Source organism: Deinococcus sp. QL22 (genome assembly GCF_023370075.1).
Taxonomy (GTDB): Bacteria; Deinococcota; Deinococci; order Deinococcales; family Deinococcaceae; genus Deinococcus.
Genome location: NZ_CP097149.1, coordinates 171,820 through 229,490, shown reverse-complemented (window position 1 = coordinate 229,490; position 57,671 = coordinate 171,820). Strand labels below are relative to the sequence as shown.

Below are 57,671 nucleotides of genomic sequence, written 5' to 3'. Positions count from 1 at the left end.
AGCTGCCCGTTCAGCGTGCCCGTCTGCACCGCCCGCCCGAGGGCCGCTTGCTGAATCAGGCTGGGCCGGGTGTAATACCGCGTGCCGAATCCGGTCAGCAGATGATGCAGCGTGTCGTCCAGCTCCTCTGACAGAGCTGATCTGGTCTCGGCACGCCAGGTGAGCAGCACCGCGGCCGCGTCGAAGCGGGGCAGGCCCGCGGCCAGTCGAAGGAGACGGCGGCGCTGCCGGTCTGTCGTCGTCCGGTGCCACAGTGCCTCCAGGCGCTCCTGGGTCAGCAGGTGTGCGGCGCGCAGGGTCAATTCTCCCACCCGTGCCTGGGCCGCCGATCCCAGCAGGGCGTCCTCCAGCCGGTCGACGTGGTGGGTCGGGGCCAGTGTGCCCAGCGCCAGCAGCGCCTCCAGCCGCACCCGGGCGTTGGCATGGCCCAGCAGCGCTTCCAGGTGCGAACTGGTCTCTATCAGGCGCTGCTCCCGTACGCCGGCGGCCCAGCCCCGCAGCGCCGCGGCAGAGAGGAAGGGCACTTCCACCTTCAGGTACGCAGCCCTTAGGTGCACACCTCGGCGGCGGGCCTCAAATTGTGCGAGGGCCCGCACGCTGCTGCGCGGATCGAGCAAGGCGGTCAGCAGGAACGCGGGCACCTCGTGCAGTGGGGTGAGCCCCAGGAGCCGGGACAGCACCCGTTCGCGGACGCCCGCGTTGGGATCCGCCAGCCGGGCGTGCAGCCCCTCCGCGGGCAGCAGTTCAACCACCCGCCGGCGCACCTGCACGTGGGGGTCCTCCGTCAGGGTGCCGAGCCACAGGAGTCGCGGCGGGCCGGACAGCTGCTCCAGTACCCGCAGCAGGGTCAAGCGGGTGTCCCGGTCGGCGCCGGGCCAATTCCTCCGGATCGCCTGAAGTCCTGCTGGCGTGCGCAGCAGGGCCCACGCCAACTCTGCCAGCACCGCGTCACCGCGCTCCAACCGTTCCAGCCGGTCGACCAGCGCGGCGTAGCGGGCCCAGTGGTCGGCGTAGGCGTCACTCAGCCGGGCGTGCAGGGCCTCCAGTGCCGCGGCGCGCACCGGCGGCGCCCAGTCGCCCGCGCGAACCAGCAGAATGCCGGTGGTCAGCGGAGCGTCCAGGCGCGCCAGGAGACGCACCGCGGATTCACGGGCATACCCGTCAGGACTGCCGGCCAGGGCAGCCACCACGCCGGGCGCCGTGAGCAGCTCGTCGGGGTGATGTGTCAACCAGCTGGGGAAGGTGGAGTGCCAGCGCCAGTCCTGGACGGCCCGGAACCAGCCGGCCGGGCCCGGGGTGTTCCCCCGGAAGGGCACGCGCCACTGCTCGTCGATGCGTGGCAGCAGCAGAGGAGGCAGGGCGTCCAGAAAGGCCAGCAGCCGCGTGGCCCCCGCTGGATTCAGCTGACCCTCAGGCAGCGCATCGTCCAGCAGTGCCTGCAGCTGCTCCGCGGAGGGCGCCTGCGTCATCGCCTTCCCCCACGGGTCCACTGTCCGGAGCAAATGTCATGACACACGAGCGAACTGTACAGGGTTCGGCGGGCCTGGTCCCCGTCCATCGGGCAGCCGTCCGATGCCAGGCTCGGGACTTCGATCAGGTTCAGTGAGGCGGCAGCAGATCTTCTGGGAATGAGTTCTATCGAACAGGCCCAATCCCAGCTGGACGCGTTGATTCTCGCCGGTGCCGGTGCCTGCCTCACCGGGGAGGTGCTGCACCTGTGGAATCAGGTTCGCGAGCAGCAGCCTGAAGCGTGGCGCGAGATGTGCCAGTGGGTGCTGGAGGATCGTGCCCACGACTTCCTGAGTGCCCTGTGCCGGCAGTGTGACCCGGACTGGGGCTGCGCTGTGCCGCTGCACCCGGAATTGAAGGCGCAGGTCCAGCAACTCGTGGACGCGCTGATGGAACGTTGGCGCTAGGCGGCGTGGGGATGTCCGTCTGGGCAGCAGCGCCAGATGGGCGCGCAGGCCGGGATTCACCAGACCAGTGCGTTCGCCGCCCTCCGGCGTTCTCAGCGAGGGGTCAAGTTCGCCTGAAGGGTGAAGTGAGAACGAACGCAGGTTCCAGGGGAGCTGGGGTTGCAGAGCATGGAGAGCAAACTCAGGTTTTCACGCTTTGGCGGGGGATAGACGCTCAACCCCGTGCCCAACTACAGTGCAGGGTCGATGAAAAAGATTCCCCTCTTGCTCGTGCTCAGCCTTGCTCTGGCGGCCTGTGGCCAGGACCCCGTCACGCCTCCGCAGCCGCCCCTCCCGCCCCTTCCGCCGATTTCGACCGTTCCTGGCAACACGGTTCAGGGAAGCCTGGCAGGCTGGCCCTATGCGGCGGCTCAGCTGCGCGTTGACCTGCTGGCCGGTGAGCGCGAGGCGCCCACCATTCCCGCCGCCATTGCCGCGAGTGGTGCCGTGAATGCCGTTCTCCCGAACCCCACGCTGCAGAACAGTCTTTTTGACGGCTGCACCTTTGGGGGCGGGCTCAATCCAGACGGCGTACGGGTGGATATCGGCGCCCTGAAGGTCTTCTCAGCTCAGAATGACCTGCTGGGCGCGGTCTTTGAGCGCACGCCGGAAGACCAGCTGCTGATGCGGCTGTACGCCTCGTCGGCGGTCACGCTGAAAGGCTCGGCCCTGTGTGACGGTGACCGCCTGAACTTCGACCTGGTCGCCGCCGCCGGCTGGAACCTGATTCGGGTCGACCTGACTGCGGACGGCGCTCTGTCGTTCAGCACGGCCCCTGCGGGCGTGCAGTCCAGGCTCTTTTTTGGACGTGCCGATGAGGCTGTGGTGGTCGTGCCGGACAGCAGGGTGCCCCTGACCATCCGCCGTGGACAGAGCGTGGACGTGCCTGTGAAGCTGTACCAGGTGGGCGGCGCCAGTGGCACCGTCGACCTGGTCTCGGGTCGCCCCGGCCTCGAGATCACGCCTGCCCAGGTCACGCTGCCTGCTGGTGCCGGCATGCAGGCCCAGGCGCTCAGCCGTCCGGCCCGCTACACCCTGCGCAGCGCCCTGCCGGCCAGCTGGTGGGTGGGCATGCCCCAGCGCGGTCCTCTGGCCCAGAATCTGCGCGCTCAGGCGCTGTCCACCACCCTGAAGGTGGCGGCGCAGCCCTGGGGGCCCACCGATACCGGCCCGCTGCCGATCCTGGTGCGCCGCGGCGGGCAGCCCTTGGGCGGCGGCAGTCTGCCCAGCGTCAGCGTCGTGGCGCCCACAGTGATTGCCTACGGGCGCTTCAGTGAGGTGACGCAGGGCGAGGGCGGCACACTCGAACTGAACATCTACCCGCAGGGCTACCGCGGCGCCGTGACCGTGACGGCCCAGGGCCTGCCGGCAGGCGTGACCGCTGCGGCCCAGACGGTGACCATTACGGGCAGTGAGCCGGTGACGGTCCTGCTGGCGGTGACGGTTCCCGCCGGTCAGGCCGTGGGGCACTTTCCGGTCACCCTGGTGACCACCGAGCAGCCCAGTGGCCTCGACGTCTCCAGCCGGACGTTGCTGACTGTAGCGTCACCTCGTGTCCGGCTGGCCCAGGGCGGCTCCAACAGAGCACTGGACGGGGCCGGCAACCTGTGGACCTCCGGCATGCTGGGTCTGGTCCGCCACCGCGCTGACGGCACCCACACCGCGTTTGCCCCCACAGGGTACAACTGCGGGGCCATGACGCTCGGCGACGACGGCGGCATCTGGCAGATGAGCGCGCCGCAGGTCCGCTATGACGCGGTCACCGGTGAGGGCCGGGTCATGAACGACCCGCGCGGCTTTTCTGGATGCGCCGGTTGGGGCATGCGCTTTGACGCCCAGGGCCGGGGCTGGGACACCTACGACGGCATCCAGCGGCTGGACTATGCCCAGAACCGGGCCGAGAAGGTGCCCGGCAGTTCCTATGACCATCATCTGTTGGATGTCGAAGGCAGCAGCGTCTGGGCCTCGAGCTTTATGGATGGGGGCGCGCAGCTGGTCCACATCGACAGCAACACCCTGGCCCGGCAGACCTTTGCGTTGCCCGGTGCGACGATCGTGAACAAGGGCTACGCGGCGGGCGGGAAGGTCTGGCTCCCCAACAACCTCCCGGGCCGCCTGGTGTCCTTTGATCCGGCCACCGGCAGCGTGGCTTCCACTGAGGTCCGGGTGAATGGCCAGTTGGAGACCGAATTCAACGTGCTGGGCGTGGACGCGCAGGGCCGCCACTGGCTGGAGTTCGTGCGGGTCTCGGGAGAAATCAATTACCGTGACTGGGTGCTTTACGACCCGGCCACCGCCTCGGTGGTCCGGCAGGTGCCGGGGTTCTACCCTGTCGGGAGCGGAGAGCCGGCGCTGGTCGCGCCGGACGGTACCCTCTGGGCACTGAACAGCAGCCAGGGCGCGCAATCGTACGATTACGCCCATATCTATCGGCCTTAAGAACACATAAGCCTGCCCCAGGAGAACACGGAGCAGCACCAGGACAGCGCCTCTCTTCGGGGCGCTGTTCTCTATTGACCTGCAGGTGAGTGGAGAGGCTATTGTTCAGCTGAATTTCGCGCGCTCTACTCGGCAGCTCTGACCAGTGCGCACATAAGCCCCGCGGCTTCACGGGGTCCGGCAGGCCGGCGGCCAGGTGTCCGGTTCCTCGGCTGTCCAGGTGGCTGAGTGTCTGGAGACTGCGGCCTCCCAGTAAGCTCGCCCACAGGACCTACAAACACGATTCCTTGCAGCTTCGGGTCTTCCGGAAGAGCCAGCGGTGTGATCTGTTCTCTCCGCTCGCTCAGGGCCAGGATGAATGGAGAGTTGAGCGCTTCTTGGGCGCCGCCTTCAGGCAGCTGGCCGGCACGGATCAGGGCAAGCGCCTGGTTATAGGCACGCGCTTGCTGGGTGAGGGGCGGTCATCGTGCTCCTGTGTGTGCGGGCGGCCTCATCAAAAAAGTGGGTGCGCAGTTCTTCTGCGGCCCAGTCTCCGTCCTCGAGGGCCAGCCAAGTGCTGCTGTCGCTGCCCGGACCTCTTTCTGGATGGTCACGAGCAGTTCGTCCAGTCCAGGGTGCATCACGCTGCTGGTCTTGCGAATCAGAGTGGTGCTTTCCCAATGGATTGATTCAGGGGTCGTGATTGACACTGTCTCGCTGGTTGTGGTGATTGCTAACATGGTATTGCTCCTTCAGCCCTCTTGAGACACCTGTTGTCTGGGGGGCCGGCGCCGCTGGGACACATGGGCTTGTGCTCGCCCGCTACCATGCACGGTATGCCTGAGTCTGCCCTGCCTGTACCGACGGGCACGGGCTCTGCGCGGCCAGGGGTGCCGGTCCCCCGCTTCTGGCCTGCCGTGATGGCAGGCGCTCTGATGGGCGCCGCCATCGGCTGGGCGGTATGTCAGGGAGAGAGCCCGCTGTTCAAGACGGAGTTCGAGCTGGAGCAGGGATACCCGGTCGGCTTTTTTGAGCTGGAGCTGATCGTCTCGCTGTCCCTGGGAAGTGCGGTCTGTTCAGCCCGTTACTTGAAGTTCATTCACCCGCCAGGGCCTCTGATGGTCTGGTTGATTGGTCCGCTCGTATGGGGCCTGCTGTGCGCGCTGGTCAGCGCGGTGATTGCTGCGGTTCCAACCTTGCTGGTCGGAACCGTGATTGCTGTTCCATTTTCGCTGTACGTGTTGACGTGGCCAGTGTCGCCCTGGTTGCCCTTTCCGCCGCTCTTGCTTGCACCCTTGTGCGCAGCGGTGGTGCGGGCTGCTGCAGGTCTGCCCAGCTCCCTTGGCCGTTAGGATGCAGGAGTGAAAGCCCCCATGGAGTTCAGTCACCCGTGGAAGCCCCCGCGGGCCCCTGCCGCCAGGCCACTCCGGATCTGGAACGGCATGGCCGCAGGCTGCGTTATGGGAGCCATCATCGGGGCCACGGTCTTGGGAGAAGGAGAGGGTCCTGTGGCGCACTGGGGGACGATTTCTTCGTCTATCGGCTGCGCGCTGGGAGCTGGCCTGTATCTCAAACTCGAGCAGGGGCTGCGACTGCCCTGGGCCCGTGAGCTCTCCAGGTTGGGCTGGTGCCCTTGATCTTCGGGTTGGTCTGTGCCCTGGTGGCCGCTTTGCCGCTGGCGTTTGCCATCGTGGAGACGACGGTGCCGCTGGCCCTGAACGCGCTGATCCAGGGATGGAGTGCCGATGTGCCCGTGCCGCGCCTGGTGTTCGCGCCGCTGTGCGCGGCTGTGGTGCGGACGGTCGCCGGATCACCCAGCCCAAGCTTGTTCGGGCCAGGGTCCACTGCTGTGGTGTGCGAGGGGGCTGAGGGTTGGGGCTGCCCGGATCAGCATGCGCTGATCACGCCTCTGCAGTTCCGGTTGCTCTGAGCGGCTCATCATCCAGGCCAGCAGGGTGAAGCCTGCCTGGGGGCTTTTAGGATCAATGGATGTTGTCCTTGGATGCCGTCCTCTTTGAAGCCTGTGAAGGGCAGCATACGGTGCTGCTGAATCTGGGCGCGCCGTTGCCAGAGGACTTTCCGTATGAGCTGGAGACCTCCAGCACGCCAGGCGAAGTGCTGTTGCGCGCGCTGCTGAGTTCGGATGACACCCTGAACGAGCTGATCATTCTGCGCGCGCGTGCGTATGGGGCGCGTTCGGTGACGGTCGTCTACGACGCCCGCTGCACCCTGCCGACTGGGCCGCTGGATGAGGGGGGACTACACCTGGGGACCGCCGCGCAGGACTGGCTCGACGGACCGGATGGCTTTGCCTTTGACGCGCAGATCTACGAGCAGCCGGGGGTGGTGTCCGTGTGGGTGGACACGCAGTTCTGGGAGCAGGGTGCGTACAACCATGATGACGCCCGGCTGGAGGAGTTCGGACAACTGACCCCGCTGGAGGAGGCCTTCGCGGCGTTGGACGTCCCAGAGTGGGATGAGGCGCTCCAGGAGGCACTGCAGGCCGCGCGTGAGCTGGGGGTGACCGAGGTGGAGTGCCTGTTCGTTCTGGGAGACCACGGCTTTCAGGGCGCGCCAGGCGAGGTCGAGGGCCGTCCCAGCGCGCTGTTCCTGGGAACTTTTCCAGTGGGTCAGGTCTAGGATTCCAGGAGGGCTTGGGGCATCCGGCCCCTCGGGGATGCGGTATTCCGCGGAGCAGGTTCAGGCGCACGCGTGCTTCCCTCCTGGGCCCCTTCTAGGACACCGGCGTCAGCTCCACGCGGGGCTGTGCTGTCCAGGGTGCAGCGGCCCGAGCAGGTCTGGGAGCATCGGCGTGGTGGCAAATCAGGGCGGCATGCACAGGCAGCAGCCCTGCGTCAGGAGCGAACACCTCCCTTCTGAACTGAGCCCTGCTCTGGGGGAGAGCGCCTGCAGCCCGCTAGACTCCTGGGGACATGCTCTTACGCTTTTCCTCCGTGCTCTGGTCTGCGCTGCTGCTGGGCAGCGCTGCCGCCGCTCCTCTCCAGGGCCTGCCGTCTGGCACGATCTTGCAGAGCTCACATGCTGATCTGGGCATGAGCTGGTGGCTCTGGGCCGTGACGGCTCCCGAAGGCGCTAGCCCAGTGGAGGACCTGACGGGTGAGCACTGCGCCGTGAATCAGGAACCGGGTGTCTGGTTCCTGGCCGGCAGTTATCAAAACGGCACCCTGGTTGAGCGGCGCTGCTCGCTGCCGGCCCAGACCCCGGTCTTTTTTCCGGTCATGAACATCTATGCTGCCGGTGAGACCCAGCGGGGGTGCAACGCCGTGCTCAGGCAGGGCAAGGCCGGACTGGACCGGCTCAAGAATCTGCGCGTGACGCTGGACGGTCAGGCAGTTGAGGGCGCAGCGCGCGGGAGGATGGAGGCCTGCACCTACCTGGAAGAGGCAGAGCTGTGGTTCGGCTCAGATGGCTGGTGGATGGCGCTTAATCTGCCCACAGGGGCTCACACGCTGGCGTTCTCTGCCGAGCAGCCCGGCTTCAAGCAGAACCTGAGATACGAACTCAGCGTCCGCTAGAGCGGCTGACAGTGACGGGCGGCCACGACTTCTGGATCGTGGCCGCTTGGTCTGGCCTGTCATCATCTGGGCTCTCAGGGATGAGATATTCCGCGAGTCCCTGCAGGTCAAGCGCAAGATCTGCGACATGGACCCAACGTGTGCAGTCTGATGTGTCATTGATCCACCGCCGACGGACTGGAACAGCTGCCCTCTCCTGGTCAGTCCGTGCGAAGTCCGGTCGTGAGCGCCTGCGTCGCCATCCACGATATAGGACTGCATCCCGTACATCAGTGGGGTCGAGGACAGGAGTCTGACCCACGGCGCCTACCGCCGGGCAGGGTCGGCGGCTGGAATTCATCACGGGTCTCCCCAGGTCAGTCACGACCCACCGTGTGCATCACCACAGGGAGACCAGGCCTGATTGGAGCCACTATGAGCGGGGTTAGGGCAGACGCGAACGGTCTTGCAGATGTGCCTGTGCAGGAAGGGACTCCGCGCCCAGACGCCCTGTCCCCAACTGGCGCGGCCGTGAACGTGGACATGAAAGGGTTTTGCAACTCCTGGCTCAGAGCGCCAGCAACACGGGGTCACGACCAGTTACACGGGGGGCCAACACTTTGATTGACCTAAGAGTTCCCCCGGGCCTTCGCCCCAACGCCCTGACCCTGCAGGTCGTCCGTTCCAACTCAGTCACAGGCCTGTCCGGCGCTGGATCACACTCTGATCGCCCATGCTCTCTGACCAAAGCGCAATCGTTCCCTGCGGACCCACGGTTCAGCCCACCGTGGGTTATCCCACCTCGTGAACCCACCAGGCGTCCCGTCGTGAGCCGCTCGCCATCGTGGACGGAACAGGACAGAGGCCAGCCCACCAGGGGCCAAAGACTCGTGGTGGGCACCGTGGGTCAACCTCTGTGATGACGGTGCCCACTAGGGGCACTCCTCGTCCGCCGTCCGCCCACCGGGGACGTGGTTGTGCCACCCGATCCACCGTGTGTTGCATCTCCACCTTCTCCCGCTGGAACCCACTGGCCGCCAGGGCCCAAAAGGGGGCCAGACCCAGCGTGTGGGAAAGCGCTTTCCCGATCACTGGAAAAAAGAACAAGGTCCACATGGGCAATGGAGAAATGACCTGTGCTGAACGGGGAGAGCAGAAATTCCAGCCCCACCAGCCAGGAGCAAGATGAACAGACGGCACGCCACGCACCACGTTATCCGCATCAACAGAACCGCTTATCCCCAGCTGCGCGCTGCGGTCGCCCAGGGTCACCTGAAGGCCACCTCGGAGCATCTCGACGTGATGGAGAAGGGCCAGGTCTACTGCCCTGCACCCTCCCTGCTCCATAGCCAGATGCTCGTGCATGACCGCCTGTTGCACCTCGGAACTCTGACGATCACGGGCGAGTTTTACCGCATGCCGGAATGGGAATACACCTCGATTATCACGTCGTCGCAGGGCTCTTACCACCAGTACCCGGACCTGTTCACGCTGATGACCGCACTGCTGGCGCCCATGACGTCGGCTGCCGAGGCCATCTGGTGGCAGAAAGTGCGTGCGGCGGTCGCGCAGGGCCGCTGGCTAACCTGCACGGTGGACCTGGTCGATGACGTGTGGACGCCGACGGCGTGGCAGCGGGACCGCACCCGGCTGATTGAGCGTGGTGGGGAGTGGTTCATGGTGCTCTACTTCGCTCAGCCCCCGCGCCTGCCCATGCCAAGGGGACGGGACGTGGTGGGTGTGGACGTTGGGCTGCACCCGCTCGTCACTCTGGCCTCTGGCCGGCAGCACACGGTGACCTGGCCGGTCCATGGGCTGACGGTGCCCGGTGGTGAGTCCGCCGAGGTGCGGATTCTCGCGCAGATCCTGACCTACGCATCGGCGCGCGCCGCGCTGGAGGGCATCACAGTGCCGCTGCTGGCCCAGGCGGGCACGCTGGTGCTGGAGAAGCTCGATTACGTGCGGTTCAAGAGTAATTTCCCCGATGCGGCCCGTCGACATGCCGTGTCGGACTGGCATCAATCCTGGGCGCCCCAGCGGGCGTACAGCCGCGGGATTGAGGTGGTCCGGGTGTCGCCGGCATTTACCAGCCTGACGTGCAGCCAGTGCCGGGCGTATACCCTGGGCAGCCGCCAGGGGCAGACGTTCACGTGCCCCCACGGTCACGCCATGGACGTGCATCTCAATGCAGCGCGCAATCTCGTGCGCCGCTTTTGGGGCCAGCGCCGCCGCGCGCCGCACAGGCGGGCCGAGTAACGCGGCGCCTGAGTTCCGCGGCCACCCTTCCCCTGGCGGTCTTTCCAGCGCCCCAAACGTCTGCTCCTCGGGTCATCGCTGAGGTGCGGGAGCAGTGGCACTGGGTGCGCCGCGCCAGGTTAGCGCCGTGCCCTCGTGGTCCAACCACGCGTCCACACCGCCGCAGGCCAGTACACCGTTTACCAGTCGGTGCAGGGCGGTGAGGGCCTGCGCGGCTTCCTGAGGGCTGAGCAGGCCCTTCTGCACGGCGGCAAGGTATTCGTCGGTGTCCAGCACGGCACCTGTACCGCCGGTGTCCACCGACAGGTCGAGATACAGGTCGCGGGTCACCCACTGGGTCTCGCCCGGCAGGATAGCCGCCACGTCTACGTAGTACGACATGTGGGCGATCCAGTCGGTGCCCGTGAAACGGTTCACCAGCAGGCCCAATTCCGGGAGAATGTGCCGCTCCATGAACTGAATGCGCTGGTGGTTTACAAAGGCGCGGCCCAGATGCAGGCCAGACGCCGTGCGCTCTGCCCACAGGAGGGGATACGTGACTGGAGCCGAGCCCTGCCCATGCTCCAGGGTATGTGTCAGGGCCAGCAGGTCGACGGTCTCCACGCGAACGGGGTGCATGCGCCAGTCTGTCATGCAGGAACGGTGGTTCGGCGCAGATGTGGACGTCCGCTGGAGCCTGGGCAGAAGGCGGCTTCACTGGGCCTAACCGCTGTGAGGAAGCATGGGCCAGCGTACCTGGGGCCGGCCCATGGTCAGCATGTTCTCAGCTCATCGCCGCAGCGGGTTCTCTCTGGCCCACCCTCGGCCATGAATTCCCGACAGACCCACCGTGGGCCGTCTCCGGCACACCTGATCCAACAGGTGCAACTGGTCGGCCACCAGCGTTCGTTGCCTGCCCCTTGTTCACGCATCAGCGGAAGTTAGCCTCGCCTCTGCACCACCAGGTGGGTGGTCCACAGCCCTCACCCATGACCCGCCACTAGCGTCACTCTCTAACCCACCGTGCGCTGCTTATGGAGTGAGAACAGTCGTGGAGGTTCTCTTGTGGCGCCAGCAGCACCCTCCGCCGTGCGCCGCATCTGGCAGTGCTGGTCCACGGAGCGGAGAGAACAGGGTCACGTCGGTGGGGAAGAACGGCAGACCAGGAGGTATGGATGTACGATAAATTCAAGCGCAGGAGCCTGGAAATGCAGGCGGATGAACACTGCAGACGACCCAACGAGAGACAATTCCGGGGTGCGACAGCTCCCATTCAGACCGCAGGGATGGGGCTGCCGCGGCCTCATCAGCTGGAGGGCACGCTGCCACTGGAAGTCCTGGCACTGCCGAACTGGCTGCCTTGGATCGCACTGCCGCGCGCCGGAGGGGGCATCGGGAAAGTCCCGTCCCTGCCCCGCCGCGGGCAGCTGAGTCCGGTGGACTGCCGCCAGGTTGGGCTGTCCTGGCCGGAGGCACTGGACCTGGCGGGGCAGCACCGGGCAGGCGGCATCGGCGTGGTGCTGCGGGCGGGCGACGGTCTGAGCGTGCTGGATCTGGACGGTCCGCTGGATCAGAAGCGGCAGGCGCTGCTGGATGGGCTGCCAGGCTACGCGGAGGTCTCGCCCTCTGGTTCCGGCATCCACTTGTGGCTGTCCGGTTCGCTGCCGGCCTCGCGCCGTCGGCCCGGCCTGGAGCTGCTGACCCTGGGATTCGTGACGGCGACGGCCCGGCCGCTGCGGGGCCGAAGTCGGGCGTTGGGAACGCTGTCCCAGGTGCAGGACCTGTGCGGCTTTGGCGCAGGGAGTGGTCCGCCCGCGCTGCTGGATAAGGTTCCCCGGGAAGGTCCACTTGCGGACCGTGAGGTTCTGTCGGCGCTCTACTCCGCGCGCAATGGCACCCGGGCCAGGCAGCTGCTGGCAGGGGAGGAGGGACGCTATTCATCACCCAGTGAGGCCGATTTCGCAGCGGTGCGGTTGCTGCGTTTTTACACGGAGGATCCCGACCAGATTGAGCGCCTGTTGCGGGCGAGCGCCCTGAACCGACCGAAATTCAATGCTGAGGGCTATCTACAGAGGACCATTCACCGCGCTCTGGCGCTGGGAGGACCCACCATGGAAAGACGACCGTGATGCACCATTACGAACTGGGGCTGTGGCCGACAGCGGCGCAGGAGATCAAATTGGAACGTCTCGCCCAGGCCTATCAGCAGTTGCGGTGGGTGGCAGAACAGGAGTGCGCGCTGTCTGAGCTGACTGGAACGGTGATTGCTGACTTTCAGTTCAGCTGTGCAGGGGAGCTGGGCCTGCCGCAGGCGCTAATCAAGGCGGTATCGGTGCAAACGCGTGTAGCGGAAGCTTTCTTTGCGGCTGGCGCGCTCACCAATCTACCGTCGCGTAGATGATCAGCCTCCCGGTGAGGTTGGCGGCGTACCTTAGCAGCCGCCTTCACTTCGGGAGAATCCTCTTCATAGTTGAAGCGCTGGCACGTAAGGTCCCCGATCAACACGAGTTCGTCGGGCACGGCTTGAACGGTACCTTTGGGCTGGTCGGGCTCAGGAGTAGAAATAGAGGGCGTAGCGCGCTTCGGCCTCGTTCTGGAGGGAAGCGATCACTACCCGCACGCCCCGGTATTTGAGGGCAGTATCCACGGAGGTCTTATGCAGCGCGCTAGGAGAGTGTGCGGCAATGCTCATCAGGTTGGCCCAGAGCGTGTGTGGCGTAGGGTTGTCGTCGATCAGGCGCGCCAAGTAAGCGGCGTCGGCGGCCCGCTGGGCGCGCACCCAATCGGGCGGGTGCGCGCCAGGCACCTCTGTGTACACCACACTGTGGGCGCACCAGGCGGGCGCGGCGGCGGGGCGGGCTAGCAGCAGGAACTCTTTGCCGCGGCTTTTGATCACGATGCGCACGGCGGCTCCCACCAGCTCAGCGTTCAGCTTTGCAGGCACAAGGGCCAGCAGCTCCCCGGCCAACTTCATGGCCCCGGCGTACTGCGCCAACATCTGCTCACGCCCGGCGACCTCAGCCGCGTGGCGGGCTGCCTGCTCCGCCTTTTCGCAGTCAAGGCGCTCCCAGTGGACCTGCAGCTCGCGCAATTCCTCGGTCCGCCGCGCTTCCTCCTGGGCACGGCGGCGGCGAGCGAGTCCGGGTTCGGCCAGCATAAGCAGGCGGCGGCGCTCGTCGGGGTCATTGCTGATCTGCGCGCCAACCAGAGCCCAGCCGAAAACCGTGTACTCGATCTGGGCACCCGCTTCGTATGGTTTTTGGGTCACGGGACAGACCCCAGGGCGGCGGGCGGGGATAATTGGGTTGCGTTGGGTCATGTCGTACTCCTGAGGGGATTCGCTGTTGCCGTGGGCTAGGAGCGGCGGGCGCTCTTACAGTCAAGACAAGCGTACAGTAGTTACTGCTGTACAGATGAGAGCTGTTCTCATAGAAAGCTCCTGGAGATTCCGGGGGTCAGGTCTTCTTTTTGCGCGTCCCTACTTTCGTGGGAATTACCGGGAGCTCTTCGAGACCGAACGCCCGCCGGATTAGGGCGCCACGTTCACGCGCGTTCATCGCCTGAAACAGCTCCCGCTCTTGGCGGTGCATGCGGATTCGGTAAAGCTCGTTGGTCTCGCCTGGCTCCAGGGGGTAGGGGGTACGGCCCATTAGGCGGCTTGCCCAGCCGTCAGGCACTCTTGGGCGACCAGGGCCAGATGGAGGCCCAGGGCGTGTTGCACTTGACCGTCGATCAGGCCGGTCAGCGCGAGACTGGCACCATCAGCTGCGTAGCCCAGCGACTCGTCGCGGATCAGGTAGTACGCTGCGCGCGTTTCGGCATAGGTGACCGCGTCAGGCTCAATCTCGCGCAGTTCAACGAGGGCTTCAGCGCGGAGGGTACGCAGCATCGTGACGCTTTGCAGCTCGGCAGCGACGGTACTCGGCGCGACGCGGGTAGTCATGTGGCTCAGCATTTGGGTGAGGACGTTGAGACTCGGCGTATTAGGGTTGGTCATGATTGTGCTCCTAGTGGTGGGGTCGCCCTCAGGGATGGGCTCAGCGTACAGCAGTTACTGGTGTGAAGATGAGAGTGGCCCTCATGGAAAGGCCCCCAGGAGTCCGGGGGCAGTGCACATGCTGATACCACTGGGCCCAGTTGTCGTGAGGGTAAGTGCAGATCGTGTTGAAGACGGCGCCAACGAGCCAGACCTCGTTCTCAGTCATCTCCGACCAATGGGTGGTTCCCCAGGCTTCAGCCAAGGTCTGGAATTCTTGTACGCCACAGCCAAAGAGTGTGGTCATAAGGTCAGCAGGCACGAAGTCAACGGCGGCAAACGCACGAAGCACTTCGCCAATGATCTGCTTCTCAGGACCTGTTAAATCCACTCTTGCCATTCACTTTACATGTCGCCAACTCATTCAGTCGGGCGCGACCCATGCTGTAAGGCATCAGCAATATCGCTGCTCAGGCTCCCGTCAGTCGTGCTTTGCCGGACGTCATCCAACATTCGTTGCACTTCAGGTGACAAGTGCTGCTGTTCGCGTATGGCGTCCATCACCTTCCACCGCAAGTCTTCCGAGGTCAGCAACAGCGCTTGCACAACCTCATGCAATTCCCTGTCGTTCATGTACGGCCCAACGCACAATGCAGCATATTGCTGCACAGTGATGTTCTCTTCGGATTCCAGAACAGAGCGAAGCACCGCAGTCATTCGAGCCCGGGCAGTGGCTTAATCTAGGTCGACATCTCGCAGAAAGCGGAAGGCCTCTGCCCGAATGATCCAAGGTTCTACCCCATCTGCGGCAACAACGATCAAGAACAGAAGGTCGTCGGGGAGGCCACGGTCTGCAATCCGACGCAAAGCAGAAAGCTTGCCGTCTTCTGTGCTCAAATCTTCTAGCATGGTGGTGAGTGGGAACTGCTTCCAGATCATCCCGCCCAGCGTAAGGGAAGATTGACGCTATTGGTTGCCACGTTGCCAACCCTCTAGGACTTGCCACTCTTGATGAACCCTTACCGTGTGGCAGGCGCGGGTTGCCGACGATGAGTCTGTTCTGAAGTTCAGGCTCGGACTCGGCAGCGCACTGGCCCAGCTTACGCCAGAGGTTCGTTGTGTTGACGCTGATGTTCGCGCTAGTTACGTTGCTGGTGCATCTGAGAGAGCGCCTTCAGCACATGGTCAGCAGCAGGCACGAACAGGCGTGCCCGCATGGGTGTCATCCTGAAAAATGAAGTGGGTCTGGTTACCGCGGGCCAGGGCCGATCCCTGATCCTGGTAAACCTTGAGCAGCAAGGAAGTCAACTCAGAGGGCGCCAGTTGCTCTGCTAAGAGTCCCACCAGGTCAGGTATGCCTGTCCTCTGTGCTAGGCGTTGCAGTGCGGAGTGGGACACGTCAGGAGCTTCCGTAGGGCGGAGTCTAAGTGAGATTGCGGCCAGCCGGAGCCCGGGGCAGGGCCTCAGCTGAGTCATGCAACGGAGAGTCGGCAGTCGGCCAACAATGCCTTTTCAGGCTGGGAGTGATGTCTCCGGTTTCATCCGATCACGCTCAGGACGTGGGCGGCGAACAGCACTTCCCATGAAACTTTTTTCGCTTCGGCAGAGGACTGCGAAGTCAACAGCATTGGCAGCCCGAGTGGGCACCTGTCACACTTCCTAAAAACTTCGGTCTGCTGGCTTCAAGAGCGGCACAGTGCCTTAGTCTGGGGCATGCAGACTTTCTGGTGGCAAACCTTGTGCGTGTTGTCGCTGCTGTCGTCTAGTGCGAGCGCTGCTGGCATTCTGGGGACAGCCCAACGCTTGGAGACCACCAACTTTTGTAAGACTTACCGCTGCCGTGTGGAGGGCCGCGTGGAGGCCGGGAATGGGTATATCCGCACGCACCTGTCCCTGCTGCCGTCCGGTGCCAGTGAGAGCGACTACCGATGGAACGTCTACGAGCTGACCCGCCAGGGCCGCGTGGTGGGTGCCCGCTGGGAGGCCCGTTACCAGGACGACTTTTTCTTCGCGCCTGAGGCCAGCATGGTGACTGCGCTCAGCCGGAGCGTGCTGGGCATGGCGCTTCCGGGAAGTGCGACCCAGACACTGGTCAACAATGCCATGGGTGGGACAGCTGATCCAACCAAGTCCAGCTACCGAGCTGGCGAGCTGGTGGTGGAGGCGTTTTCGCGTGGCGTAGGCAACTCAGGAGAATTTCAGCTGATATTAACCAGTCAGGCGGAGCGCGGTCGTCTGAGGGCCATTGATCCCCCACGGGTGGCGCTCAGTCCTCAGGAGAAGCAAACGGTCATGAATCAACTGATCGCAGCGTTGGGCACTTTTTACCGGGTGGCCCCCGACTGCCCAGCAGATCTGTTCCGGAGCGCGGTGGCGGTTCCCCTGGGAGACGGGATGACGGAGGCCAGGGTTCGCGGCGTGGTCGAGGGGTTGGGCTTCGAATACATGCTAGGAACTTACTGGCGGGAGGGCTTTCCCGCCACGCCTTTGCACGTAGCGCTCCATCCGAACGGGCGTGAAGTCTGCGTGGGGTTCTGATCTTTTGGAACCAGCGCACAGGAGCCGCGGCGCTGCAGAAAGTAGGGCAGCTCTGAACGTCACAGGCTGGCATTCGCTTGGCTGGAAGTGGTTCATAGATGATCAGAGGTGCAGGCGACCAGTGGAACTTGGGAAGGGTAAAAGATGAAGCACTCGCCATTCCATCCAGTAGCCAGCCCGGTTCCGCACCACGCGCCTCAGGCTCATCCTGAACGTCTGCACGGGCGCTTCTGGGCCATGGCGACGAGGATCAAGACGGGTTTTTCTTGACAGACCTCCCATCAACAGTCCACTTATAAGAATGCCCCGTGCTGGAAGCAATTCTTCACTGCTATTCTGGCCGAAAGCAACCCGAATCTTTACTGGTATCAATAGTGACTGGTCTTCTTAAAGGCATGAAGTGGTGAACAAGCGTGATCGTCTATTCCCCTGAAGTCTAGTACCCAACGATCAAAATGCCCTGTAACGGAAGACTAAGACGCCCACTTGCGTATAAAGTGTCAAAAAAAGTCCTTATCTTCTCGAAATCTTTAGTATCTCTGTACTCATTTCGTACAGCGACACAAAAATAGTCCACGTTATGCATCATGCAGGCCTGGAATAAATCTTTCAGGAACTGATAATTGGTATAGGCACGCCCTGCCTCTACTTCAAGTACAAATCTTTCTATCTCATGGAATGCATCGGCATCAAAACTCTTATCTATAGCTCCATTCATGCCATAAAGTACAGGCACGCGGATCTTCTGATCATGCTTCTTTCCTAACTCCACCTTAAATCCAATCTCCTCAAGTTTTGGAGCAACAACAGCTAGAACGGCATCACTGCCCTTTTTATGGAGTCTCGACCCAACCTCTGCCTCACTTTCTTGGAATACAGCAACTATTTGGCGCATCAGGATGGTTGGCGCCGACGAACGTGGGTAGCTTATCCATTGGATCATGTCTACCTGACTTTATTGGCTCGGGCATATCAACTTTCTGAACATCGTATTCCTCTCACTTACATGTAGTAAACCTTTTGCGAAAGTCGTGAGCGGCAGGGCACTGGCCCAGCGTGCTCCAGAGGTTTTTTATGTTGACGCTCGGCGCGCAGCATTCCTGATTGGGAGATGCGAGTGTGCTGAGGCTCCCAGCAGCACGGATTCCTATGATTCACGCGGCAACGGTTCTAGCAGCAGAGGCGTGCGGCTTTGAAGAGGCGAAATGAGCCTGCTTCAATCCGGATAACTGACCAGAATGCCACTGAACCTCTTACGAACACCCTTCCCAGGCCAGGCGGCCCCCCGGCTGCGCCCGGAAGAATTCGTCCACCGGTGCGCCAGACTCATACGCCAGCACGATGTTCTCGGTCGCCCCACCCATGCTCATTCCGCCGTGGCGGTCTACATAGAACGTCCCGGTCTTGCCCCGCACCACTGCCAGGCAGTTCGCCACCCGAGAGGCGTCTTGCTTCGACAAGTCCACTCCCATGACGAAACTCAGGAACGCGCGGACGAACGCGCCGTCCTCAGTGTAGTCCTGGGCAGCCTGGTACCTCAGGCCCGCGCGGCGCACCACGCCGTTCTTGTGGGTAAAGAAGACCGTGTAGGTGGGCTGACCGAACTGCTTAAAGCGGGGCTTGACGATGAATTACTCTTCTGTCCCTTCACTCACTGCCAGCGTCACCTTGCCAGCAGCCGTGCAGGTGGCAGCCGTCCGGCAGAACGTGCTGCTCAAGAATGGAGCCTTGCTACCGATGTAAGAGGCCGTCACGGTCTGGGCAGTGGAGAACGAGGCGCTGGCGAAGACCGCAACAGCGAGAGTGTGCGTCCATGTCATGGATGAGCACGCTGTCATGCTTCTCATCCAGATGACGCCGCTCCCGCGCTCCCAACCTTTCGGAGAAGCCCGCACCCGCCGGGCCGTCCTCCCCACCATTCTGGCCAGTCTGTTGCTGGGGTCGGCTGGGCACGCTCAGGATCTTCTTAACCTGCTTGGGGCACCTTCATGCCGAACGCTCCAGTGATCGCCGCCATCGAGAAGCAGTACGGCGTAACCCTGGAGTGCGAGCAGCATGTGCTGCAGGGTCGGAACGACCAACAGGCGCGGTCTCTGCTGATGTCCTACGCGCAGCGCAACGGCTGGAAGAAGGAATCCGAAACTGGCTCGCTGGGCGGCACCGTGCTCCTCTTCCTCAAAGGCTTGGGCGCCACCCAGCGAATGCTGTTGGGGGGCCTGGGGGCCCAGGGGATGGTCGGTATCGACGATTGCGCCGTCCCCCGCGGCAGGGCTTCGACCGCAGCTCCAGTGCCCAAACTGTCCCCACCGGCGCCCGCGCCAACCACCGTGGAGAACATGACGCCCACGCAAGGCGCAGCGCTGGTTCGGCGGCTGCCCAGCGCGTCGGCCATCCAGCGTTCTGCCGCCGCCAGGTTGCGCAGCGGCACCTATGTGCTCGTCTACACGCCACTGCGTTCCCGACCACAGGATCCGAACATCCCCCAACTCCACCTGTACAAGGGCCTGCCGGGTGGTCAGGGCTTTAAGCAGCTGTGGGTGCAGCTGCCCGTGACCCCCAACTTCGACACGCCGGTGGTGGCCGTACGCCTGAGCGACGTGGATCACGACGGCTGGCCAGAAGTGCAGTACGTCACCCGGATCGAACGGTCAACGACCGTGTCCTACGTGCTGCAGCTGGCGCTTGTAACTGGCCTGAACACCGTCCGGCCTTTTGAAGCGACCTGGGCTGTGTGTCGGGGCCAACCCCTCACCGCCGGTCAGTTCGAGCTGTCCCGGTCGAACACGAGTTCGCTGGCTAAAGGTTATGAGAACATCCTCCGGTCGATCCTGACCCAGTTTGCGGCCCGCGGTGGCTGTCTCTGACTGGTCGAGCCCGTACCAACCAGTGCGGGTGACGGTTGCGCTGAGCAGTTATACATAGAAAAAAATTGCCCCCGGTGTTCCGGGGGCTTTTGGGGCATCAAGCCCAGCGTATGGATGATGCTGATGTATCCACGCAGGTCGCTGCCGTTGTCATTGTCCTCGGCCTAGGCGACGTGAACGAAATCCGAAGTGGGACTGGAATATGACCATCACGCCAGGGCAAGCAAGGGGTGCCTGGTTGGGTCTGCTGCTCGCGGGGCAGCAGGTGCATCCAGACGCTGTCCGCATGGCTCAATTGCTCACAGATGAACAGCTTTCCAGTGCGCTGACGACCGCTGCCGACATCGCAGCGCGCCACCCTGAAGAGCTTTTCTATCTCAAGGGCCGGGGCAGCGGCACCCAGATCTATGTCACTCCCGATGAAACACAGCTCGATGATTATGCGGGCGAGCGATATTGGGATTTAGATGCTCTCTCGGCCGTGATTATTGCGACTGCACTTACGGCTGAATTGCAGTAGAAAGCGTTCTGTTGCGGGATATGACCGAGTGGACTGATTCCAAAGACGGGGACAATTCAGATGCTTAAAATGTGTGTGACACGATATCGCCCCCGAATGCGGCCACCAACCTCCTGCGGCGTTCAGATAATACAGATGAGAACCCCGCGTGAAATGGGGCTTAGTTGCTGCAGGCCAGGGATCTGCCAGCACCGTCTCTATCAGGTTGTGTTCTGGGTCGAGCGGACCCGGGGCAGCGTAAAATTGAAGGCCGCGCCCTGATCCACCTGCCCTTCGACGAACAGTTGACCACCGTGTTCAGCTATCAGGCGGTGAACACTGGCTAGCTCCTTTTTGCGAGAGCAAGCAGGCAGGTGGCGGCTCTTGATGATGAGCGCACGGGGCGTTCTCCCGGGGGGTCAAGACCTACCCAAGAGCTGTACCGTCTGTCCGTGAACTCCTCCCCTGAGATCCTGCGACTGATGGAGAAGATGCCTTCTGAGATTCTGGCCCTGGTGATGGGTGGGCGTGCCCCCCAGCCTTTCACCGTGCACCTGACGGTCCGGACCCTTCAGGCTGTCCCCGGGGTGTGGCCCCGACTGCTGGGCCACATGAAGTCTGGCCCCTCCAAAATGGCCCAGCATCTCGGACTTGATGATCCACTGTCCTGGGCCCTGTGGCAGTTGTGGTACGAGCTTCAACACGAGCCGGTATCCGACTGGGTCACCCAGGTGGATGATCAACTGCATCTGGATGTGACTCTGACAGCCTGTTATCCACATCTGCGGGAGGTTTACGCGCGCGAACACGGTCTGACCTGTCCCAGTGGCGCGTCCGTGTGAATGGATTGCCATCTCTGAACCTGCCAGATGGAGGGCCTCTGCACGTGATTCCGTGCAGCTCCCAGTAACGCTGAGCGCGGGCGGCAAAGCATGACTTGGTTCGCCTCCATCATTCCAGGCCCTGCCCTGGAGATCCTCTTGCCATCCGGGGCAGGACAGCCGTACAGGAGCGAGTCGTGAGCTCGCTCGGCTACCGAATTAAAGCCTTTGGTGGGGCTGTTGGTCTGACCACCACACCCTTAAGTCGGTGAAAGGCCGTAACCCTCAAGACTGAGTGCCCGGGCCAGGGGGCAGCCGTCTGTACGGTAGGGGCAGTAAGGCCAATGTACAAATGCGGAATGTGCTGCCAGCGCTCGTCCCCAGCAGCCGAGTCTCCGAGCCGGGAGGCCAGCCGGTGTCTCAGCTCTGTCAGGGGTGGATCCACCGGCTGGCCCTAAAAGTCTGGCCTCCGTTTCAGGGGGTGTTCCTCGACTTCGGAACTAGGCAGTAAGCCAAGCTATTCATGCCTCACGAACCTTTCTATCAGAGGCGTGCCAACACGCCCTACTCTGGTCTCGGCGCTGCTCCCTTGATCAGCAAGATGGCGTTATGAACCCACTTTCAGTTGCGACCAACCAGGTTGAACCCACCGCGTGCCTCTGAACCCATCACGGGTGAACGGAACCAGGGATCTCGCTATCAGGGGCTGCGGAGGCAGTCCACACCATCACGCGTGATGGTGCTCATCTGGGTATCAAGCGCGGCCTGCCGTAGTCAGGTTCACCGGGCCCGATCTGGCTGCACATTGATGGGATGCCGTTCCAGCCTGCTGGGAGGTTCGGCGCTCTTGGTCAGTGCTCAGCTTCCCTCTACTCCTGCTTCTTCTCATCTTTTCAGACGAGCGCGCCTCTTCTTGCCGTCCTGCCAGGGCAGAGGGGGTCACCATGTGACGACTCGCCTCTTCAATTGACCTAGAACTCCGGCGTCTCGGCTTAACGGCGCCGACTCCGCTTGAGAGGTTCCACGCAATCTTGAACAGCCGCTGAATCTCTGCTCCAGGCACATGCTGGCTGTTGGCGGGCATCGGTGCGACACCCATGCTCGTCGATCCATGGTGAGCACCTGGCATCGGCCTGAACACACCGTGGGTCAGACCACCAGCTTGAACCCACCATGGGTGGCTGATGCGCCCTCAACCATCAAAGGCGGTGCTGGCGTCCTGCAGGCATCAGGCGCGAGTGCTGGCCGACTTCTCCCCACAGCCGGAGGGTGCAGCATGGCTGACCCAACAGGCGGCGCAATTCGTCTGTGAAGCAAAGAAGAGGCTCACCTGGGCAGAGCAAACCCATCCTGTGCTGAAAGGGAAAAGAGAAGGTCAATGCCCGCAGCCAGGAGACCGCATGCATACACCACCCACCCACCACGTTATTCGCATCAACCGACAGGCCTACCCGCAGGTCCTCAATGCAGTCAAGCAGGGTGACCTGCAACCCACCGACGAGGACCTGCAGGTCATGGATCAGGGCCAGGTCTACCGGCCCACTGCCCTTCTGCTGACGGATCAGATCCTCGTGCACGATCGCCTGCTGCAACTGGGCACCCTGCTGATTCACAGCGAGTGCCACCGCCTCCCCGAACAGGAGTACACGACGCTGCTCACAGCGTCTCACGGGGTCTACCGGCAGTACCCAGCTGCCCATGGGTTGCTGACGGCCCTGCTGGCGCCTATGACGCCTGAGCGCGAAGCCATCTGGTGGGAACGGGTGCGCACCGCGGTGGAGCAGGGCCGTGCGCTGGTTCACCGTGTGGATCTGGTGGATGACATCTGGACGCCGACGACCTGGCTGCGTGACCGCACCCGGTTGATCCAGCAGGGTGCGGAGTGGTTCCTCGTGCTCTATTTTTCTCAGCCCCAGCGCCGGGTGCAGCCGATTGGTCGCGCCGTGGCGGGCGTGGACATCGGCCTGCATCCGCTGGCGACCGCTGTGGTGGGGAAACGCCCGGGCGTCACGTACGACGTGCACTGGCCCACCGAATGCCCAGGGGATTCGCCCGAGGTGCGGGCTTTTGCCCAGATTCTGGAATACGCGGCCGCGCGCGCCGCGCTTGAGGCGTTCACGCTGCCCCTGTTGACGTTGACGGGCACCCTGGTGCTGGAGCGCCTCGACTATGCCCAGTTCCAGGGAGATTTCCCGGACGCCGCCCGGCGGCATGCGGTCGCAGACTGGCATATGTCGTGGGCACCGCAGCGCGCTTTCAACCGCGGGATAAAGGTCGTGCGCGTGTCGCCGGCACATACCAGCACCGGCTGCAGCCAGTGCCGCACTTACGTTGAGGGCACCCGTCAAGGGCGGACTTTTCACTGCCCCTATGGCCACCGTCTGGACGCCCATGCGAACGCCGCGCGCAATCTGGTGCGCCGCTATTGGGGCCAGCGCCGCCGCGCCCAAAGCAGGCGGACCGTGTGAGGGGGCGTCTGCCTTCAGCCCACCGCGCGAAGACCGCTTTCCCCCTTCACCGGCTGGATCACCTGCAGGCCACCCTCCCCACCGAGCTGTTGGAATTGCAAACCTGGCTCCCCTGGCTGGCCTTGCCCCGGGGCAACGGCAAGATTAGTAAGGTCCCCAGTCTGCCGCGCCACGGAGTGCTGAGGCCCGTCGACTGCCGGGGCGCGGGTCTGCCACTGGCTGAGGCGCATGCCCTGGCCTGCGGGCATGCCGCCGGCGGCGTGGGGGTGGTGCTGTCTGGAGAAGTTGGCCTGGCCGCCTTGGACCTGGACACGCCACTGAGCAGCGCGGCCCAGGCCGTGCTGGCCGGTGTCCCTGGGTATGCCGAACGCTCTCCAGGAGGCGGCGTGCACCTCTGGCTCAGGGGGAATGTGCCCAGCAACTCCCGGCGGGCCGGAATCGAGGTGCTGGGCCAGGGCTTCATAACGGCGACGGGCGATGGCATGCCGGCGCGGGGCCGTGACCTCGGTGACTTGGCAGACGTGTTGGTCAGGCTGTCCACACCGGCAATGTCGGCTCGTTCTCAGGCGGTGGCCACCACCCTTAAGGACGCCGAGGTGCTCCGGCGGCTCTACGCCGCCGCCAATGGTGACCGGGCGCGCCGGCTGTTGGAAGCCGGCGACTGGCCCGGGTTGGGGTATCCGTCGCCCAGTGAGGGAGACATGGCGGGGGTGAGGCTGCTGCGCTTCTATACCTCGGATGCCGGACAAATCCGGCGCTTGATGCAGGGGACGGCGCTGCGCCGGGAAAAATGGAGTCAGGGAGCGTACCTCGAACGCACCATCGCGCGTGCCCTGGAGCTGGGCGGTCCCACCTGGGTCAGGGGAGCTGGCCCAGGAACCCAGTTGCTGACGGGATGACGTCTGGGGCGCGCCGCGTGGGTGTTGGACACGGAGGGGGGAGTGAAGAGTCGTCAGCTGGAAGGGAGGCGAGAAGAGATAAATTTCAGCGCTACATCGAACCCCTGAACCAGCTCACCTCTGGTAAGGGGCTACCATGCCGCTGAGACCGTACACCCTTTCATCACGCTTGCCACTGGACAAGGGCAGCCTGCAGATATTGCTCGTTCAGGCTAGCAGTGTGAACTCAGCGGTGCAGGCTATTGAAACCCTCTTTTATGGGTGTGACCTCTAGCCTAGGCCCGGCGGTTCTCAGGCCAGGAGTCCATGAGGCGTCAGCCGCGCGTTGCCAAAGGCACGCTTCACGCGCGAGACGATCAACGGATTTGGAGCGCGGGTGCGGGTGGCGTTGAACGGTGGCTCTTATTCGGGTGCCGCCCACCAAACCCAGCAATTAGCCAGGCGGCCCAGCCGCCTTGATCTCTGGCCACAGCCGCCGGTCGCCGGGCAGGATCAGCGGCTGTCCATGAACCAGTTCCAGCCGGCCGCCAGCGCCTTCCAGCCGCAGATCATCCAGGGATCGGTGGCGCTGCAGGCGCCACGACCCGTCCTGAAAAGTGAAATTCACCAGGCCCGCGTCGAACAGCCGGTGAACCGTGGGTGTCAAAGCTAAGCCATTCCGCACGCCGTCGCTGCCCCCCCGCGCCACCGACACCAGGTGCGCCGCGTCCAGCAGGGCGTGCGACAGATCAGGCGGCGCAGACCAGCCGGTGACCGCGCAGCGCCACCCGTAAGCGGAGAGCACCCGCAGCCGGAAGCCACGCTCGCGCACCAGACGCTCGACGGCCACCCGTTGGCGCATCAGGCGGTCTTCAGGAGCCTCCCGCTCGGTCAGGACTGGCACCAGCCCGGAAGCGGCCAACACCGCACAGAAGTCATCCCAGGCCAGCGCACGGACGGACATCCCACGCTGCGCTGGCCCCCGCAGTTCTCGCGGCACGCCGCGCAGCAACGTCTCGAAGACGTGCCCGCTGACTTCCTGCGATACCGGGCGCGGGAGCGGGATGAGCCCGCCGTCGTAGCGCACCCGCCACTCCTGCTGCCCGCCCCGGCCCTTTCCTATGGACTCGGGGGGCGTGGTGAGCAGCGCCCAGGCCACGTAGGCCATCCGCCCGCCACCATGGCGTGGCTCGTAGATCAGGGCGAGCATGGGCTGCCCGGCTTCGAGGGGAGCCAGCGCCGCCCGGTAGCGTGCCGGGTAGACGTAGGCGTCGTCGCTATCCGCATAGGCGTTGTCCGTGACCCGGATGGTCAGCAGCACACAGGGAAAGTCTCCCGGGGGAAAGGGCAGCACGCTCATGGGGCCAGATTAATCGTGAGAGTACCTCCCTACTTGATGTCGTGGCTGGAATCCCGAGATCCCCCTGACCGCCAGCGCTCACGGAGGGAATGATGGGGGCATGAATACGAAGTCACGTGCTGACGAGGTCGTCCCGCCTGTCACTGGGCGTGGTCGCCTGCACCAAGGAGGAAAATCACGATGACTGCCCGGCAAATCAACAACATAGATCGCGGCGTTGATAGAGTGCAGGCGATGTCAGCTGTTCCATCTATTGCTCACCGAAGCCCCATGCGGCAGGGTGCCAAGGCCCGGAGTCTCCCGGGTGGCCCCCCGGCTTTCACCTCTTTGGAAATGTTCGCTGGGGCAGGTGGCCTCGCTGTTGGCGTGCATCTGGCGGGCTTCAAGCACCTGGGATTGATCGAGTGGGACGGCTATGCCGCGTCCACCCTGAGACGCAACAGCGAATCGGTATTGGGCATCGACCCCGCGCGCGTGATCCACGACGATGCGCGGTCGGTCGATTACACCGCTTATGCCGGGAAGATCGATCTGCTCAGTGGGGGCCCCCCTTGTCAGCCGTTCTCCACCGGTGGGGCGAATGCGGGGGATCTCGACCCCCGCAATATGTTCCCGGTGTTTCTGGACGCCGTCAAGACGGTTCGCCCGCGCGCGATCCTGATGGAAAATGTCAAGGGACTGATGCGTGTGAAGTTCAAGGACTATTTCGAGTACATCCAGCTGCGTCTCCAGTTCCCCTTCGCGCGCATTGACGCGGCGGCCCCGTGGGAGCAACAACTCGTGGCTTTGCGTGAAGTCAAGCCATCGGATTTTGCGGATGATGAACGTTACGTCTTAGACGTGCGCCTCCTCGATACGGCCGACTTCGGGGTTCCCCAACGACGTGAGCGCGTTATCTTCATGGCGCTCCGCGCGGATCTCGGGCTCACACCCACGCCCCCGGCACAGACGCACAGCAAGCTGGCCCTCTTTCACGACCAGTGGGTCACCGGTGAGTACTGGAAGCGGCACGGCGTGCGAGCGCATGATCAGCTCACCGCCCGGGATCAGACCATCCGGGACGCCTTGGTCGGGTCTTTGTTGCCACTCGATGGGTTGAAACCGTGGCGAACGGTGCGAGACGCGATCAGCGACCTCCCACCCGCAGTCGACCGCGGCGAGGAGCCCCACATCGTCAACCACGTCCAGCACCCCGGCGCACGGATCTATCCCCCGTGCCACCTCGGTAGTCCCCCCGATCTCCCCGCCAAGGCCTTGAAAGCTGGCACTCACGGCACGCCCGGCGGCGAGAATCTACTGCATTCGGCCCACGACGGTGTGATTCGCTACTTCACCACTCGCGAGGCTGGGCGGCTCCAGACCTTCCCGGACGAATGGGAATTCCTGGGCACCTGGGGCGCGTGCATCAAGCAGCTCGGGAACGCCGTGCCTGTGCAGCTGGGTCAGGTCTACGCCACCGCCATCCGCCAGCAGTTGCTCACGCTCGCGCCCGAGACGGCGCTCGCCGTACCGAGGTAGGCCATGACCACCACCAGCGTTGACATCACCCCGCATCCCCGCATCCTGTCAGTTCTCAAGGACATCGAGTTCACGATGCTCCAGTGCTTTTGCGAACTGATCGACAACTCCATCGACGGCTTCTTGGATTCTCTACGAGCTGGCCAGCCGATCCCTGGTCCCGCCGTCAATTTGGGCATCGGGCGTGACACCATCACCATCCATGACAACGGCCCTGGCATGAGTCTCGAGCGCCTAGAGCATGCCATCAGCGCGGGGTGGACCTCGAAAGACGGCACCTCCTCGCTGGGGCTCTACGGCATGGGTTTTAACATCGCCACCGCCAAGCTGGGGGCCGTGACCACGATCTGGACCACCCGTGTCGGTGACCCGGTATGGCACGGGGTGGTCATCGACTTGGCGGCCCTGGCGCGCGGCTCGAGCTTCAAGCTCCCAGTTCGCACTCGCCGCAAGGATGACCCCGCTTACTCGGGCACCGAGGTGGAGATCAGCAGCATCAAGCCCGAGTGGGCGAGCAAGCTCACCCCGGGGGCCATCAGGAACAACATCACCAACCCGCTGGGCCGGATCTACAAGAGCATGCTGCGGGAGCATCATCCACACCCCATCCGCTTCACCCTGCGCGTGAACAACATCAACGTCCCAGCCTGGGAACACTGCGTGTGGCCCGAGACCAAGACCGTGACGATGAAGCAGTCCGGGGAGGTGATCCGCGCGGTCGAATCGTTCGACCGTACCTTCGAGACCAAGTATCGTTCGCGCACCACGGGCGAGGTATACGACTCCACCGACGGCCATGACCCGGCTGACCTCATCCCTTTCGAGGAGCGCGTCCACGGTTGGGTCGGCATCCAGCGCTGCCTGGATCCCAATGATTACGGCATTGATATCATTCGCAACGGCCGAGTCATCGAGCTGGCGAGTAAAGACCTCTTCTACTGGACCCAGGAAGACGACATCAAGCGCAAGGAATATCCCATCGACGATCACCGGGAACGCGGGCGGATCGTCGGTGAAATTCATCTCGACCACGGATATGTCTTCTACACCAAGAAGAATTTCGAGCACGACCACTACAGCTGGCACCAACTGATGCACACGGTGTTGCACAACGAGCCCCTCACCAAGCGTGACGACAAGTCGCCCAACCTGTCGCCGATCGGAAAAATATTTCGCGCTTTCCGCCGGAACAGTCCCCAACGCCCGCAGACCTACAGCGACATCTTGGTGATCAGAGACAACGAGAAGGCTAAGCTCGGGGTGGAGGGGTACCGCAAGAGCGAACCCAAGTACCAGGACATCGCGTGGTGGGAAAGCCAACTGGCCGAGTCTGACCGCGCGGATGCTCCGCTCACACCCACGAAGCCTTCCGTTGATCTCTTCGGCCAGGGCGCCGGCATCACCCCGCATAGTCCCACCCCGGGTGCCGTGGGGCCGGCGCCAGCCTCCACAGGCGAGGGGGGTGTCACCTCCAGTGTCTTGAGCCCCGTGCCCGGGCCACGCGCCGGCGATCCTACCACCGCGGTGCCGCCGGCGCCCCTCGTGATTCCAGGCATCAAGCGCACCCACCTGCCCGAGTTGGATCTGCGTGTAAACGGCCCGACCTCTGACCGTATCTATAAGGCGACGGTCTACCAGGTGAGCAGCGCGCCGCTAGCACTGAGCCTGCGAAGCAAGCCCAGTGGCAACAGCGTCTTCGAGATCGAGGTCAACCCCGACCACCCCGTGTTCCAATCATCCTCCTTCCAGCTCCTGGACGCCGTTCTCGCCGAGTTCGCTTACCACGTGACTGAGGAAGAGAATTCGCGTGGGTCGAGTACCCAGATCGGGTTCAGCGAGATGCTCGCTGCCCTGCGTGAGCAGTACCGGGCCGACAACTCGCTCAATCCCAACCGCCTCTCCCTGGACCTCGGCGCGCTGGTCAGCCGCGTGCAAAGCGCCTTGACCAAGACCTTGACACCTGAACAACAAAGCGAATTACTGACTCTGCTACCCCAGGAAAGCGTGAACCGCGTCCAACTCGCCCAGGCACGCGGCGCGGCGCGCAAAGAGACGTCATCTCTGATCGACATCCATGACTTGGCGCGCATCTTCCGACAACGCCCTGAACTGGTCATGCAGTCGGGTTGCTTGCGCACGCCATGGGAGCCCAGCGGGATTGCCCTGACCCCGGCACTCTTGGCCGAGTACCAAGACGAAGTACGCCGCCGAGTGGGGGGCGTTCTGGACAGTCTCTCGGGGTTCGCACCGCGCCTCGAGGAACCCAGCACGCCGGGGGCGCTGTTTTACATGCGCGCCGGTCTCGACATGTTCAAAGAACTGCTCGCGTGAACGAGGGAGACTGACATGCCCGCAATTCATGACACCCTGACCTTCCGGCGTTGGACTTGGCAGGATTTCGAACGTAACCTCGCCCGGTTGCTGATGTTCGCCGGTTGGAAAGGTGTCCGCTTGGTGGGCGGGTCAGGGGATCACGGCGCGGACGTGCTGGCCGTCGACGGTCATGACCACCGCTGGATTTTTCAGTGCAAGCACACCCAGGCCGGCGTGGGCCGGGAAGCCATCGACGAGGTTCGGGAAGCGGGCCGCATCTATGGTGCGCATACCCTCTGCGTCGTGACTTCCCAGATGCCGACCCGGGGATTCATCGAGGAACTCGAGCGCCTGCAGCGCGGCGGCTTGGCGATCCATCACATCGGCCCAGGGGATCTCGTGGCCCTGTACCAACAGGCCCCGGAATATATGCCCAGCCGCCCCCAGATGCGGCCATATCAGCAGCAAGCGGTGGAGAATGGGCGCAACGCCCTCCTAGAACGGGGGCGCGCTCAGATCGTGCTGGCCACGGGCCTGGGCAAGACCGTGGTCATGTCCGAGATCGTGGCCGATCTGCTGCGCGATGGCCTGCTCGAAGAAGGACGGGTGCTGGTTCTCGCCCACACGATCCCCCTGGTCATGCAGTTGCTCACGAGCTTCTGGCGCGTCTTACCCAAGGACGTCGCCACCCACCGTCTGAGTGAAGGCGAAGTGCCACTGGACTTCACCGGCATCACTTTCGCAACTGTCCAGACGCTCCAGACCATGACCCCCCGGGCCCTAGAGGCTTTACCCTCGTTCGATTTGGTTATCGTCGACGAGGCCCACCGGGTGGGGGCAGCGGGCTTCTCCCGGATCATCGAGGATCTCTCTGCGACGCGGTTAATGGGCGTGACAGCGACGCCCTGGCGGCCTGATGGGGGCAGCATCGACCGGTGGTTCGGTGAGCCTGTATTCCAGATGGGAATCAAGGAAGGGCTCGCGCAGGGCTATCTCTCGGACGTGGACTACCGCATCATGCTGGACGGCATCGATTGGGATCTAGTGCGGGAGGCCTCGGTCTTGGGGTACTCGGTTCAACAACTGAACAAACGCTTGTTGATCCCCACGCGCGATCAGCGCGCGATCGAGATCATCCGGGGCACCTGGGAACGTGAAAATCGGCGCCGGGGGATCGTGTTCAGTCCCTCGCAGACCCACGCGCGCCACTTTGCGGCTGATCTGCGCGCCAATGAGTTCAGGGCGGAGGCCCTGGTGAGCGAGGACAGCACAGTCCAGCGCTTCGTGACCCTCAGCCGCTTCGCGGCGGGCGAACTCGACTTCGTGTGCGTCGTGGACATTTTCAACGAGGGCCTCGATGTGCCCGACGTGGATCTCCTGGTGTTCTTGCGCGTGACGCACAGCCGCCGCATCTTTGTGCAGCAACTGGGCCGTGGCCTGCGCATTGGCGACGGGAAGGACAAAGTGGTCGTGCTCGACTTCGCGGCCGACGTTCGCCGGATTCATGCCGCCATGGAACTCGATGACAGCGCGGGGCGCGGGGAAGTGGAGAGCCTGGCGATTTCCCGCGCGGCGGTGAACTTTTCTGACCGCTCGCTCGATAGTTTTTTCTATGAATGGATTGCGGATCTCGGGAGTATCAAGAATCACGATGCCGACGACGTGGTGAAGCTGCCGATTTTCGACCCCACACAATTCAATTTCCCGGAGGAATAACCCCTGCCATGAATTTGCTCGACTTCCCCGCAGATCTCTTGGCCTCTGAACAGAGCATCAAAATCGAGGTGACTTGCAAGATCCACGCCCTGGCTGATCAAGCCGATTGGTGTCACCTGAACATCACGCAGAAGACCAGGCTCTATGAGAGCTGGATCCTCGACCCAACTCTCGGGGGGCAACTCGCGGCGCTGATGGGGACGGAGAAAGTGCACCGCTACATCAAGGACACGGTGATGCGCGCCTATATGCGCACCAAGCGCCCTGACCTGCCCACGATGCTCAAGCGCATGAGCTTCCGGCACACGCACCTGGTGCAGTCCTACGAGAAGCCGCACGCCCTCCTTTACGATCACACCCACCTGTACACCCTGACGGTGGCCAAGGAGTGGCGCATGGCGCTCCTCAGTGCTTACGAGCGCGCCACATTCATGGGCGGCCACCTCGACAGGAACCTGGTGCTGATCACCGACCACGGGTTCGACCGCTTCCTGGATCAGGGCTATCGGGGGATGGTCGAGTCCGCCGGGAAGAGGCTGGACGTCGACGTGCACTGGGTGCGCTGATCTGGCTGGGGGGGGCGAGCGTCCCTTACAGTGGGGGGGTGTCGAGCCGCCGCTATGTCAAGTCAAAGCCCGCACGTCAGTTGCCAGCGGACGCCGAGAGAACGCGCCGCGCTGAGGAAATCGGGGCTCTATTCAAGCAACTGGGCCAAACACGGGGGAACCAGTTTCCCTGGCACAAGAGCCCGGATCCCTTCAAAGTACTCGTGGCCGAGTACCTGCTTGCGCGCACAGCGCGCCTGGTGATCGAGCGCGTCTATCAACGGGTTATCGAGCACTTCCCGAACGCGGTTGCGCTGGCGGCGGCTGACCCCACGGTGCTGTCGGAACTCACCCGGGAAGCCGGCCTGCCCCGCAAGACCCTGGGGCTGATCGAGGTGGCGCGGCGGGTTGCGGAGATCGGCGAAGTTCCACCAGATCGAGAGTGGTTATTGTCGCTACCTTTCGTGGGGGACTATATCGCCGACGCCGTATTGTTATACGCTTTCGGCTTGCCAGTTATCCCCTTGGATCGCAATTTTCAACGAGTGGTGCACCGGGTCTTTTTTGGTCAGGAGCCTCCGAAGCGCTCCATCGAACCCTACCGGGATCCTGAAACGGTTCATGTGGTCGACGAGATGACCCTCGGGTATGACGCCCGCGCACTGCGTGACTTTCATCAGGGTGTGCTGATCGTGGCGTGGGATTTTTGCAGGCATCGGCCGAGAATCACGGCATGCCCGTTGAGTCCACACTGCGCTCTCGCTTGGAATCTGTCTCCAGAAGTTCAGACACCTCGATAGGGCAGCGCTGATCATGCCATCTTCAGAACTGCTGTTCTACGCTGAGAGGTTGGGTGTGCTCAGTCAAGCCCTGCTCGAAGAGCAGTCCCGAATGATCCACTTGCTGATCATGGCAGGGCAAAGAGCTGACTCGCTGGCAAGTAAGCTGGAACCTTTGCTAGAAATTGCGTGGGATCCGCCATATGTTTACGCAGACAACTCTTTATAGCTATTCGCAGTCACAACTGGGGCGGATGAAAGCAAGCGCAGCATTCGTCCTGAAGGCCTAGCCTGCTCCATTCAGAGGCAGTCCTACTGACAAGGTAACCAACGAGCAGGCAGGGTTCATGTGCACCCTGCCTGCTTACCTTGGATAGAGGCTGTATGCCTCCTGACAATGTCTCATACGAAATTAAAATGAGTCGAAGACGAATTCGAGCGGAGTGAGTATAAGAAAATACGGGCTGGCGGCGATGGACGGACATTTGGTGGTTTCCCGGATGAACGGCAATCAAAGCCAGCCCGTATCAACCCTTTAGGAGAAAGGGATGAAGCGTGGAGGGTGATGCTTCTCGTTCCCTGGAGGCTGGAACAGGTCGATCAGTTGGCCTTCAATAGCCCGGACAATCCACTTTGGAGTGGTGTCCTTCAGAGGCAGTACCCATAACCACGGCCAGAGCTTGCCTTTCTGACTTTTATGCTCGCGCATTCGCGACCAGCATGCTTTTGGGTCTTCCGGGCGTGCTACCGAGCCCACATAATCGAGTCGTCCATCGATGCTACACCCGAAGTAAATACCCACGGACATTCGCATGCGCGAGACTTCATCCATCAGCACAGGTTTAGGATGACGTAGCCGCAGGTGCCCGCCTGCAAGGCTTACCGCCGTATTGTAACGTTCGGCGTTCAAGCCTCGACCCCGTCCAGTTCATAGGGGTTCTCGTCCTCGTCATCAAAGAGCTTCACGCCATCCTCAGTCACTTCAGCGGAAGCAGCGTCCGCTTGTCGCTTGTTGATGCGTCCCCAGGTGAGCAACTGCAAACGCAGCTCATCGAGAACCCGGCCGGCCTCTTCAGCAGCCCCATACGGGATGCCCTCAGCATCTACGAGCTTCTTACCGTCCTGATTGACTTTCTCGATTTCCGCCACGCGAACCTTCAGGTCATACAATTTCCTGTTCAGATCACTCAACTGATTCTGGAGGATTTGTCGGGGGGTGGATTGCGATATAGGAGTTGCCAAGCCGCCCGATTCGGACACACCTTGGGTCTCGTTATACTTCTCACGAATTAGCGTATCGCTGACCATCTGCTCGGCTTCATTAGCGGCCAGAACGAAGTTCCCATCAGGGTCCACATAGCGGACGTTCTTTCGACCAGTTCGACCGTCGATAACAGCTTGATAGAGCTGGTAGATGCCTTGCTTGCGGCTCATGAGCCATTTTGCTAATTCGGCACCGCTGACCTTGTTAGGACTTTGGGTCGTCTCACGCTTAATGCCAGTTAACACGACCAACCAGTATACGCCGAGCAAACCCAATTCCAGCGCAGCTGTCGACAAATTCTCAGGGTTAGTCTTCAACGCCTCTATAGCCTCGTCACGAAGCGTTTCTGGCGAACGTTTTGTTACTTTGAACTCTGAGGCACGCCATTCAGGCAAACGAACAGTGCGCTGCAGCATTGAGCGGATACCGTTCACCTCGGTAGGCGAAGCGATTTGGCTGATACGGTCACGGACTGCACGCAGCATCAACTCTGCGACGATGTCGGAACGATCGTTCTGGCGCAACGCCTTTTGTTGACGAATACTGCAGAACACCCGCGAAACCTCGGGCCGCACACTGCGCCGGTTTAGTTCCTTCATAATGTGCAAGCCACGCACATCAGTGTGTGGAGAGAAGCCCTTGCTTTCTAAAATGTTCGCTGGCAGTGTGCCAGACAGATACGCTGCCAAATCAGGATTAAGCTTCCCGTCGGCCTCGAGGGCATCCAAAATTGCGGTAGCGATCTCGTCGTTCTCAGCACCTACACCCCAATCCTTAGGCCGCGAGACGTGAATCGCTCCAATCATCGAGCGATATGCCCGCACTGCGTCGATCGGCTCATTCGGACGGGCGGCATCAACCTTGATAACGATGCTGGCTGGAGCGACTAGAGCTCGGTGGGCCGCTAATTGATGTTCGCTCACGCTATCGAGCGTACGATCCTGGACAGCGATTATTGAGCCCAAGTGGCCGCTCCACTGCCTCGGGTCAGCCTGCGGCCAACGGTAGATAGCATCGGCCTCGTCGGTGCTGGTGAATTCGTGGCTATGAGCCGTACGCGAAGAACCATCAGCAGCAAGTACGAACGTCGCTGATGGTGAGCCATCCTCGTGGTCTACTTGAGCGACAAACAGCAACAAAGGCTCGCGGATTCCTTCCATCCAGATCGGGTCCTTAAGCGCAGTATTGCTGTTATTGCGTAGGTCGGCGCCGGCGTCGCGAGCGACCTGCATAATGTGGGCTGGGGTCTTTCCGCGGATGAGCAGCATGGGCTCGGGGCCCGCACTGGACGATAGCTTCAAAGGGGAACGGTCGTCGCTACCCTTTTCGATTTGGTATGCGCGACGCTCAGTCTCGCGCGGATTAACGGGATTGACGGAAACGCCGGGCGTAAAGACATCCACGTTCAGGACATAGACAGTGCCACTGGGAATTCGGCGGCGCTGCAGGTGTTCCAAGGCATGGCGGGCAGCAGTGGGGTCGACGACGATCCGCCCGATCGCCTTCGCGTACTCCAGAGAGTATTTATATTCCTTGTGCAGCCTATTGATAAAGTTCGTCCGGGCGGCCTCTTTCGCCAACTGCACGTGTTCGATAGGACGCGGTCGGATCTGAACCATCTCGTCCTGGAGTGTGACAGGCATGGCTTCGAGCTGCTCGGTGGGGTTAACAAAAAAATCTGTCGACATGTACTTCCTCCTTACGGTGAGGGGCTTTCGCCCGACTTGAAGCCGTAGGGGCCGGTACATACCGACGTCGTCCATGTGACCGACGGCCCAATTGCCGACGAGGTCTTACACGGTAGAGTCCACAAAGCCTGAGCACTTCCACTTCCGAAAGGGCTGTAGAAGCAGCCTATACGGCGTGTGGGTTGTCGGAGGATGGCCTTACGGCGATCTGGTCCGGTGCTCAGGGGATGGCGACCCCCTAGGGTTCTCATAATGCGACCCGAAAGTCCGTCTGTCAACTAGCGCCCCTGTTCCAGTGTCAGCGGGAGCAGTGTGGCGGCCAGAACGTCGAGCTGGGCGTCAGTCAGGTTCAGCTGCTGGTGATGACTTGGAGGGACTGCACCACTGTGTGCCAGCATTGCCTGGGCGTAGTCCGTCGGACGTTGCTCTACGGATCGGGGATTAATTCCGCTCTAAATTCGTCGCCTGGCTGCTTCCTCAAAGTGGTTGCCCAGTCTGTGTCTGAGATATGACACAAGGCTATTCGACCCCATCAGTGTTGGGAAAATCGACCTTCTGCGGATGCATTAGGCATATCCTCATCTTGGCAAATGGTTGAGTTGCTTGGAATCTTTAACCACCTGTTGGTTAAACAAACGCTGGTATGCATCTTACACCTAAAGATGTATCAGATTAAACCTGTCTGGAGTTCTCAAAACACAGAGAGTCTTCTGTTTGTCCGAGGCAGTATTATATATATGCTCTTTCGCAAGTATTCTTGGGTTACCACACTTCACTGATGTCTCATATTACAGTATATTATGTTGCATGCGGTGCTTTAATTTTTTCGGCAGCGACAAGTAGACAGTGTGATGGTATTGCATACTTTGTAATTAATGTTCTTCTTCACTTAACATAGATGAATTCACCAGCCGATTTCACTAAATAAATGCTCTAGAGTCGTATTAATAGATAAAAAATCTGCACTCTGCCAATACCGATCTTTCTGACCGGAACGGGAAGTGCGGCGAGCATCGAGATGAGCGATGAATTTGGGATCACCGCTCTTCAGAGCAATAAACTGTGCAAAGCTACAGGCAAATGTCTCGCGTCGAGTGGCAAATAGTAGATTTTCTGATCGACATGGTTCTGCAGCCAGCGCACCCAAGTCCATGGCTTGTATTTGCTTGTATGCTGCCGTCTGTTGCACAGCAGTCCACCAAGGCTGCAGTGGATCTATATCATATTCGCTAGCGTATATCTTTTTTGTACTAGATACAGAAGAAGATCCCATGAAATGGACTTTTAATAGATGATCCATAGCATGGCCCATCTCATGAGCAACTGTCATAAGATAATCGTTACTATTCATGTTAATCATGATATACGGTAGATTCAGCTTATCAGGGATTAGATTGTACCTGAAAGCGCCGTTATCGGCTATGGTCGGGAAGTGAAATATAGGAATTGGATGATTTGCAGTGTTTCCTCCTTGTACATCTTTGAGGAGCACATTGGGGCTCTGAAAACTACCAATCAATTCAACAGCTTTAGCCAGGGGCGAGTTGGTTGGTAGCTTTTCACGGCTAGAAAAATCAATAGGATGAAAGTAGTCGCTAAAAGTCATTCCACTAAGATAAGGTACGCAATTAGACACATTCAAGATACTGTGGAAAGTAGCGCACAGCTCAAGGTCAATCCAAGGGTCCGTTCTGCTGGCACTGATGTTCACGTTGGTGGTGCTGGAACTGTACATCTCATTTACAACTGAGGGAGCTTTCGGCGAGTACGGCCGCCGGTGTCTAGAGCGTGGCCAAGTGCGTCAATCCAGACGGAACCGGCCATTGAGGCACGGACTGAGCGAGGCCGATCAGCACGGTCATTGTGCCTTGCAAAGCCCTGCTGTCCTAATCAGCACAACAACAAGCAAGCGCCTGCACCCAGACCAAGGCGTGTTCACCACCGCCCTGCTTGTGTTATGACCCGCTTCGTTTCTGCACTTCAGGCTCCAACCCATCAGCCTGTGGGGTCAGGTTCACCAGGGCGGCTTTCAGTGCTAGCGCCTAATCCGGTCCAGAGGCAGCGTGAGCCGAACGCTCACAACATGCTCAGCCCTGCTCGGAGCAAAGATGGACGTCAATTCCAGCCATCATCAGGGCGTTGACCGCCTGGTACTGTCTCACACGCCCCTCGCCTGTGCGCCAGACGGCCTGCCTGAGGCGTGGGTGCAGCCAGGGGCCCTAGCGGTACAGTCCCACCCAGAAACACTCGTTCATCACACCACCCGCTGGCTGCCCCTGTTCGACTGGTGGCTCGAGGGTGTCCCCATCCAGACCCCGGTTCCCGTTCAGGAGGCCACATGACCATGAAATCCATTATTGATCCGCAGCTGCAGCACCTGCTCAGCACCCTGGGCTTCCAGGCCCCTGTGCCGACCACGGGACGACTCAGCATCGCCGACCTCGTTCGCAAGAGCCGGCGACGCGGTCTGTACGTCCTGCATGCAGGAGAAGAACACTACCTGGGCCGGACCGAGAACTTCGCCCGCCGCTACCGGGAGCACCTCGCCAACCACCCGGATGTCCAGGCAGTGAGCCTGCTGCCCATCCCCAAGGGTGACCTGCATGTGCCGGAACAGGCCTACATCCGCCAGTTGGAGCAGGTCGGGATCCAGCTGCGGAATTCGGTGGGCATGAGCCTGCCGCTGCACGCGGGCACGGACCTTGACGACCTGGTCCCTGCGGCTGATCAGGAGGCCTGGCGGGCAGGGGGAAGGCCGGCGTGGTCTGGCCGTTCGCGGGATGAAGCGGTGCGCCGCCGGCAGGTGCGGGTCTGGGAGAAGTTCCGCAGCACACCGCAGGCAGACGACCTGCTGGCCCTGCTGGAGTATTACGTGCAGCGCTGCGTCATCGCCCCTGGGTTGACCGAGATGAGCCTGTGGAGTGCGACCTGCTTCCCGAAGGGAGGCTTCCGCGTCAATGCGAGTTGGCAGGAGGTGTTCCGCACCCTGGACGGCCAGGAGTTCTTCCTGCTGGTGGCGCCCAGCGTGCTGAAGGAGACGTACGGCACGGGATGGGCATGGCACCTGCAGAACCTGGGCGTGGACGTCGTGCCGGAGATGTACCGCTTTCCGGGGCATGACCATGTGGGACTGTTTGTGGATGGCCTCAGGAACGCCCGGCAACTGCTGGACGTCCCTGGGATCCAGGCGGCGGCGCGTGAAATGACCTGGCAGTGCATGCGCAAAGCGCCGAACCCGAACAGCCGCAGCCACGCGCCGCAGATGGTGGACTTTCTTGATTTGGGGGCCAGCGGGAAGGCCGAGTGAGGCTGGTGCAGTGGATGGAGCGTGGGCAAGAGTGATCACACTAAAGGGGTCACCCGCTCCCATTCGGGCCCTCATGGAGGGCTTGAAATAAGTGGGGTTGGGGTGATCATCTGCATGGAGAAGCCGCTGTATTCGAATGCACGTGAGTGGCACCCATGGGTGCTGCTCCAGCATTGCCTTTCTTCTGGTGGGCCCTTTGAAGCTGACAGGGAAACAACCCTTGAATGTCAGGGGAAGCTGGGTTCTGCGGTGGACCTTATCACCGGTTCCCTGCTGAACAGAGCAGAGTCCTGGCCTGACGAGCCTGCCCCAGACTTCAGGCTGGAAGACCGGTGACGGGCCAGAAGCTCGCCGTGTGTTCAACGCGGGGCAGGCGGTAGTCCAGGTGCAGGCGGTGCAGCTGCGCTTCCAGGAAAGTCTCCGCGACCCGCAGCTGGGCCTCGCTGTCCGCCGTGAGCGGGATGCCTCCCTCATCCCGCAGCACACTGGCCCGCGGCTGGCTGTTGGTCCAGCCCAGCACTTCCCAGTCCAGCAGCAGCTGGTGTTGCTCCCCTCCACCGACCCCGACCAGCGTGGTGGGCGCTGCCTGTCCACGCCCGGTCAGGAGGTCCGAGACTTGGAAGATGAACAGCGGCTGGTCGAGGCCGGGCAGAACCGCCGCGCGCCCGGGCAGGGCGCGCGCCTGCGCCAGCGCCTGCTCCATCAGTTTGTGCCCCATGCCCAGCAGCCGCCCGGCCTCGCTGACCGGGACATCCCGGCTGAAGACCAGGTCCCGGTAGACCGGCAATACACCGAACTCGTTCATCCACTCCTTCGGCGTGTTGAAGCTCAGCTGGCCCCCGTCCTCGCGCACCTGGCGGTGGTTGAGCGCCAGCATCAGCCGGAAGAAGGGGGCGAGATCCGGCAGATCCAGCTTCGGAATCAGGGCGCTCACCTGCGCGTAATCGAAGCGGGCGCTGTGTCCGACCAGCTGCCGAACCGCTGTGAGCACGTCCTCACCGCCGAACTGCCGGGTCCGGTCGTCGAACCAGGCGTCCAGCCGCTCCCGGGGAACCCGGGCCGCCTCGGCGAAGAGGGCCGTGAACAGCGTCGGGTCAGTCATGCCCAGCACCAGTTCCAGGAGATCTTCCGGCTCATCCATGGCCTGTCCCAGGGCCTGGGTGATGCGGCGGATCTTTCCGTCCAGGCGTTCCCAGATCAGCGCCTCGACCGTGTCGGGATTGCGCAGGGTCAGGACGTCCACCTGATGGCGCTGCCCGTAGCGGTTGACCCGCCCCACCCGCTGATGCAGCCGCATCGGGTTCCAGGGCAGATCGACGTGGATCAGGGTGTGGCACTGCTGCTGCAGGTCGATGCCTTCCCCCCCGGCTTCCGTGGAGACCAGGAAGCGGGCCTGACCGGCGTTGAAGCGGTCGGCGGCCACATCGCGCGGCAGGGTGAGCGTCTGACCCAGCACGTTTTCCGCCCGGTCGTCGCCGTTGATGAACACCACGCTCCCCGCCCCATACCGGGCGCTCAGGGCGCTCAGGATCAGGGACTGGGTGGCCTTGTACTCGGTGAACAGCAGCACACTGCGATCCGTGAAGTCCTGCTCGATCGCCTCCAGAATGCGGGCCACTTTGGTCTCTTCACGAACCGCCTGCGCGGCCTCCACCAGCTCCTGCAAGCGGGCGATCTCGTCGTTCATCAGCTGCCACTGGACGGCGTGTGCGGCGAGGAGCTCGTCGTGGCGGGCCGCGGCGTCCAGATCATCCGTGTCGCCGGCGACCTCGTCCCGCTTCCGGGTGGCCGTCTGGAGTCCCGTCAGTCGACGCGCCAGCGCCCGGTGCACCGCCGCCACCGAGCTGCTCGCCAGCTTCTGCATGGCGATCAGCACGAGCATCACCGCGCGGCCCTCTGTGCCGTTTCCCAGACTGCTGGCATACGCCTTGCCGGTCGCGATGAACTCGGTCATCCGCGCATAGAACGCGGCCTCCGCCGGTGAATACGCGTACGTCACGGAGCGAACCCGGGGCGGCAGGAACAGCCGCTCACCGTGCAGGTCCGTCACCCGCTGCTTGTTGTTGCGGATCATCACCTGGGGCAGGGCCTGGAGCTGCTCGGCCAGGGGGCGGGCCGGGTTGAAGTCTTCCGGCCGCAGCAGGTGGAGCAGGGCCAGGAACGCCTGGTCGTCCCCGCGGTGCGGGGTGCCACTGAAGAACACCATGCCCTTGATGCGCTCCGCGTCTGAGAGCCGCTCGATCAGCCGGTATCCGAGGGTGGCGCCTGATTCAGGTGCGTGCAGGTGATGGGCCTCATCCACGATGACCAGGTCCCAGGGTTCAGCTTCCAGCAGCCGGGTGTGGCGGCCACCGCGCCCGTCCCGCAGGGTGTGCAGCGAGGCCACCACCACAGGGTGGGTGTCCCAGAAGCCGCTGCGGGCTGTGTCGGCTTCCGGCGTGTAGCGGGCCAGGCGGATGTCGAACATCGTGCGCATCCGGTGCTGCCACTGCTCGACCAGGCCAGCCGGACACAGGATCAGCACGCGGCGCACCAGTCCCCGTGAGAGCAGCGGCCAGAGGATCAGCCCTGCTTCCACCGTCTTGCCCAGCCCCACGTCGTCCGCCACCAGCCAGCGCGACGGCCAGCGGGTGATGACCTGCCGGCAGACCCACAGCTGGTGAGGCAGTAGCGCGACCCTTGACCGGGAGAACACGCCCCAGGCACTGTTCACGGACGTGATGGCCTCCGCCTGGACGCGCGCCAGCACGTCTGCCGCCGGTGCGGAGACCGGCGTGTCGGCGCGCGCTTCCAGGTCTGCCAGCAGCACCTCTTCCAGGCCATGCGTGAAGCGCACGATGGCGGTCATGCGCCGCGTGAGTTCCACGCGTCCAGACCCGTGCGTGGCGTGCCAGACCCGCTCACCCGGCTGGAAGGGGGCCCCGGTCATGCCACGGGGACCTGCAGCACGAAGGGCAGGTCAAATCCGCCGTGAAAGGTGGCCCGCTTCTCGCCGAGATGGGTCCTCAGGAAACTGTGGATGGTGCGCGAATCCCCGGGATTCCAGCTCTGCGGTTGGATGGGGCAGCCCAGGGCGGCCAGTTCACGGCGCACGGCGGCGGACGGATGGAACGCCTCAGCGTCCATGTGCCGGGTCACGATCGTGCCGGTTCGCAGCAGCTCCCGGAGCACGAAATGCCGGCCGATGCCCAGAGCGCGGTGCAGGTCGGGCACGTTAATGCCGGTGCCGCTGAACAGCGCGCTGCTGGACGGATTGAGCACGGCGCTCAGCGGCTGGGGACCGGTGAAGCGGTCCATGCCGCTCAGGATGGCCATGTACTCGTCCAGGTGGCGGGACAGCTGGTACGTCGCGAGAAAGCGCGAGAACCAGTGGTAGTACTCCTGCCCTCCCGCACGGCTCAGAAACTGGTCGAGGATCTCGAACCACTCCACCGGATTGACCTCGGGTGACGCGAACACGTCCAGCCAGCCGTCTCTCTCGGCCCCCTGCAGGAAATCCCGGTTCTGTTGCGGGGTGGTGCGGCCCAGGCTCTGGTAGGTCCCCAGCAGCAGCAGGGTCATCCAGCGCTTGCGGTCCTCTCCAAAGGGCAGCAGGGTGCCGCCCGACCGCATGAATGCCGGGTACACGGCTTCCTCATAGCTGCGGGTCAGGTCCTCAGCGGCCTCCTGCCAGTGGTCATAGAGCGTCTGGAGCGCCTGGGCAGGATCCTCCACCTGCCGAACTGGCTGGGCGTCCTCCGGCTCCGGGGCGCTGCTGCGGGTCAGCTGATCCAGCCGGCTACCGAGCTGAAGGCGGCCGGCCAGGATATGCCGCTCATCATTGGTGAGCGCGCGGAAGGCCGGATGGGTCAGCAGGTCGCTGAGCCAGGTCTCGGGCGCCTGCGCGAGTTCGTTGGCCAGCGAGGCGGCCAGCTCACCCTCCAGCAGGTACCGCAGCACCGCCCGCTGCGCCTCTATCCCGCGCGCGTCGCTGACCCACTGTGCCAGCGCCCGCGCGTCCGCCCGCAGCCCATTCCGGCACAGGACGACGAAGTCAGCCGCGTCGTGATAGACCGCGTGCAGCACGCGGGCCCTGGGGGCGAACGCCGCCCGCAGGCGCTCGTCTGTTCCCACCTGGGTTCCCTCGAGGCCCAGGATGAGCTCGTGCGCCGGCACAAACGTGCCAGCCAGGGTCTGGAACCGAAAGGTTCCGAGGTAGTCCTGAACCTCGGCCTGTTCCTCCCCGAACGTCGTGAGCGTTGCCCGGCTGTACTCCTGACCGAGGCGGCGGGCATGGTCCGGGGTGACTTCCGGGTGCGCCCCGAACTCGGCGCGCAGGATGTCCACCAGGCGCAGTCTCGGCAGATTGACCTGGCCGTTCGTGAGTCCGCGCAGGCGGGTGGCGACTTGTTCATGCACCAGCGTGCCAGGTGGGTACTGCAGGTTCAGGGTCGCGGATTCACGCAGCCGACTGAAGACGCCCTCACGGGCCGCGACCCCGTGGAGTTCATGCGTGGCCCGCCCGAGAGAGGTGAGCACGTCGTGATCGCCGTTCAGTCCGGTGGGCAGCACCTCCCGCTCCTGCAGGAGCGCCCACAGGCCAGCCTGCGGGCTGCCCCAGACCATCCGGTGAACCAGCTGCCCCGCGAACGCGCCCTGCGGCTCCGGGGCCCGCTCGGCCAGCACCTGCCACACGCTCAGCCAGAACACTTGCGGGGTCGTGTCGGCGGCGAGGGCCAAGGCCTGCACAAAGCCGGGCCAGTCGGCCGTCCGGTCATGCAGGGTCCGCAGGGCCCGTGCCAGGTCCTCGGCCAGGCTGACAGCCAGCCGCTCGTTGTGGGGCGCGCGGGACGCCACCTCGGCGCGGCCGATGTCCAGAGCGAACGTGGCGTTCACCGCAAAGCCTGCGCGGGCATGGGACCGGGTGGGGGCCGTCACCCACAGCGTGGGCACCTCATCGGGCAGCGGCGTCAGGCCGCGCGCGCCCAGCGGAAAGAGCAGCGTGCCGTTGGGCACCTGGCAGACCAGCGCCCGCCCCAGCGCGCCCTGCTGGGGGTGAACTCCACCCACCCGCCAGCCGTCCTCCCCCAGGGGGACATCCTGCCAGGACGTGACCCGCTCGCCGCTCTCCGTTACATCGACCACACGCTTGACCTGCCGCGTGAACACGAGCAGGACTGGCAACCACGCCCGGAACTCCTGCAGGGCCAGCCCGGCCGCCGCCGCCTCCACCTCCAGGGAGATGGCGGTCCCGCTGCGCCGCTCTCCATGGCGCGCCAGTCCGTCCCGCAGCAGGCTGGCCTGTTCGGCATCCATCTGGCGCGGGTAGACGCCGCCCAGCACGTCGAAGGCCAGGCGTCCGCTCACCACCCGGGGCCGGTCGGCCAGCAGGTAGACGCTCTTGAAACCCATGCCGAACTTCCCGGTCACCTGCAGTTCACTCGCGCCCTTGTCGCTGGCCGCGAGCATCAGCATTTTCTTGAGGTCGCCCTTGAAGCCGTGGATTTCCCCATTGAAGCCGGGCAGGGCGAACTGATTGATGGCGCGCCCCCAGTGCATGAACGTCAGGGTGTCAGCCCCGATCTCCACCACAAACGTGTCGTCCACCTGACCACCCTGACGCATCACTTGGAGTTCTTCCAGCGCGTCGTCCGCGTTCTGCAGCAGTTCGAACGGCACGCTCGTCGGCAGGTACTGCGCATCCTGAACGCGGCGCCGCACGGCCTCCAGCAGCCGCGGCAGCACCTCGGAATCCTCGTTCTCGAACGCGTCACGCAGCTCATCACGCAGCCCCTCGATCTGCTCGGCGGCCTGGCCCTTGCGGCGCACAAGGCGGTTGTGATGCTCCTCGGCCTCCAGCAGCCGCGCGGACTCCCAGCGGGCGAACAGGGCATTAAGGGGGTTCTGACCTGGCAGGCTCAGCTGATACCGGATATAGGAGATGCTGTCCTGAATGATGACGTCCTGCGTGTACAGCAGATCGAACTGATCACTTTCACCCAGCTGCTTCCACAGGTCATCGAGGTGATCTTCACGGACGAAGTACATGCCGCGCAGCACCGCCCGGGTGGCGGCCAGCAGGGCCTCGGTCAGTTCCTTGCGGGAGTACCGGGTCAGGTCCAGCGTGTTCAGGTGCAGCGGACTCACGTACACGTTGCCGTGGATGCGTCCCGCCTCGGGCCGACCCACCACCACGTTCGCGCGGGAGGTGTCCCGGCGAACGCGTAGGGGCTCGTCTGTGAGCGACATCACCCACAGGTGGTCGTCCGCCGAAACCAGCACAGTCACGCGGTACAGCGCGACCCACTCCGCGAACGAGCCGACGTTGTGTGGCCGCTGGGTGGCGTCGGCCTCCACGATGTCCCGCACTGTTCCCAGGGACCGGGGGTGCAGCATGCGGCGGGCCAGCGCCTCCACCGCCGGATCGCCGCCCAGCAGGCTGAGGAAGGCGCCGATGAGTTCACCGGGCACCAGCCCTTCCCAGGCCGCGAAGTACGCTTCCAGATCCTGCGCGGCCCGTGTCATCCCCACGTCCACCCTGGCCGTGCCAGGACTGTTGGGCACACCGGCCTCCGGAAAATTTTCTGGTGTAATCACGTCACCGAGCTGCCGCTGGTGATCCTGGTGCAGCTGGTCCCGTCCGTCAACGCCCTCCGCCTGCACGCACAGCTCACCGGCCCGGCGCCACTGGTTCTGCATGTTGCGCAGCTGAAGCGCTGGCCGGAGCTGGCGCCACAGCTCGCGCTTCTTCACCTCGGCGAGCAGCTCAGCATGCAGGCGCAGCAGCACGTCCCGGTCCCCCAGACTCCGCCTGTGCTGATCGGCCACATGATTCAGGACGGGGGCGAGGGCCGCGTCCGGCAGGGAACCCGCCAGCAGACCTTTGACCTGACGTGCCCAGGCCGGGTCCAGGGCCTGCAGGGGACGGAGCACCGCCAGGGCCGGCAGAGCCGCGTCATCCAGCTGACCGAACAGCCTCCACCACGCTTCGAAGTCGAGCTGATCCTGACCCGTCTGGTACCGATGGTCCGGATGATCGGCCATCACCCTGGCCAGGGCCAGGGCGGCGTCCACACCGGTCAGCAGGAAGCCCTCACGCCTCAGGCGATCAAAGCCACGGTGGCTGGTGACCGCCTGAGGCAGTCCGTTCGGATCGATGTAGGCGCTCTCCATCTCTGCCAGCACACGGGTGACCGCGTCGTCCAGTTCAGGCAGGCACAGCACGTCTCCGGGCGCCACCACATATTCTCCGGAGGCATCCAGCAACCACGTGGTTGCCGCCAGCTTGTCCCGGACCGCCTCGAGGGCGTCTGCCTCAAGCCCTTCGAGCTGGTCCAGCAGCCAGAGGGTCTGCTCCGATGGCGCGGCACTGCTCAGCACCCGCACGATGGCCTGGGCAGGGGAGAGGATCTCGACCCCCAGCTGCGCCCACAGGCGCGCCCAGCGCTGGTCTGGGCGCAGCAGAGTCACCTTCTCGGTCAGGGCGGCGGGCAGCCTGCCGTCCCCGGGCATCAGGGTGTCCGGCGTCAGCGCCACCAGCGTGCCGGACTGCGCCGGGTGGAACGGCAGGCAGCGGGCCACGCTCACCGGCAGGTCCATCAGCAGGGCGAGGCGCTCGTCCTCGCTGAAGGCCCCGGCGTTGACCTGCGCCACACTGGACGCATCGACCATCCCGGCGACAGCCCCCGGGTCCAGCGGCTCGACCTGGAGCAAGCGGCGCTGGGGTTCATTCAGCAGCTCGTCGAGCGCGCGTGGAACCACCCGCCAGGCCTCTCCACGGCCCGCCAGCAACTGGCCGGCCAGCCGTTCCAGGGTTGGCTGGGCGGCGCGAACGACCAGGAGCGGTTCGGTGCGGTTCAGCTGGTTCGGGTGACCATGCAGTGTCACCCGGATCAGGGCCGGGTGGGATTCCACGAGGTTGCGCCGGGTCAACTCCTGGAGCAGTGTGGTGCGGCCCTCCAGGCCACTGAACGGCAGTCCCTGACGCAGCAGAGCCAGCAGATCCTCCGGTTCGAAGGACGCGATCTCTCCTCCGAGGGCCTCGAGCACCGCGCCCTCCGTGTACTGCGGCGTTCCCCCCCGGAAGGCCTGTTCCACCACCCGGGCCCACTCACGCGTGGTGTCCGTGGCACGGAAGAGCTGGCGCGCGACCACGCGCGCGAACGCCTCAGCCGGCGTGATGAATGTCGGCTCCTGTTCCCGGCTGTTGAGGGTGCGCACTTCCACCAGTGGCAGCTGCGACACCGCGGCGCGCAGCTGCCGCCGTTCGTCCTCAGCGACCGCGTTCAGGACCTGCGTCACGGCGCCCGTGGTGCCGCGCTGGCCCGCCAGCGACTGCAGCAGGGTCAGCGCGTCCTGCCAGGACAGCCTGGCCTGCCCCTCCAGGTTCACTTCACCGGGAACAACCAGAACAGACGTGGACAGCAGCGCGAGGCGCTCGCGCACGTGTCGGGCGATGCCTTTGGGCAGCGAAAAGCACTGTTGGGTGGGCGCCGTCTGGAGCAGGGCTGCCAGGGCTTCGCGGTTCGCCCCCAGGGTCTTGGCGTCCAGAGCCAGCACGCGTGCCAGCCAGTTGCGACGTGCCGGCCAGTTGTCCAGGTGCGCGACGGTCTGCAACAGGGTGGTGAGGTGTCCCAGCGCCGCGGTGTCCAGGTCACCCGGCTGAAGGTCGCCCAGCAGTGCGGTCACCTCGTCGGCGCGCCAGGGGGCGGGCATCCCCGCCATCAGATGCGGCGCGCCGTCATCCACCAGGGTCGCGCGGCGCTGCACCTCGGCCCAGCCGGGTAGCCAGGCCCCACCCTGTCCGCCACTCAGGCGGGGGAAGGCGAGCAGCCGCGTGCCCGGCGGCATCAGCTGCCAGCCGTTCTCGACCGTGAGTACCCACTGCCCACGGGTACACAGCTCAGCCTGATTCATTCTCCACAGCTGAGAGGCCTTGATCCCGGCGGTCAGCAGCATGGCCTCGTCCGCGGTCAGCTGCCGGGCGAACGCCGAGAGGGTCGGCAGCAGGAGGGGCAGTGTGCCCTTGCGCGCCAGCTCTCCGTTCCACTGCTGTTGCAGCTGACTGCTGGACTCTGCGACCGTTCGCGGGGCGTCTCGCCAGGAGAGAATGTCGCGCCGGTCGGACGTGATGAAAAAGCAGCCATGCAGGGTGATGTGAAAGTCGGCTGGGCCACCGATGGGAATAGTCTCGCGCTCGCCCAGCGGCAGGAAGACGGCCCACTGGATGACCAGGCGGGCGGGCGGGCCCGCCGCGCCGTCCCGGCGGGGGTCAGCCTGCCGCTTGAGGGCCACGGCCGTGTGGGCCCGGGTCTTGTCCTCGACCTGCCGGGAGGTGCCGGCCACCTGCCGTCGGGGCCAGTGGCCGCTGTCGCGGAGCTGCTGGATCCGGCCGGTGGTCAGCAGGTGTTCCGCGGCCGAGAACTGCAGATCCGGCACGCCCTCGCCCCGCACCTCGCCAGCGAAGGCGTGCTCGCCCACCACATCCGGGTACTGGGAGCGTGTGGAATCACCCGCGTCGAGCGTGACTGGGCCGCGCGGGGCATGGAAGTGAACCCGGCGCAGGTGACGCATCAGCGGCAGCATCCGGGCGATCTCGCTGTAGACGCGCTGGGAGAAGAGCGCGCGGTCCAGCTCGTCATCATCCCCGGGGTACGCTTGGTAGACCGACAGCTCACCGTCAATCAGCTGCGTGCTCTCCTGGGTGCGCAGCGGCACCCAGATGGCGAAGCCGTCCGTGACGCCGAGGGCGTCAAGGTGGGCGCGCATGCGCCGGCGGTCCGCCACCGAGAAGGTGTCCCATTCTGGCCGTGGGTTGTCGGTGTCTGGTCCGTTGTTCCAGGGGTTGAGCACCTGGGCGAGGGGCAGCTGCGCGCTGCCATCGTCGTCCACGGACGGGCACAGGTAAAAGAAGACCTCGCCGAGGTAGAAGACGCTCTTGAGGCCGATCCCGAACTTCCCGATCGCGGCCTCCTCCTCCACCTTGGAACTCCCGCCCAGGCTGCGCACCGCGCGCGCGTGAGAGGCCTTGAAGGGGCCGTTGTTCACGACGTACAGGGCCCGGCCCTGCAGCAGTGGGTGTTCGGCGCCGGGCAGGCCCTCACTGATGCCCACCTCTAGGATCTTGGCCTTCGCATCGTCGGCGTTCTGGACGAGTTCTTTGAGCACCAGCAGTTCGTCGGTCTTGCGGCCGTCAAAGAGAATGCGCTGAATGAGCTCGACACTGTTGGTGATGAATCCTGCCATAGGGTCCCCCCGGGTGGGTCCCGGAAGTCCCTGCCCCTGTACTTGTGATGGGTTCACTATAGGACGGCCCCTGGCCAGAGTGAGGCGAATGTGAGGATGGTTGACGGGCCCGCTGGTGGGTGTACACCAGCTGACCCGACAGGTTCAGTCCCTTATCCCTTCTGACCTTCCCAGCACTGGATTCAGATGACCATTGGAGAGTGTCAGCAGGCACCATGGCTTGCGCGCTCCATGGGGTACGCCGTGCACTCCTCTTTTGAATCACCCTGTGGCCAGGCTCGTATTCGCCAATTTACTCTGGAGGATGCGCCGATCAGAGGTGTATTTTGCCCCGGATTTTGAGCGGGTGGTGGAACAGGCACGCCTGTCCAGTCTGATCACCCACACCCACCCTGAAGCTGTGGCTGTCGGTGCCGCCCCGGGCGGCTGGGGTGCCGAGGAACACCAGCACCTTTCTCCCTCGATCTGACGCAGCGCCGGGTTCCTCGCAGCGAAGTGGCCAGCAAGATTCGGCGCGCCAGAGGCCTGCCCCAGAGCGCCATCGCCTTCGCGGTTTCAATCTTGGACAACAGCTTCCAGCCCTCTGCTCACGACACGGTGCCCTTTGCCCTGTGGTGCACCAGCAGGCACCTGAACAACGTTGAAGAAGGGCTGTGGACAGCAGTCAGTGGTGGAGGAGACCGTGACACCATTTGCGCCATGTTAGGCAGCATCGTTCATCTCAGGGCACCACGGACGCTGCTCACTGCGCTTCTTCAGGCCCGCGAGCCTCTGCCAGAACACTTCAGCGCTCCTTCCTTTCCTGAGGCAAACCTTCGTCTCCGGCCTTCTCAGCTTGAACCCTTGATTCCAACTTACGATGAAGGTATCAATGGCTCAGGTCTATCAGGTACTCGGCTCCAGTCTGGTTCCCATCGACGCTCGTTATGAGGTCAAGGGTACGTCCGTGATCTTCTACAGTCGAGGCGGCACGATCGGCAAGAATGCCAGGAACACTCAGTACACAATGGGGCTTGAGATTCTCCTTCAGCGGATCTTGACTGCAGATGCTGCGATCCTGGGAGTCTGGGTTGACAGCAAAGAGGTGCAGCGGCTGGAGCTCAGGGAGCGTCAGATCCTTGGCCCCGCGGAGATGATCGATGGCCCCACAGACGAGGCGGTTGCCCGCATCCACCACCTCCTCACCTCCCGAATGGCAGGCGTGGGGCGCGCACCGATGGCCAGGGGGCCGGGGAACCGGACCAGGAGAATCCGGATTGAGCTTTCTGGAGCTTTTTCGGAAGACTCCCTGGTCACGTTGCTCAATGGGGGGGTAAGGCTGGAAGATTCACCGTCTGACACAGACACAGCCTCGTCTGAACTCCTCGATGCTGATGATCTTTGCTTCGAGGGAACCCCTCCTGAGTCTATGAATATTTTAAGAGAGGTGCTCGCCCGGTCGAACAAAGAACAGCGTCACTTGAAGAAAGTGTTACTCAAAGGCAAGACGATGGGACCCTGCTGCATTTGTGGAACCTTTCTTCCTGACACCCTGCTCGTTGCGGCTCACATCAAGAAACGCAGCCAGTGCACAACTGGAGAGCGTGAGGACTACAGCAATGTTGGAGCACTCATGTGTGCGCTTGGATGTGACGCGCTCTTTGAAAGGGGGTTAATCATCGTGGATCGTGACGGAATAATCAGGAAGGGTTCGAAGCTGAAATCGACACTCAGGATACCGAAGGTCGAGGAAGTACTGGATGTTCAATGCGCCGCCTACACTGAAGGCAACAAGAATTACTTCGCATGGCATCAGCATTATCACGCCAGATGAGTGCGTCTGGGATTCAACGGTGCCTCTTCCTGGGATTATCAGCTACACCGCCTGCTCATCTCTGCTGAACTCAACTAACTAGCCAGATCAGATGTACGCTCGCTCCTGAATCACCGCCCCGACTGAAGTGTGGGCGCGTCCCCCGCGCAGGTTGCCCAAATCGAGCTCACGCGACCCGGCGGCCCTCACCCGGTTCTGAGGAGCCCCTGGGCAGGTCGAATGGCCTGAACTCAGAGGGACAACCTTCCACTGATTGCATCAGCCGGGACGAAGTGGTCCGGCGGTCAGAAAGGCGACGCCCAGCAGGGCCAGTGCTGGCTAGGAGCCCCAGCTCCCGGGGATAGACGCCACACGCTGCTGTTGGGCGTGACCTGCCATGAACCGGGCGGCAAGCACAGTCATCAACGGGTAGTGCAACCACGTGAACTTCAGAACGTCAGAAAGCACAGGAATCAGCTTGAGGGTTCTGCGCACGTCTGGCTGCAGCGTCTGGAAAGGCTCGAAGAGCAGCCACAGCAGGAAAAGAAGCCCGGCGGGCCACCTCCCTGAGCAGCTCGTCACCAGCGGGGTGACCGAAGGTGTCGTTGATCAATTTGAAGCGGTCGAGGTCGAGCAGTCCCACCCCCACCTTCTCCCCGGAGACGTCGGCGCGGCGGCAGGCCTGGATCAGCTGTTGGCGACCCTTCTTCCCCTATTCTTCCCCTGTGCATCTATAGCTTGAAGCCATGAGGAAGCTAATAGCGATGGCAGCGGCAATAGTTCTTGGTGCGAATGGAGCATCCGCACAGACTTGGGACTTTTCAATTGTGAACGATGACTTTTCGGGCACGTTCAAGGGTTGCAAGAGGCTGGATCCCACTACAGTGAGCTGCTCAATTAACTTGAGCTACGCTGAAAGATACGACTACACCAAGTCACAAGTCAGCTATCAAATTGCGAGACTGGTCAGCCCAACAGGCAAGGAGATATACCCGGTAAGGACGACCGTTGGTGACCTGCAACTGGACAACAGCCAGCGCACGTGGAACTATTTCTCCTTCTATAGGGGTGTTCCTGTCCTCGCCACCTTCGTCTTCAAAGGTTACACAGATAACTCGGTCGCGCGCTTCTACATCGGCACAGGTTACTTGTCAGATGTTCCCGTTCAGCCCGCCACAGCTGAAAGCCCAGTGCCGCCCGTGACCCCGATGAAGTTCCCCAGCACCCAGGCGGTGATAGGAGGCAAGGCCTTCACAGTGAGCTTCGCGAATTGCAAGGCCACGGTATCCGGGGCCTATACCTGTAGCAGCACCGTCACTCCGAGCCGCTAAATCAGCTGGAGCGCGATGACATGACGATGTGGGAGTTCCGTTGAGCACGGTTCCTTCTTCAGGGCCTGTGAATCACATCAGGCCCTGTACAACTTTCAGCGCCTGTCCTACGGTCGGATCTCCTTCTCGTTCCCGAGCATGCAGATGGTTCAGGAGCCGGTCGTGCAGCCCCATCCTCACGTCATCTGCCCAGGGCCCTTGAGCGTCAGCCGCAAAGTCGCCCCGCACGTTGATTGAACCGCTGAGCCGAACCCAGGGTGCGGGGAAGAGGTCACCTGGAAGCCAGGCTGTCGAGATATCAAGCAGGGGGTTAAGGGTGTACTGTCTGGACGCCACCACGACTGGATCGGTGCCCTCTGGCAGAAGCGGATGCAATGTGTCACGTACGCCTCTCAGCACCTTCTTGAAGTGATCCACAGTCTTGCTGTCGAGTTCGCCTTCCCACAAGGCCGCCAGAATCTGTTGTCTGCTTGATGACCCATTCAAGGCCAGGAAGACCAGCAGTTCTGCAGATCGGCGAAGCGGGAAGTGAAGTGGCTCGGCTTTGCTGTAGATCTCTATTGGGCCGAATAACTCGAGCCGGAGAGGCACTGTAGCCGCGCGAGCAGCCCCCTTGAAAATGTGGCTCAGCCGGTCGTGCCATCCGGGCTGTTCTCCAAGCCAGGTCAGCGTCTTACGCAGGAGTGGCGCATCGGTGAGGAACGGTGCATCTGTCCCCAGGGCTGCCAGACTCTGCTCCAACGCCAGGACATCAGGGTGGCCTCCACATTGCAGGTTGATGGCGATCAGGTAGAGGTGACTGCGCGCCCGGTCCCACCTGGTGACATCGTCTGAACAGGCCCTGAGGAAGTATGTCTCAGCTTCCTGCCAGGCCTGCTTACCATACGCCAGGACCCCCGCAGTAAAGTCCAGTTGAGCGATGTCCGTCGGGCTGTCTGATGACAGCGTTCTGGCCTCCCGGTATCTCAGTTCTGCGAGCGCTTGTTCCCCATTGAGCACCAGGCGCTCAGCTTCAAGGAGGAGAACCTTGATCGCGTCTCCACCGAGGTGAGCTTCATGGAGCAGTTCTGCGGCACGCCGGGTAGACGCCAGTGCTTCGGCGTGCATGCCGTACTGATGGTGGATGATTGCGGCGGTAAAGGCGAACCAGGCACGGTGCCTCAGAACCAGTGTGGGCAACCTCGTGGCTTCGTCCAGACGGTACATCGCTTCGGCAGGCCGGCCCGCTGCGGCGAGGGACTGGGCATAGTTATTGAGCAGCGTCGCGAGTTGATGCCACTGCGAGATGCGTGTATAGAGGGCGATGGCCTTGTGGTAATGGTCCTCTGCCAGGCCTAGATTTCCCATGTCTTCTCGTGCGTAGCCCACGGTCATGTGGGCAATCGCCGTGAAGTACAGGTCACCCTGGCCCTGTGCTTCTGTCAGCAGCTGGAGTGAGGTTTCCAGGTGTTCATCCAGACGTTGCAGATAGCTGAGTAGCATGCCACGCATCTGAAGCAGTTGCAGGGTATCTCTGCCGCTGGTTCCTGCCATCAAGGCTTCATCCACAAAATGAAGTGCTGGGTCATACTGCCCATCCAACTGGAGAGCGTAACTTAGCGCGTACATCAATCTCGGATTACGCTCACCGCCGTCATAGGCGTGGTGAGCTTCCTGGCGCGCCGTTCTTGCCCGTTCACGGTTCGTATCTGCAATGACGGCAGTCCAGTAAGCGGCTGTCGTCCTTGCGTTGGTCAGGTGGGTGGGCAGTGCCTCAAAGGTGGCCTGAACCAACTTATACGACCCAGCACGAACTGCTTGATTCATCCAGGCTTCCAGTTGCTGGCACGCTTCCTTTCCTTCGCCGATGTCGTGACGGAGGATCAGGGCATGTTGGATGTCACCTGTTCGCATGGCCTCCTCACTCTGCCGGATGATGAGGTCGCGGTAGAGCCTGGGACGCTCGGTGCTCAGTCGACGGGCGAGTGCTTCTCTAAGCGCTGAGGGCACCTGAGCGGTGTTGTCATCCGCGGGCACAAGGGGCAGGTGGTCAACTACAGCATTCCACCAACCGTCTGGCAGGTCAGGCGCAAGTGCCAGGGAACGGACAGGGTGCCATGTCTCTTCCAGAGCGAGGGGAAGTAACGCTCCAAGCAATAGGGGAGGCAACTGCGCGAGTGTGGCCTCGGCGTCGGCTTGGCTGATGGGCATAGGTCAGGCTATCGGTTCTTCCCGTATTCTTCCCCTGCATCTGCTTAGGCTTGGGCAGACATGAGAAGAATATGGATATGCATGGCAGTGGCACTCGGATTCTCGGGTATGGCAAGCGCTCAGACGGTTCAGACGGAGGAGGGCCAGTACCAGCTGTTCGGGTGCTACGTGCAGAACAAGCAAGTGCTGTGCGACGTGACGTTCACCCTGACGTCGGCGAACCAGATGGAGAAATATTTCAACGAGACGACGGTCTTTTCCACCAGCGGCACCCAGACGAAGCCCGCGGACTTTATCTATGCGGGAAAACCCATCAACAGTGGGAATACCATCTTCGGCGTCGGAGGCAACGTGTTCAAGAGCATCCCGGTGAAGCTTACGGTGGTGACCGGACTGCCGGTTGGGACCTCGAGCATCAGAGCTCTCATCCTCGATAGGGGCAACGTGCGCTTCGACAACATCGCCGTGCGTGGCGCTGCCCCTGCGCCTGTTGTGACTCCAGCACCCGTCAGCACCAGCGCCTACAACGCTGTCATGACCAACTGCAAGCCTGGCGCAGGTGGCACCATGACCTGCACCGCCACGCTAACGCCGCGCCGCTGATAGGAAGTCCTGCCTTCAATCCTCTTTGAGTGGCTTAGGCCGGCGCACACGCGGAGGTGTGCGCCGTTCCTTCTCCTGTAGGGTCTTCATAGGAGGACGTGGTGTGGGGTGGGGCAGCTGTTCGACATGAACTGGGTCTATAAATCCTACGTGGCTGACCTGCTGCGGCGCCAGTATCCGGGCTGGCGGATGCAGAGGCAGGTGACCGGGCAGGCCCTGGGGGCCATGCAGGGCCTGCCTTTCTTCGCGCTTCACCTTGATCTATTGGCCGATTCAGTCTCTGCAGACGAGGTAGAGGAGAGCATGCTTTGAAAGGCCTGTTCCCCAGGGATCCCGGGCACAGCGACCACGTGCCCTGGTGGGACCCACGCGACGTCTTGCACCGCATTCTCAAGCTCCTGCCCCAATGGCGCATGCAGGGGATGGTCGCGGCCGTCTTTACCCTCCAGGACATCGCCGTGATTCTGATCGCTGGCCTGATTCACTGGACTATGGCGCAGGCCGCCGGACTCACGCTGCTGTGCATCGTGGCCTGCTGGACCGGGCGGAGCCTTGAGCACCGAATCGCCCTCCCGATACCGATCAGCATTGTCGCCGGCTGGAGCTGGGTGGTGGTCTCCTCACTGGCGTACGTCGTCATTCCGTCCTCCGGATCAGACGAACTGTGCAGGCTCGCCAGCATGACTAGCAGCTCCTTTGTCCTGGCCTCCTTGCTGCGCTGCGCTGAACCACCTGCTCGCAAGCGCCGTCGCCTGGAGACCAGAGTCAAGGTGCCCCGGATCTGGAGCAGGTCTGTGGCGGGTGGCTCGGCCCTGAAGCGAATCTGCCAGCCGCTCTACTGGCCGCACTCCCACGAACCGCAGGTTCCGTTCATCAGCGCCCCCCCCGAGGGCCGGAGGTACCTGTGGCCCCTTCCCAGGACGCGGACGCGGGGGTGGTCGAGAAAGGCCCGGGCCAGAGGCACACACCAGCCCTCGGGAAGCACAGGAAGGGATGACTTCCTGCGCTTCCCGACTCGCCAGACCCACGGTGGGGACTGGACCCATGGTGTTCAGGCTGAAAGACCGTCAACTGATCATGATCAGTGAACCCACCACAAGCAGCGTCAGTGGGTCTACCCAACCTGCGACGGCAGCGGATGACAATTCGGGGCGGCTTCTCCCGCTTCCGTGGTTCTTTGTGTTCAGACGCGTTCGGTAGAACAGACATCCGGTACATCTGGGTCTCTGGCATCCAGGGGGTTGGGAATGGCTCTTCTCAACACCGCTGCATTGGGCACAACACGCCACCGCCCTCTTGCAATTCTGCTGGGCACCGGCCTCAGCCTGCTGCTGCTCAGCACTGTCCCGACACTGAAAGTTCCCGGTACGCTGGTCGCCATGTGCCTGCTGTCTACCGGTATCTGGGCCGTGGCGCCCAAGATGCGGGCACGGCTATTCCCGGGACTATTGATCCTCACCGCACTTTCTGGGCTGACCAACTTCTTAGCCCTCGTCGCTGCAGTTGGGGCCCTGATTGCTGCCATGCTGCTGCAATATGGCTCGCTGAGAAGTAATCCCCTGCCCAAAGATCCGGTGCTGCGCCGGAAGCGCAAAAAAGAACTCGCCATCCAGGAATACAGCGCCAGGCATGCCCGTCGGCGCAAAATCGCCGACGACCGTCATGCGCGCCTGACCCGGCCAGCTCCTGCCCGGGATGACCGGCCCCAGCACGTCAAAGACGTCGAAGTGGCCAATAGCCTGGCAATGCACAACTTCCCAATGGTGCCCGTTGCTACGTGCGCGACGTGCCATGAAGACTACGTGCCTGACGGCACCGGAACCTGCGGGGCTTGCGGGGTGGCTGAAGACGACGACGCCTGGATTTGAGGGCAGCCCTGCTTTTGCGTCTTCCTCTGTAGAGGCATCGCTTCAACGCCGCCATCTACAGTTCGCAGCCTTCGACCCTTTCGGCGAACTTTGCTCTGCTGAGAAAGGCTGCAGCAGGCCATCTGAAGCTGGAGCGCTGCGGCGACACGAGCCCAGCGGCGCTTCAACTGAAGCTTGAGCACTACGGCGTCGTAAACGCCGGGATACTGTTCCCGCACTCGGCCCTAGAGAAGCAGCGGGCCGTATGCCCCGTTAGTTGCCAGAGAACCGCCCGCACTCTGTAGGGTACGGGCGGCTGGAGAATGAGAAGGAGTCGGCCGTTATGGTGTTAGAACTCTCAGGTGGTCGGCAGATCACACCGCACTTCTTCCTGAGGATTTTAGATACGGTGAACCAAGCCGCCGATCATGTCAGCAACGTGATGAAGGAATTGCTGGAGAAATTGAGGCTGTCTCAGGCAGGATCGATGGAGGGTGATCGTCCGCTGCCGAGTGTCCAGAAATGGTGAAATAGCGACGCAGCCGATGCCCGTGCGTGTGCCATCTCTCGAACGACTCAGACTCGTGTTGTTGTGGGTTCGACTCCCACTGGGTGCACCAAATTGCGGTCAAGTCCGTCGCTTTCCTGAGGAGCCTGCCATGACCCGGTCTGTGGTAGCTGATTCGGCAGCGGCCTGTACGTAGATGGTACGAAAGTCGAGGTGTGATCACCAGGACGTGGTGTCTAAGCTGGCGGGATATCTGTGAACAGTCTCATGTCTGTCAGATTGGCGCGCTCGCCAGACACGCCACTCTGTTCGATAGGGCCAATGCGGTGGACCGGTCCTGCTCCCTTCCTCTCGTGGCCCGGGTCAGGCTTCCAGGGGTGTCCTCCCGGCACTTGACAGACCCAGAGGGTCGTCCGTTACACTCTGGTCAGAGGGGCCCCGCGTCTCTCTGCATCACATCTGCATCTCTTCCAATTTGCCCCCCGAGATACCGCCGCAACGGGCCCCCCGTCTGCCGAA

General features: G+C 62.9%; 47 protein-coding genes (1 of these 47 running past the window's edge). 30 read left to right on the top strand and 17 right to left on the bottom strand.

Annotation, left to right across the window (positions count from 1 at the left end):
- A protein-coding gene (locus M1R55_RS01030; protein WP_249392906.1) for a hypothetical protein crosses the window boundary here: on the bottom strand, positions 1–1,469 show its 5' portion. Its footprint begins 31 nt before the window's first position; the window shows 1,469 of its 1,500 coding nt (coding positions 1–1,469); its start codon is at positions 1,467–1,469; the stop codon falls past the left edge of the window.
- Between the two features lie 159 nt (positions 1,470–1,628).
- On the opposite strand from M1R55_RS01030, the gene M1R55_RS01025 reads away from it, so the two are divergent.
- From M1R55_RS01025 to M1R55_RS01005, 5 genes are all read left to right on the top strand, one after another.
- Complete coding sequence (locus M1R55_RS01025; RefSeq protein ID WP_249392905.1) at positions 1,629–1,916, top strand: hypothetical protein; 288 nt, start codon at positions 1,629–1,631, stop codon at positions 1,914–1,916.
- 246 nt (positions 1,917–2,162) lie between these two features.
- Positions 2,163–4,394 (top strand): hypothetical protein, encoded by a 2,232-nt coding sequence (locus M1R55_RS01020; protein WP_249392904.1) that lies wholly within the window; start codon positions 2,163–2,165, stop codon positions 4,392–4,394.
- A gap of 914 nt (positions 4,395–5,308) precedes the next feature.
- Positions 5,309–5,725, top strand: coding sequence for a hypothetical protein (locus M1R55_RS01015; protein WP_249392903.1), 417 nt, complete (start codon positions 5,309–5,311; stop codon positions 5,723–5,725).
- Positions 5,726–6,000: 275 nt separating this feature from the next.
- The gene (locus tag M1R55_RS01010; RefSeq protein ID WP_249392902.1) at positions 6,001–6,303 is read left to right on the top strand and encodes a hypothetical protein; all 303 of its coding nucleotides are present in this window, start codon (positions 6,001–6,003) and stop codon (positions 6,301–6,303) included.
- A 59-nt stretch (positions 6,304–6,362) separates the two neighbouring features.
- Positions 6,363–7,013: a hypothetical protein gene (locus tag M1R55_RS01005; RefSeq protein WP_249392901.1), complete on the top strand. Its 651-nt coding sequence runs from the start codon at positions 6,363–6,365 to the stop codon at positions 7,011–7,013.
- Positions 7,014–7,107: 94 nt separating this feature from the next.
- Here M1R55_RS01005 and M1R55_RS31710 read toward each other — a convergent pair whose 3' ends face one another.
- On the bottom strand, positions 7,108–7,242 hold the full coding sequence (locus tag M1R55_RS31710) for a hypothetical protein (RefSeq protein WP_256566005.1): 135 nt from the start codon (positions 7,240–7,242) through the stop codon (positions 7,108–7,110).
- A 64-nt stretch (positions 7,243–7,306) separates the two neighbouring features.
- On the opposite strand from M1R55_RS31710, the gene M1R55_RS01000 reads away from it, so the two are divergent.
- Both M1R55_RS01000 and M1R55_RS00995 read left to right on the top strand, forming a co-directional pair.
- The gene (locus M1R55_RS01000) at positions 7,307–7,909 is read left to right on the top strand and encodes a hypothetical protein (RefSeq protein ID WP_249392900.1); all 603 of its coding nucleotides are present in this window, start codon (positions 7,307–7,309) and stop codon (positions 7,907–7,909) included.
- A 1,164-nt stretch (positions 7,910–9,073) separates the two neighbouring features.
- On the top strand, positions 9,074–10,144 hold the full coding sequence (locus M1R55_RS00995) for a zinc ribbon domain-containing protein (protein ID WP_249392899.1): 1,071 nt from the start codon (positions 9,074–9,076) through the stop codon (positions 10,142–10,144).
- A 72-nt stretch (positions 10,145–10,216) separates the two neighbouring features.
- Here M1R55_RS00995 and M1R55_RS00990 read toward each other — a convergent pair whose 3' ends face one another.
- Positions 10,217–10,777, bottom strand: a complete 561-nt coding sequence (locus tag M1R55_RS00990) for a DUF402 domain-containing protein (protein WP_249392898.1) — start codon at positions 10,775–10,777, stop codon at positions 10,217–10,219.
- Between the two features lie 521 nt (positions 10,778–11,298).
- On the opposite strand from M1R55_RS00990, the gene M1R55_RS00985 reads away from it, so the two are divergent.
- Together M1R55_RS00985 and M1R55_RS00980 are read left to right on the top strand one after the other, a co-directional pair.
- Positions 11,299–12,252, top strand: coding sequence for a hypothetical protein (locus tag M1R55_RS00985; RefSeq protein WP_249392897.1), 954 nt, complete (start codon positions 11,299–11,301; stop codon positions 12,250–12,252).
- Positions 12,252–12,524 (top strand): hypothetical protein, encoded by a 273-nt coding sequence (locus tag M1R55_RS00980; RefSeq protein WP_249392896.1) that lies wholly within the window; start codon positions 12,252–12,254, stop codon positions 12,522–12,524. Before M1R55_RS00985 ends, M1R55_RS00980 begins: the two co-directional genes overlap by 1 nt.
- 150 nt (positions 12,525–12,674) lie before the next feature.
- Here M1R55_RS00980 and M1R55_RS00975 read toward each other — a convergent pair whose 3' ends face one another.
- The 4 genes from M1R55_RS00975 to M1R55_RS00960 all read right to left on the bottom strand — a co-directional run bounded on the left by M1R55_RS00975 (position 12,675) and on the right by M1R55_RS00960 (position 15,038).
- Positions 12,675–13,442 (bottom strand): hypothetical protein, encoded by a 768-nt coding sequence (locus tag M1R55_RS00975; protein ID WP_249392895.1) that lies wholly within the window; start codon positions 13,440–13,442, stop codon positions 12,675–12,677.
- A 330-nt stretch (positions 13,443–13,772) separates the two neighbouring features.
- The gene (locus tag M1R55_RS00970) at positions 13,773–14,120 is read right to left on the bottom strand and encodes a hypothetical protein (protein ID WP_249392894.1); all 348 of its coding nucleotides are present in this window, start codon (positions 14,118–14,120) and stop codon (positions 13,773–13,775) included.
- Between the two features lie 399 nt (positions 14,121–14,519).
- The gene (locus tag M1R55_RS00965; protein ID WP_249392893.1) at positions 14,520–14,816 is read right to left on the bottom strand and encodes a hypothetical protein; all 297 of its coding nucleotides are present in this window, start codon (positions 14,814–14,816) and stop codon (positions 14,520–14,522) included.
- Between the two features lie 18 nt (positions 14,817–14,834).
- Entirely contained in the window at positions 14,835–15,038 is a 204-nt protein-coding gene (locus tag M1R55_RS00960; RefSeq protein WP_249392892.1) for a hypothetical protein, read from the bottom strand.
- Positions 15,039–15,812: 774 nt separating this feature from the next.
- On the opposite strand from M1R55_RS00960, the gene M1R55_RS00955 reads away from it, so the two are divergent.
- Entirely contained in the window at positions 15,813–16,637 is an 825-nt protein-coding gene (locus tag M1R55_RS00955) for a hypothetical protein (protein ID WP_249392891.1), read from the top strand.
- Positions 16,638–17,073: 436 nt separating this feature from the next.
- On the opposite strand, the gene M1R55_RS00950 is transcribed toward M1R55_RS00955, so the two are convergent.
- Together M1R55_RS00950 and M1R55_RS00945 are read right to left on the bottom strand one after the other, a co-directional pair.
- Entirely contained in the window at positions 17,074–17,580 is a 507-nt protein-coding gene (locus M1R55_RS00950) for a hypothetical protein (RefSeq protein WP_249392890.1), read from the bottom strand.
- A 310-nt stretch (positions 17,581–17,890) separates the two neighbouring features.
- Positions 17,891–18,196 (bottom strand): hypothetical protein, encoded by a 306-nt coding sequence (locus M1R55_RS00945; protein ID WP_249392889.1) that lies wholly within the window; start codon positions 18,194–18,196, stop codon positions 17,891–17,893.
- Between the two features lie 429 nt (positions 18,197–18,625).
- Here M1R55_RS00945 and M1R55_RS00940 point away from each other — a divergent pair, with 429 nt between their 5' ends.
- From M1R55_RS00940 to M1R55_RS00920, 5 genes are all read left to right on the top strand, one after another.
- Positions 18,626–19,501, top strand: a complete 876-nt coding sequence (locus M1R55_RS00940) for a hypothetical protein (RefSeq protein ID WP_249392888.1) — start codon at positions 18,626–18,628, stop codon at positions 19,499–19,501.
- Between the two features lie 202 nt (positions 19,502–19,703).
- The gene (locus tag M1R55_RS00935) at positions 19,704–20,021 is read left to right on the top strand and encodes a hypothetical protein (protein WP_249392887.1); all 318 of its coding nucleotides are present in this window, start codon (positions 19,704–19,706) and stop codon (positions 20,019–20,021) included.
- A 431-nt stretch (positions 20,022–20,452) separates the two neighbouring features.
- Positions 20,453–20,842, top strand: coding sequence for a hypothetical protein (locus M1R55_RS00930; protein ID WP_249392886.1), 390 nt, complete (start codon positions 20,453–20,455; stop codon positions 20,840–20,842).
- A 1,379-nt stretch (positions 20,843–22,221) separates the two neighbouring features.
- Positions 22,222–23,289 (top strand): transposase, encoded by a 1,068-nt coding sequence (locus M1R55_RS00925; RefSeq protein ID WP_249392885.1) that lies wholly within the window; start codon positions 22,222–22,224, stop codon positions 23,287–23,289.
- Entirely contained in the window at positions 23,286–24,188 is a 903-nt protein-coding gene (locus M1R55_RS00920) for a hypothetical protein (RefSeq protein WP_249392884.1), read from the top strand. Before M1R55_RS00925 ends, M1R55_RS00920 begins: the two co-directional genes overlap by 4 nt.
- A 433-nt stretch (positions 24,189–24,621) precedes the next feature.
- On the opposite strand, the gene M1R55_RS00915 is transcribed toward M1R55_RS00920, so the two are convergent.
- Positions 24,622–25,527, bottom strand: a complete 906-nt coding sequence (locus tag M1R55_RS00915) for an HNH endonuclease (protein ID WP_249392883.1) — start codon at positions 25,525–25,527, stop codon at positions 24,622–24,624.
- A 366-nt stretch (positions 25,528–25,893) separates the two neighbouring features.
- Here M1R55_RS00915 and M1R55_RS00910 point away from each other — a divergent pair, with 366 nt between their 5' ends.
- From M1R55_RS00910 to M1R55_RS00890, 5 genes are read left to right on the top strand one after another with little or no spacing between them, the layout of a single operon-like run.
- Positions 25,894–27,045 carry a DNA cytosine methyltransferase gene (locus M1R55_RS00910; protein WP_249392882.1) on the top strand — a complete coding sequence of 384 codons (1,152 nt, stop codon included), beginning with the start codon at positions 25,894–25,896 and terminating at the stop codon, positions 27,043–27,045.
- Positions 27,046–27,048: 3 nt separating this feature from the next.
- Complete coding sequence (locus M1R55_RS00905) at positions 27,049–29,376, top strand: ATP-binding protein (RefSeq protein ID WP_249392881.1); 2,328 nt, start codon at positions 27,049–27,051, stop codon at positions 29,374–29,376.
- A 15-nt stretch (positions 29,377–29,391) separates the two neighbouring features.
- Positions 29,392–31,074 carry a DEAD/DEAH box helicase family protein gene (locus M1R55_RS00900; protein ID WP_249392880.1) on the top strand — a complete coding sequence of 561 codons (1,683 nt, stop codon included), beginning with the start codon at positions 29,392–29,394 and terminating at the stop codon, positions 31,072–31,074.
- Between the two features lie 8 nt (positions 31,075–31,082).
- On the top strand, positions 31,083–31,640 hold the full coding sequence (locus M1R55_RS00895) for a hypothetical protein (RefSeq protein ID WP_249392879.1): 558 nt from the start codon (positions 31,083–31,085) through the stop codon (positions 31,638–31,640).
- Between the two features lie 38 nt (positions 31,641–31,678).
- On the top strand, positions 31,679–32,419 hold the full coding sequence (locus tag M1R55_RS00890) for an endonuclease III domain-containing protein (RefSeq protein WP_249392878.1): 741 nt from the start codon (positions 31,679–31,681) through the stop codon (positions 32,417–32,419).
- 514 nt (positions 32,420–32,933) lie between these two features.
- Here M1R55_RS00890 and M1R55_RS00885 read toward each other — a convergent pair.
- From M1R55_RS00885 to M1R55_RS00875, 3 genes are all read right to left on the bottom strand, one after another.
- A complete protein-coding gene (locus M1R55_RS00885; protein WP_249392877.1) occupies positions 32,934–33,308 on the bottom strand; it encodes a hypothetical protein in 375 nt (124 codons plus the stop codon).
- The gene (locus M1R55_RS00880; protein WP_249392876.1) at positions 33,305–35,350 is read right to left on the bottom strand and encodes a hypothetical protein; all 2,046 of its coding nucleotides are present in this window, start codon (positions 35,348–35,350) and stop codon (positions 33,305–33,307) included. The genes M1R55_RS00885 and M1R55_RS00880 overlap by 4 nt, the downstream gene beginning before the upstream one ends.
- A gap of 904 nt (positions 35,351–36,254) precedes the next feature.
- Positions 36,255–36,956 carry a hypothetical protein gene (locus tag M1R55_RS00875; protein ID WP_249392875.1) on the bottom strand — a complete coding sequence of 234 codons (702 nt, stop codon included), beginning with the start codon at positions 36,954–36,956 and terminating at the stop codon, positions 36,255–36,257.
- Positions 36,957–37,458: 502 nt separating this feature from the next.
- Between M1R55_RS00875 and M1R55_RS00870 the strand changes: the two genes are divergently transcribed.
- A complete protein-coding gene (locus tag M1R55_RS00870) occupies positions 37,459–37,692 on the top strand; it encodes a gamma-glutamyl-gamma-aminobutyrate hydrolase family protein (protein ID WP_249392874.1) in 234 nt (77 codons plus the stop codon).
- Positions 37,689–38,657: a hypothetical protein gene (locus M1R55_RS00865; RefSeq protein ID WP_249392873.1), complete on the top strand. Its 969-nt coding sequence runs from the start codon at positions 37,689–37,691 to the stop codon at positions 38,655–38,657. Before M1R55_RS00870 ends, M1R55_RS00865 begins: the two co-directional genes overlap by 4 nt.
- Positions 38,658–38,973: 316 nt before the next feature.
- Here the strand turns inward: M1R55_RS00865 and M1R55_RS00860 are convergent, their stop codons facing one another.
- A complete protein-coding gene (locus M1R55_RS00860; RefSeq protein ID WP_249392872.1) occupies positions 38,974–41,505 on the bottom strand; it encodes a DEAD/DEAH box helicase in 2,532 nt (843 codons plus the stop codon).
- Positions 41,506–41,582: 77 nt separating this feature from the next.
- Complete coding sequence (locus M1R55_RS00855; RefSeq protein ID WP_249392871.1) at positions 41,583–48,881, bottom strand: sacsin N-terminal ATP-binding-like domain-containing protein; 7,299 nt, start codon at positions 48,879–48,881, stop codon at positions 41,583–41,585.
- A gap of 304 nt (positions 48,882–49,185) precedes the next feature.
- Here M1R55_RS00855 and M1R55_RS00850 point away from each other — a divergent pair, with 304 nt between their 5' ends.
- Genes M1R55_RS00850 through M1R55_RS00845 form a run of 3 tightly spaced genes read left to right on the top strand, consistent with a single transcriptional unit; the run spans position 49,186 to position 50,694 of the window.
- On the top strand, positions 49,186–49,350 hold the full coding sequence (locus M1R55_RS00850; protein ID WP_249392870.1) for an ADP-ribosylglycohydrolase family protein: 165 nt from the start codon (positions 49,186–49,188) through the stop codon (positions 49,348–49,350).
- 26 nt (positions 49,351–49,376) lie between these two features.
- The gene (locus tag M1R55_RS32010; protein ID WP_371827131.1) at positions 49,377–49,811 is read left to right on the top strand and encodes an ADP-ribosylglycohydrolase family protein; all 435 of its coding nucleotides are present in this window, start codon (positions 49,377–49,379) and stop codon (positions 49,809–49,811) included.
- Positions 49,753–50,694: an HNH endonuclease gene (locus M1R55_RS00845; protein WP_249392869.1), complete on the top strand. Its 942-nt coding sequence runs from the start codon at positions 49,753–49,755 to the stop codon at positions 50,692–50,694. Before M1R55_RS32010 ends, M1R55_RS00845 begins: the two co-directional genes overlap by 59 nt.
- Before the next feature lie 436 nt (positions 50,695–51,130).
- On the opposite strand, the gene M1R55_RS32005 is transcribed toward M1R55_RS00845, so the two are convergent.
- On the bottom strand, positions 51,131–51,316 hold the full coding sequence (locus M1R55_RS32005; RefSeq protein WP_371827130.1) for a diguanylate cyclase domain-containing protein: 186 nt from the start codon (positions 51,314–51,316) through the stop codon (positions 51,131–51,133).
- A gap of 103 nt (positions 51,317–51,419) precedes the next feature.
- Here M1R55_RS32005 and M1R55_RS00835 point away from each other — a divergent pair, with 103 nt between their 5' ends.
- The gene (locus tag M1R55_RS00835; RefSeq protein WP_249392868.1) at positions 51,420–52,004 is read left to right on the top strand and encodes a hypothetical protein; all 585 of its coding nucleotides are present in this window, start codon (positions 51,420–51,422) and stop codon (positions 52,002–52,004) included.
- A gap of 72 nt (positions 52,005–52,076) precedes the next feature.
- On the opposite strand, the gene M1R55_RS00830 is transcribed toward M1R55_RS00835, so the two are convergent.
- Positions 52,077–54,194 (bottom strand): tetratricopeptide repeat protein, encoded by a 2,118-nt coding sequence (locus M1R55_RS00830; protein ID WP_249392867.1) that lies wholly within the window; start codon positions 54,192–54,194, stop codon positions 52,077–52,079.
- Positions 54,195–54,302: 108 nt separating this feature from the next.
- On the opposite strand from M1R55_RS00830, the gene M1R55_RS00825 reads away from it, so the two are divergent.
- The 4 genes from M1R55_RS00825 to M1R55_RS00810 all read left to right on the top strand — a co-directional run bounded on the left by M1R55_RS00825 (position 54,303) and on the right by M1R55_RS00810 (position 57,173).
- Entirely contained in the window at positions 54,303–54,797 is a 495-nt protein-coding gene (locus M1R55_RS00825; RefSeq protein WP_249392866.1) for a hypothetical protein, read from the top strand.
- A 108-nt stretch (positions 54,798–54,905) separates the two neighbouring features.
- The gene (locus M1R55_RS00820) at positions 54,906–55,109 is read left to right on the top strand and encodes a hypothetical protein (RefSeq protein ID WP_249392865.1); all 204 of its coding nucleotides are present in this window, start codon (positions 54,906–54,908) and stop codon (positions 55,107–55,109) included.
- Positions 55,110–56,044: 935 nt separating this feature from the next.
- Positions 56,045–56,665 carry a hypothetical protein gene (locus M1R55_RS00815; protein ID WP_249392864.1) on the top strand — a complete coding sequence of 207 codons (621 nt, stop codon included), beginning with the start codon at positions 56,045–56,047 and terminating at the stop codon, positions 56,663–56,665.
- Between the two features lie 322 nt (positions 56,666–56,987).
- A complete protein-coding gene (locus M1R55_RS00810) occupies positions 56,988–57,173 on the top strand; it encodes a hypothetical protein (RefSeq protein WP_249392863.1) in 186 nt (61 codons plus the stop codon).
- The last annotated feature ends 498 nt before the right edge of the window (positions 57,174–57,671 follow it).

Bases quoted from the DNA above. Each gene is read 5' to 3' on its own strand.
- M1R55_RS01025 (WP_249392905.1), top strand. From the start codon at position 1,629: ATGAGTTCTATCGAACAGGCCCAATCCCAGCTGGACGCGTTGATTCTC.
- M1R55_RS01020 (WP_249392904.1), top strand. From the start codon at position 2,163: ATGAAAAAGATTCCCCTCTTGCTCGTGCTCAGCCTTGCTCTGGCGGCC.
- M1R55_RS01015 (WP_249392903.1), top strand. From the start codon at position 5,309: ATGGGCGCCGCCATCGGCTGGGCGGTATGTCAGGGAGAGAGCCCGCTG.
- M1R55_RS01005 (WP_249392901.1), top strand. From the start codon at position 6,363: ATGTTGTCCTTGGATGCCGTCCTCTTTGAAGCCTGTGAAGGGCAGCAT.
- M1R55_RS01000 (WP_249392900.1), top strand. From the start codon at position 7,307: ATGCTCTTACGCTTTTCCTCCGTGCTCTGGTCTGCGCTGCTGCTGGGC.
- M1R55_RS00995 (WP_249392899.1), top strand. From the start codon at position 9,074: ATGAACAGACGGCACGCCACGCACCACGTTATCCGCATCAACAGAACC.
- M1R55_RS00990 (WP_249392898.1), bottom strand. From the start codon at position 10,777: ATGACAGACTGGCGCATGCACCCCGTTCGCGTGGAGACCGTCGACCTG.
- M1R55_RS00985 (WP_249392897.1), top strand. From the start codon at position 11,299: ATGTACGATAAATTCAAGCGCAGGAGCCTGGAAATGCAGGCGGATGAA.
- M1R55_RS00980 (WP_249392896.1), top strand. From the start codon at position 12,252: ATGCACCATTACGAACTGGGGCTGTGGCCGACAGCGGCGCAGGAGATC.
- M1R55_RS00975 (WP_249392895.1), bottom strand. From the start codon at position 13,442: ATGACCCAACGCAACCCAATTATCCCCGCCCGCCGCCCTGGGGTCTGT.
- M1R55_RS00970 (WP_249392894.1), bottom strand. From the start codon at position 14,120: ATGACCAACCCTAATACGCCGAGTCTCAACGTCCTCACCCAAATGCTG.
- M1R55_RS00965 (WP_249392893.1), bottom strand. From the start codon at position 14,816: ATGACTGCGGTGCTTCGCTCTGTTCTGGAATCCGAAGAGAACATCACT.
- M1R55_RS00960 (WP_249392892.1), bottom strand. From the start codon at position 15,038: ATGATCTGGAAGCAGTTCCCACTCACCACCATGCTAGAAGATTTGAGC.
- M1R55_RS00955 (WP_249392891.1), top strand. From the start codon at position 15,813: ATGCAGACTTTCTGGTGGCAAACCTTGTGCGTGTTGTCGCTGCTGTCG.
- M1R55_RS00950 (WP_249392890.1), bottom strand. From the start codon at position 17,580: ATGATCCAATGGATAAGCTACCCACGTTCGTCGGCGCCAACCATCCTG.
- M1R55_RS00940 (WP_249392888.1), top strand. From the start codon at position 18,626: ATGCCGAACGCTCCAGTGATCGCCGCCATCGAGAAGCAGTACGGCGTA.
- M1R55_RS00935 (WP_249392887.1), top strand. From the start codon at position 19,704: ATGACCATCACGCCAGGGCAAGCAAGGGGTGCCTGGTTGGGTCTGCTG.
- M1R55_RS00925 (WP_249392885.1), top strand. From the start codon at position 22,222: ATGCATACACCACCCACCCACCACGTTATTCGCATCAACCGACAGGCC.
- M1R55_RS00915 (WP_249392883.1), bottom strand. From the start codon at position 25,527: ATGAGCGTGCTGCCCTTTCCCCCGGGAGACTTTCCCTGTGTGCTGCTG.
- M1R55_RS00905 (WP_249392881.1), top strand. From the start codon at position 27,049: ATGACCACCACCAGCGTTGACATCACCCCGCATCCCCGCATCCTGTCA.
- M1R55_RS00900 (WP_249392880.1), top strand. From the start codon at position 29,392: ATGCCCGCAATTCATGACACCCTGACCTTCCGGCGTTGGACTTGGCAG.
- M1R55_RS00895 (WP_249392879.1), top strand. From the start codon at position 31,083: ATGAATTTGCTCGACTTCCCCGCAGATCTCTTGGCCTCTGAACAGAGC.
- M1R55_RS00880 (WP_249392876.1), bottom strand. From the start codon at position 35,350: ATGTCGACAGATTTTTTTGTTAACCCCACCGAGCAGCTCGAAGCCATG.
- M1R55_RS00875 (WP_249392875.1), bottom strand. From the start codon at position 36,956: ATGACTTTTAGCGACTACTTTCATCCTATTGATTTTTCTAGCCGTGAA.
- M1R55_RS00870 (WP_249392874.1), top strand. From the start codon at position 37,459: ATGGACGTCAATTCCAGCCATCATCAGGGCGTTGACCGCCTGGTACTG.
- M1R55_RS00865 (WP_249392873.1), top strand. From the start codon at position 37,689: ATGACCATGAAATCCATTATTGATCCGCAGCTGCAGCACCTGCTCAGC.
- M1R55_RS00860 (WP_249392872.1), bottom strand. From the start codon at position 41,505: ATGACCGCCATCGTGCGCTTCACGCATGGCCTGGAAGAGGTGCTGCTG.
- M1R55_RS00855 (WP_249392871.1), bottom strand. From the start codon at position 48,881: ATGGCAGGATTCATCACCAACAGTGTCGAGCTCATTCAGCGCATTCTC.
- M1R55_RS00850 (WP_249392870.1), top strand. From the start codon at position 49,186: ATGCGCCGATCAGAGGTGTATTTTGCCCCGGATTTTGAGCGGGTGGTG.
- M1R55_RS00845 (WP_249392869.1), top strand. From the start codon at position 49,753: ATGGCTCAGGTCTATCAGGTACTCGGCTCCAGTCTGGTTCCCATCGAC.
- M1R55_RS00835 (WP_249392868.1), top strand. From the start codon at position 51,420: ATGAGGAAGCTAATAGCGATGGCAGCGGCAATAGTTCTTGGTGCGAAT.
- M1R55_RS00830 (WP_249392867.1), bottom strand. From the start codon at position 54,194: ATGCCCATCAGCCAAGCCGACGCCGAGGCCACACTCGCGCAGTTGCCT.
- M1R55_RS00825 (WP_249392866.1), top strand. From the start codon at position 54,303: ATGGCAAGCGCTCAGACGGTTCAGACGGAGGAGGGCCAGTACCAGCTG.
- M1R55_RS00815 (WP_249392864.1), top strand. From the start codon at position 56,045: ATGGCTCTTCTCAACACCGCTGCATTGGGCACAACACGCCACCGCCCT.
- M1R55_RS00810 (WP_249392863.1), top strand. From the start codon at position 56,988: ATGGTGTTAGAACTCTCAGGTGGTCGGCAGATCACACCGCACTTCTTC.